Below are 45,653 nucleotides of genomic sequence, written 5' to 3'. Positions count from 1 at the left end.
CGTGCCATGATTCAATACAAACTGCGTAAGGGCATAAAAGAATACAAAGTGGAGGAGTTGCCACGCGTGGGACGCGGCGGGCGAAAACTCCAGCAAAACATTACGACAAGATTCTTGATTGAGGAATTTCGACATCAAGGTTTCATTGAGAACGAAGCAGGAATGTACCATTTGATTTTTATCAGTACGTTTTGTCACTTGCAAATGACAACATTTCTTGAATTTATGGGTATGACCGTGGATGAGCTTATAGAGTTTTGATACCGGGCCTGGTCGCGCGATTTGTCAATATGCGGAATTTATCCGATATTACCCTCGGCTTGCTTTCTATTCGATTCCTGAAAGTGTGTTTGTACAGAGTAACGACTATATTGATCATCCAGAAGATAAATCCAGCTTTACCTTCTGGATGATCAAAGTTAGCCGGATCAACTACCATTTTACCTGTCGGTGCTCAAAATATTTGAAGGTACCCCCAGGGGTGCCGAATATGGGATCTAATAATCTTAATTGTACGTTTGAATTGTATGGAGGTCAATGGTATCATTGTATGCAGAACAATGTTTTTTTGAGGTGATAATAATGTCTAATGAATGGAATCCAACATTAGAGATAGGTAACAAATCTTTATACATTGCATTAGCAGACGCTTTGGAGTCAGACATTAATTTAGGTATATTAAAACCTGGTGAGAAATTACCTCCTCAAAGGGAACTGGCGGAACGCATTGGAGTAAATTTAAGTACAGTAACAAGAGCTCTTCGCGTTTGTGAGCTGAAGGGACTGATTTCTGGAGTAGTAGGGCGTGGAACGTTCGTAGCTGCTGATGTTAAAGTATCGTTATCTCTGATAAGTCAGGATAAAACATTGAATATAATTGAAATGGGGCAAGTACTACCCCTCTACGTAATTGATAGAGTTACTTCTAGGATGGTTAAAGATTCACTTCGAGACATGGATATGGAAAGGTTAATCAGATACTCTGACCCAGCGGGGCATTTAAATCATAGGGCTATTGGCGCGGAATGGCTTAAACGTTTTAAGATCAATGCCTCAGCTGAGGAGATTCTCATTACACCTGGTTCTCAAAATGCATTAGCCATTTGTTTGCTAACATTGTTTGATCCTGGAGATCGAATTGCAGTTGATTCCTTAACTTACCCAGGGATAAAAACCCTAGCAGCCTTACTTGGTCTTCGACTAGTCCCTATCGAAATGACTAATGACGGCATGAGTCCACAAGGACTATTAAACGCTTGCAAAAATGAGGGAATTAAGGGTATCTATCTAATGCCCGAAGTCCAAAATCCAACAACCCGTGCTATGACACAAGAATGTAGAGAGCAGATTGCAGATATTGTAACGAAGTATAATCTACTTTTGATCGAGGATGATACATATGGTTATACAGGTAATCTTGAAAGTGTTCCCATATCTGCTTATGTTCCTAGACAGGGAATTTATATAGGGGGCACTTCAAAACTCCTTGGACCCGGATTTCGGATTTCTTTTGTGCGAGTACCAGAAGCTTATATTGAGTTAATTGAAAAAGGGTTGTTAAATACAACATGGATGGCTTCACCGATTACTGCAGAATTAGTGACTCGTTTGATAACAACAGGGAAGGCTGAGACCATCATGGAGGGTAAACGGGAGGAAGCACGTATAAGAAATGAGTTGGCACTAAAAATGCTACACAAATACGATGTAGTAAGTAGACCCTGTGGTTTCTTTCAGTGGCTATTTCTCCCAGCTGGATGGCAGGGGAGAGAATTTGAACTGTTTGCCCGCGAAGCAGGTGTTCAAGTATTTTGTGCAGAAAAATTTGCGGTTGGGAGTAGTTTGGCACCTTCGGCTATTCGAATCTCTCTTTCTGGACCAGATACGATAGTAGAGTTGGAAAAAGGGCTTAGTATTCTTAAATGCGTTTTGCATAAGGGCTATGAGAATCAGACAATAATTATATAATTTTGTGTTGTCAAGTGTTTGCTCTGCCGTCATTTCGAGCACACAATGTGTTTGCTATCCAGGCCTATCAAGCACCCCACGCACCTTGGTAACGGTAATGTGACTATATGAAATATAGCTCTTTTGGCGTGACAGGGCACGTGGAGTGCTTGATAGTGCTATATCGGTGTTGAGTGAAAGCCTTGGTGTAAGCGGGTTTGAGAGAACGATTGTCTTTTTATCGTGATAAAACAATTAACATATGGTTGGCAACCACGCATTAGCAATCAGCGTAGCTACCCAAATATCTACTCCACAGTGCACTTACACTTTGGGGGTTAGGACTTGGTGCCTTCACAGAAGTTTATTCGATTATAGAATAGTTAATTATGAAAAGCCCATTATAGATATTGCCGTCAAATTGTCGCTACCGTTTGTTCTTGGCTTAATATTCTGAAGGATACGGAATGAATGTTGTATATTTGTTAAATATTCGTATAATAGCAGATTACTATGTCAAGTAAAAAAACCCGCTGCATTGAGCGGGTTTCCTCTTAACCAGTTTAAATTTTCTCCGGCGTAGTATTAAAGCAATACGAACATTTCGGACAAGTCACCTGGGGTGTCCCTTTATTAATAGGAACTCGCATCTTAGTCTTGCATTTTTCGCATTCAATGACCCGATGATCGACTTGCTGTAGAATTCGTGCCTGATCGAATCCGACTACTAACTCATCCCCAATCAGAAAAGAAGGAACCCCGCTGACATTTCTGCGGATTAACTCCGCGCGGGCCTGCTCATCACGGTTGATATCTTTTTCCACAAAATGAATCTTATGCTGCGAAAGAAACTTCTTCGCTGTATAACAATGCGGTCAGGTTTGTGTGGTGAATATGATGACGTTCTTCATAGAAACATACTCCTTTCTCTTTTGCGTATGCTCAACAGAATTCTTATTGCCTACAAGGTTTTTTCAACATCCCAAAACCCGAAGGCTGTGTAGACCCCACTGCTGACGGTGCCGCCACTTTTACTAGTACCGATATTGACTGCACTAAACCGCTGGCAGATCTAGGACTTTGATAGCGCAACACGTCTGCTTTCCTTTTGGCGGATACACTGCAGTATACAGAGAATTTCTCTCCGCATTCCTGGCAGAGCAGGTCATACCTTAGTATCGGTATGATGTTTCGCTTCCTTACTAAAGGACAGTTATACCCCTTAGGGGTATAACTAATTATAAATCGGGTTCTCTTGTATGTCAATCCGCCGTTTGATGCTACCGACATCATAAACCTAAGGGATAATCCTTTAAGCAATAAAGGCATACTTCTTTCTCATTATTAAGCTTCACATATTCTCCATACAAAGGTCATAAACTGGTTACAATTATATATTATGATAAAAAACAGAGATAACAATCCGCTAGTTTAGCGGTTGAAATATTGACCTTCTTTTCATTTTACACCTCCTTTTTTCCTATACCCCTCCTAGTGAGGGGATTTTTATTGTGAAAAGTTAGATTCATTTCTTTTGCTGTTGACGGATAAATTTTGAACTTGAAACATAATGACATAATTGTTTCAAACTTTTGACATACTTATGACTTACACTTTTACTATAATCCGATAAAAGAAACAAACATAAAGGAGTGTATTAACAAATGAAAAACTTTAAATCTTACATCGCAGTCGCCACTATCGTAGGAATCTTAGGGGTGACAGGAACCGCCTTCGCAGCATTAACAGGTCAGACTCCAGCAGAAATCACAGCAAGTTTAACAGGTCAAACAGTCGAACAAGTTACCGCACAAAGAACAACAGGGATAACTTATGGATCAATAGCCAAAGAGGCTGGCAAGTTAGATGAGTTCAAAGCTGAGACTCTTGAGCAAAAGAAAGCAATCCTTGACCAAAGGGTCGCCGATGGTAACCTCACTCAAGAACAAGCAGATGCAATTTACAACGCACTAGTGACGAATCAAGCGATTTGTGACGGATCAGGAAGCGCAGCCATAGGAAAGAGCATGGAAGCAGGATTTGGTCAAGGTCAAGGAATGGGTCTGGGAAATGGCCAAGGTATGGGGCAACGTAATGGAGGAGGCTCAAGGGGTGGAATGGGCAGAGGCGCTGCTTAGAATAACTAAGTAATATGTTAAAGGCTCAGCGTAATTTTCACGCTGAGCCTAATTTAATGTCCTAATATTTAGATAGCTACTCGGTAAAATTAAGGCACCCGACGGCTTGAAGGGTTGTTGGGATTAGGTTTCTTAAGTGAGGTGAGAATGATAACATTAGCCAAGCAGACGTATTTTTGGCACTTTGTACGTAAAACAATCTATGAGGCTGGCGCCAAATTATAAATAGTGGTCAAGGACTGGTAGAAAAGGTAAAAATTACGCGTGTACAAAACGGGCTCAGGGAGATAGGCCAATACACCACAAATGGTTATATGTGTGGCTCCAGCAATTTAAAGCTGTGAGCCACCTTTTTGTTGAATTTACTCCATGTGAATGGCCCTGTGATTTACTGTGAGAATTCTGTGAGAATTACTGTCCATTTCACTCAAAAGATCACCTAATCGGTGGTTGGCTACCTTACTGTGAAAGATATAGAAAGATTGTTTCAAAACCCGATCTTCAGACGGTTAAGTTTTTGCCGTTCACTGATACCTTCGTAGATTTTACCTAAGTGAAGAAATGATTTTCGTTGATTAATCCATATACAACGAAAGAAGGGATCAGTAAACTATAATTAGTCAGAAAATTAAGATAAATAGATAAATAAGAGAGGAGATTGGTTATGTCGCGTCAACAGCTGTTGATTTCTCTCCCTGAAGCGGCTGCCATGGTAAAGGATGGAGACAAGGTTGGAATTGGTGGATTTGTAACCACCAATAAGCCTATGGCTTTGCTCCGAGAGATTATGCGCTTGCGCAGACGAGATTTGACGATCATTGCTCCACCTTCCAGCATGGAGGTGGATATGCTCTTGGGACTAGGGTTGGTTGAGAAATTAATCACTCCATATCTTGGAGCTGAAGCTATCGCACCTCTGGGTCCCTTTCACAGCGGTTGGGCAGGAAAACGGTTTGCCGTCCAAGAGACGGATCTAGGGACTCTGGTAGCTGGGTTGCGCGCTCATGCTATGGCTTTACCGTTTATCCCTACACGAGGGGTAGTTGGTACCTCGATACCAAGCCTGAATCCAACCTTACGCTATGTTGAGGACCCCTTCGGTGGTCCACCTTTATTCGCGGTTCCGCCTTTAGAAATGGATGTAGTCTTACTTCACGCCAGCCAAGCCGATTGTTACGGCAATGTACAACATCTGGGAGCGACCTTTGTCGATCAGCTTCTGGCCCAGGCCGGTAAGAAGGTTATTGTCCAAGTGGAAAGGATTGTTTCTTCAGAAGAGATCCGACGCCACTCGGAAAATACTTCCTTAACCTGTGAATTTGTGGATGCTGTGGTTCTGGCACCCTATGGCGCTCATCCTATGGCTTCTCAAAACCATTATCGGGTCGACGCCGAATTTCTTAAGGAATATGTGCGGGTGGCTAAGGCCTGTGTTAAAGGGCAGCCAGGATTATTTGAGGACTTTGTGACTAAATATCTTGACAACCCTGGGGGACACACTGACTACCTAAGTATAGTGGGGTTAGATAGATTATTTAGCTTGGGAGAGGGGGTCTAATGCTTGTGAAAATGCAGGCTACAGCCAAGGAAACTGCTGCCGTGTTTATAGCTCGGCAAATCAACAATGAGGATTATATATCCCTCGGTACCAATTTGCCTGTGACCGCTGCAGGGGTTTTATTAGCCCAGATGACCCATGCCCCCGATGCCAAGATCAATGTGTTAAGCTATTTCGTAAATTTAGCAGATATTGATAGCTTCCCGGATTTAGGCCAAGTAGCCAACCCCAGTGTGGCGCGTTGGGCCGATGGGGTGATGTCTGTGGAACAACTAATTTACGGGATTAGACGTATGGATTTATGTTTCGCCGGTGGCCTTCAAATTGATCGCTATGGCAATACCAATTTAATTGGTATCGGCGATGATTATAACAATTTAAAATTTCGTGGTCCGGGTAGTGTGGGGACATCAACCGTGATGGCTAATTGTAAAAAGTTCTTTATCTATAGCAACGATCACTCACCGAGAACCTTAGTCCCCAGTTGCGATTTTATTTCCGCGTATGGTTGGGGGAGCGGAGGAGCTGATAGCAGGAGTAAGCTAGGGCTCCCAGGTTCAGGACCGAAATACGTGATAACTCCCAAAGCGATTATGGATTTTGACGAAGACAGTAAGCACATGCGCTTAAAACATCTTTTACCTGGCACAACAATGACAGACCTAATCCAAAGTACTGGCTTCCAACTTATCGTTCCAGAACAGTTAGAAGAATGTGAACCCCCTAGTGATAATGAACTCGAGATTTTACGTCTTAGAGTAGACCTAAAAGGTTACCTCAGGAACAGTCCGGAAAATTAAATCGTCCAATATGAAGTACAAGACAGTACACTCGGAGGAAGGAGTAGTTGTTGATGGGGGATGCACCTAAGAATTTAAGAGATTCTGTACATCAATGGTATCTGAAAAATGGAGTGGATCATCATCCAAAAATAGCGACGGATAGTGGAATAGCCATTAAACCATTGTATACACCGCTGGAACAATCAGATGCGGAATATCTGGATAAAATCGGGTTGCCCGGGGAGTACCCTTTTACCAGAGGGGTTTATCCCTTAATGTACCGCAGCAAGATATGGACCATGCGCCAGTATTCAGGTTATGCAACAGCCAAAGAAAGCAATGAACGCAATAAATATCTTTATCAGCAAGGAGTCACAGGTTTGAGTGTAGCTTTCGATTTGCCGACGCAAATGGGTTACGATTCGGATGATTCGGAGATCGAGGACGAGGTGGGCAGAGTTGGTGTGGCCATCGACTCCCTAGCGGATATGGAATTGTTATTCAAGGATATTCCCTTAGATCAAATCAGTACCTCTTTTACAATTAATGCCATAACCCCGATCATTTTAGCAATGTATCTCGCAGTGGGTGAGAAACAAGGCGTGCCACGCGCTAAACTGACAGGTACGGTGCAGAATGACATCTTAAAAGAGTATTTTTCCCGCGGAGCCTTTATTTTTCCACCCCGTCCAGCCTTACGGATGATTGCTGACACGTTTGAATTTTGCTCTCAAGAGATGCCCAAGTTTGTACCTGTCAGTGTTTGTGGATACCACATCCGGGAAACTGGGGCAGACGCAGTTCAGGAAATAGCCTATGCCTTCCTGAATGCTATGGCTTATATTGATGAAGCTTTAGCGAGAGGGCTAAAAATTGATGATTTTGCTTCCCGGATTAGTTTTAACTTCTCCGCCCATATGAATTTATTTGAAGAAGTCGCTAAATTCAGAGCTGCTCGGCGGATTTGGGCTAAATTGCTGCGCGAACACTATGCGGCTATGGACCCAAAATCCTGGAAGATGTTGTTCTTTGCTGGTACTAGCGGCAGTACTTATACCGCTCAACAACCTGAGAACAATATTGTGCGTGGCACTATTGAAACTCTGGCTATCGTTCTAGGAGGAGGGCAGGCTTTAACTGTCAATACCAAAGATGAAGGGCATGCCATCCCCTCAGAGAAGGCAACCTTAACCGCCTTACGGACCCAACAAATTGTGGCGGATGAGTCAGGAGTGGCAGATACTGCGGACCCCCTAGGTGGTTCATATTATATCGAAGGTTTGAGTGATGCTATGGAAGAAAACATTCTGGCGGCTATGGCTGAAATCCAAGCGTCTGGAGGAATCGTTAAAGCCATTGAAGAGGGAATGATTCAAAGGAAAATCCTGCAAAAAGCCGTGGAGACAGCGCGTGCCATTGAAAAGGGACAAAAAATCGTGGTTGGAGTTAACAAATATGTCATCCAGGAAGAAAAGCCAGAAGGACTACATGCATGGAAACATGACCAGGTTGAGGAACAAAAGGAATCTTTACGCCAGGTTAAGGCCCAACGAAATACTGAAAATGTCACGAAAACTCTTTCACAATTGCGTTTGACAGCACAAAGCGGCGAGAACATATTTCCTGCAACTTTGGAGGCAGTTCAAAGTTATTGTACTTTAGGAGAGATGTGCAGTGTTCTACGGGAAGTTTTTGGTGAATTCCAAGAACCCACGCAAGTTTTTTAGGGAGGGCTAACGATGCTTGAAAGAAAAAAAACTCTCCGGGTGCTGATTGCTAAGCCCGGCCTGGACGGACACGACCGTGGAGCAAAGGTGATGGCTAAGGCTCTCATGGATGCCGGCATGGAGGTAATTTATACTGGTCTGCATCAGAGAGTGGAAACCATCGTGACTGCTGCTAGTGATGAAGACGTGGATATTTTGGGACTGAGCATATTATCTGGTGCTCATCTCGGCTACACCCGTAAGATTATCGCCGGCCTACGCCAAGCGGGTGCCCAAGATATTAAGGTTCTCATTGGTGGCAATATTCCGGGGCAAGATATACCCCTTTTATTGGAAATGGGTGTAGAAAGAGTGTTTTCAGGTAGTTCACCCCAAGAAGTAATCGACTATATTGATCAATTCATGAACTCTAAGGCTTTAATTGCGGATGGTGCGGGATGAAGTTATTAGAATATCAAGGCAAAGAGTTGTTACAACAATATGGCATTGCAGTGCCGCGGGGACATTTCTGTACATCAGCTGCAGAGGTTGCTGAAGCGTGTGATAAATTGGGCGGTCAGGCTATTTTGAAAGTCCAAATCCCCAGTGGGCGTCGGGGCCTAGGAGGCGGAATTCAGAAAGTCCAAAACGCCCGCGAAGGCTTGGCTGTGGCAGAAAGTATGTTCCAACGAAGCTATTATGATTTTAAGCCGGCGGGTCTTTTAGTCGAAAAGATCCTCACAGTTGAAAAAGAATTGTATTTTAGTATCTTGACGGATACGTCTACCCCGTGGTTTGAACCCCTGATTCTTTTCAGCGAAGCAGGGGGGATGGAAGTGGAAGAGCTGCTCCACAACCGACCGGAGGTCCTACACCAAGAACACGTGGATCCCAGGTACGGTCTGGGAACCTTCCAGCTGCGTCGGATGTTAGCCGATTTAGCTTTGAACGCTGAGGGGAAAGCAGCTTTAAGCCAGATCCTGTCTAAGGCTTGGGAAATTTATTGGCAGTGTGATTTGGAACTCTTAGAAATTAATCCTTTGGCCATTACCACTTCAGGGAAGCTTGTAGCCCTAGATGCCAAGCTGAGTGTGGATAGCAATGCCCATTTTCGTCAGCAGAACTTGCAAGAAGTAGTGTTTGATAGCCGCGAACGACAGGCTAAGGAAGTTGGCTTGTCCTATGTGGAATTGGAGGGCAATATCGGGTTGATTAGCAATGGCGCTGGTTTGACCAAGTTCAGTATGGATGAGATTGTTCGCTTAGGCGGAAAGCCTGCCAATTTCCTGGATACTGGCGAAAGAATTTTGCGCAATGGAATTGCTGATTCTCTAGAAATCTTAGCTCAAAATCCTCAAGTAGAGCGCATTCTGATCAATGTATTTGCTGGCGGACCTCGGTGTGATGTCGTAGCCACAAAAATTGTCGAGGCTGTCCGAGAAGGGCGACATGGTGGAAAGCCCATTTTTGTCTCATTGCGTGGACGGTTGGAAGAGGAAGGAAGTCTGATTCTGCGACAGAACCCACTGGCCGATGTGACTGTCCTGTCTGACTTTGCGTTAGCTGTTAAAGCAGTGGTCACGGGTATGGGAAGGGAAGGGGTTTAAAGTGGCGATCATCCTACAACAAGGTACTAGAGTAATAATTCAAGGAATGACAGGGAATTTTGGTTCCTTTCACTCAGGCGTTATGCTGGCTTACGGTACAAATATTGTAGCAGGGGTTACTCCTGGAAAGGGAGGGAACATTGTCAACAATCTACGGATCTATGATGATGTACTAACCGCCGTTACTGAACATGGAGCAACAATCAGTGGCATATTGGTGCCTGCTCCTTTTGTCAAAGATGCTGTTCTGGAAGCATTAGAGGCCGGGCTAAAGACCCTTATATGTTTGGTAGAAGGTGTACCGGTTAAAGACACCATCTTAATCAAGAAACAGTTAATCGAAAAAAAAGCCCTCATGATTGGTCCCAATAGTCCGGGAATAATCAGTCCGGGCTGTGGGGTAGTAGGTTTTATGCCGGGACATATTTATAAACCCGGTCCGGTAGGAATCGTCGCCCGGAGCGGAACCTTCTCCTACTTAGTGGCGGATGCTTTAACCAAAGCTGGTTTGGGACAGTCCACAGCTTTGGGAATTGGCGGAGATCCTATTTCTGGAGTCAATTATGAGACCGTGTTGACTTTGTTCGAGAATGACCCCCAGACCCAGGTTATTGTCTTAATTGGCGAAATTGGACGAACCAGTGAAGAAGAGGCGGCTCAGTTCATTCGTACTCAAATTAGCAAGCCGGTAGTTGCGATAATTTTGGGTAAAACCGCCCCATTAGGCAAACAAATGGGACACGCCGGGGCCATCATCACTGGAGGAAAGGGCGATTATGCGGCAAAAGTTCTGGCTTTGGCTCAGGCTGGGGTCGAGGTTGCTACGACAATTCAAGGGTTGGTACAAAAGGTCAGTCATTGTCTACGATAAACTATTAAATAAATGGGGTGAAGATGTAGATGAGAATCGGAATCGATGTTGGGGGTACCTTTACAGATTTTGTCTTAGTCGATGATTCGACCGGAAGGACTCTATACGTTAAGGCATCTACTACGCCAGGCGTCTTATGGGAAGGTGTTATGGAGGGTTTGGAGAAGATCTTAAACCTTGCCCAGGTTAGTATGAAGCAGGTGGACTACATAGTTCATGGGACTACGATTGGAACTAATGCGATTATTGAACACAAAGGGGCCAAAACAGGACTAATTACCACGAAAGGTTTCGCCGATGTCTTAGAAATCGGACGTATCCAGCGACCTAGCAATGGCTTATATGATTTTTGGGTCGATAATCCCTTGCCCTTAGTACCTCGTCATCTACGGTTAGAAGTTGAGGAACGAGTCGATGCCCAAGGTCAGATCTTAAGACCTTTAACTGAAGCGGATGCGATTAAGGCTATCTTAGCTCTGAAAAGTGAAGGTGTTGAAGCCATCGCGGTTTCGACCTTGTTTTCATTTTTGAATCCTTTGCATGAACAGCGGATCGGCGTTTTGTGTCATGAATTATTTCCAGAGGCTTATGTATCCCTGTCTTCCGAGATTGCCCCAGAATTTCGCGAATTTGAACGTACCTCAACAACCGTGATGAATGCTTACCTGCAACCGATTATGAATAGATATATTTCTATTCTTCGCAACAAACTGAAGGAAAAATACGGCGAGGTTAATCTGCGCATTATGCAGGCCAGCGGCGGCACAGTCACAGCAGATGCCGCTGAAAAACTAGCCATCGCCACGGTTAATTCTGGTCCTGCCGGTGGAGCCATAGCCGGAGCTTTTATTGGTAATTTAACGGGAGTACAACAAATCATTAATGTAGATATGGGTGGCACAAGTTTTGATATCAGTCTAATTGATGATGGAGTACCTAAAATAAGTTCAGATACTAAATTTGAAGGCTACCCAGTCAAGATCCCCATAATAGCCATTGATGCCCATCGGGGCGGGTGGCGGAAGTATTGCTTAGAGGGACCGTGGTGGGCGATTAACGTTGGACCTCAAAGTGCAGGGGCTAATCCTGGACCAGCCTGTTATGGTAGAGGCGGGGTTAAACCCACAGTGACGGATGCCAACCTTGTTTTAGGCCGCCTCAACCCAGATTATTTCTTAGGTGGAGAAATAACCTTGGATACAGCCAAGGCCCTGCAAGCAATCGAGGAACATTTAGCGGTCCCCCTAGGATTAAGTGTTGAGCAGACTGCCGCCGGGTTGATCAAAATTGTCAACGCAAATATGGCCAAAGGGATCGGTGTAAATTCAGTGGAGAAGGGCTATGATGTGCGGGAGTTTGCACTCGTCGCCTTTGGTGGAGCTGGCGGCTTACATGTCTCGGAGCTGGCCCAAGACTTAGGAATTAAGAAAGTCATTATTCCGGCACTGGCAGGGAATCTTTCGGCCTTAGGTTTACTGGTGGCCGATGCCCGCCATGATTATGTTCGGACGGTAGCCAAAGAAATGACTGAGATCGATTATTCCAGCATTAGAGCATTTTATCGAGATATGGAAAGCAAGGGTGAGATTCAGTTATCTGACGAAGGCTTTAGCAAGGAAAACCAAGAATTGTCATGGTCGATGGATCTCAGGTATATGGGCCAATCCTATGAGTTAAACGTGCCCTTTGAGCGCCGGGAGATTATAGGGTTTGCTGACATCCAAGTTGCCGCAGATAGTTTTCACGAACTTCATAAGCGCTTGTATGCTTTTAGTGACGCGGCAGAAAAGGTACAGCTTATGAATGTCAGGGTTACAGAACTAGGTAAAACACCACCCATTCAGATCTCAGAAGTTAACGATCAGGCTACTACTCTAGAGGGTGCCCTCAAGGGTGAGAGATTGGTGTACTTTGCCGAAAGCGGTTTTGTAAGCACGCAAGTCTATGAAAGAGTCCGTCTGCCCCAGGGGAGCATCATCTATGGTCCAGCTGTGATTGAGGAAAAGATCTCAGCAACAGTCTTGCCGCCTAGAAACAAGTTAATGGTAGACCAGTGGCAGAATCTCATCATTACGGTTGGGGAGGGATTTTAAATGGGCGTAGTTATTGATCAGGTGACCATGCAAGTGGTTCGTTATGCCTTGGAGCAAATTGCTGACGAAATGGGTTATACCCTGGTCCGCACTTCCCGTTCCACGATCATCAAAGAGGTTATGGATATCACCTGTGCCATCTTTGATGCCCAGGGACATACTATAGCACAGGCTCATCATGCTCCAATGCTATTGACAGGCTTTGAAATCACCATGGTAGAGTTAATTAAGCGTTTTCCACCGGGTACCTTACAAGAAGGAGACGTGGTGATTTCCAATGACCCTTATCTGGGCGGTCAACATATCATGGATATTCAAACCATGGCTCCGGTCTTTTTTGGTGGTAATCTAGTCGGCTATGTTGGGGCCATTGCCCATCAGTCAGACATGGGGGGAGCAGCTCCGGGTGGGGTAGCAGGCGGGTTGACGGAAATTTATCAGCAAGGTTTTACCAATTTGAATATCCCTGAAGAGTACGGCGGCTCGGGAATCGATCCTCTGACGGCTTTGATTATAACTGAAGAAATTGCCCGAGGATGTTCAGCGGTAGCCACAAGTTCATCCTGCAACTCACTGGCAACCTATCCCATCTTAATCGGGGGCAATGAAGAACAGAAACAACGGTTTTTGCGTCCTATAGCTGAAGAAGGCTTATATGCTTCCTTTTGTTTAACAGAGCCGGGAGCTGGCTCAGATGTAGCAAGTCTGTCCACAATAGCCCGCAAAGATGGTAATAAGTACATTATTAATGGTCGCAAGCAATTCATAACCAGTGCTAATGTAGCATCGTTTCTGACGGTCTTTTGTCAATCTGGCACCGCTAAGGGGCACAGTACGATCAGTACCTTAGTTTTTGAGAGTAATACTCCGGGGGTGACCATAGGACGCAAGGAAAGAAAAATGGGCTTGCGTGCTTCGACGACTTGTGAAGTAATCTTCGAAGATGTAGAAGTACTGGTTGAAAACCTAATCAGCGGTGAAGGGGCGGGCTTTAAGCTGGCCATGGAAACCTTGAATAAAGCTCGTCCAACCACAGGGGCCATGGCCTTAGGTATAGCTCAAGCTGCCTTAGAAGCCTCGGTAAATTATGCTAAAGAACGTATTCAATTTGGGAAACCCATTGTACAGCAGCAGGCTGTTCAGATGATCTTGGCTGATATGGCGATGAAGGTTGAAACAGCGCGCCTTCTCGTTTACAAGGCAGGTTATCTGATGGCCAAAGGGTTACCTTATACTAAAGAATCAGCCATGAGTAAATGTTATGCTGCCGATATTGCCATGGAAGTAAGCACAGACGCAGTTCAGATATTTAAGCGGGTATGGCTATACAAGAGATTACCCGGTAGAAAAGTATATGCGTGATGCTAAGATCATGCAAATTTATGAAGGAACTAACCAAATTCAGCGCATTGTTATTGCTAAAGAATTGTTACATTGACACGCAATTTGAAGATAAAGGAGAGTTGAAATGAAGACAAGCGAAAAGGTGATCGTTATTGATCCCGATAAATGCGTCGGCTGTCATAGTTGTGAGATGGCTTGTTCAATGCAACATTATGGTAAATGCAGTCCGTTATTATCAAGAATTCGCATTCAGGAATTCCGTGAAGTGAATACCTTTATCCCCATAACCTGTCAGTCTTGTGAAGATGCAACCTGTATGAAGGTATGTCCGATGGGCGCACGGATGCGATTAGCGTCTGGGGCAGTCGTCACGAATGAAGAAGCCTGTATTGGCTGCAGAGCCTGTACTTATTCCTGTTTTATGGGGGCACCGGTTGTAAACCCGGAAAACGGCAAGACAATGACTTGCGATCATTGTGGAGGGATTGAAGAACCCTGGTGTGTACGGGCCTGTACGATGAACGAGGCTTTAAAATTCATGCCTAAATATCAAACATCGAATAACATGGCGAGAAAATTTGCCGCAATTTTAAAAGAAGAGTATAAGTTGCAAGGTAGCAAAGACGAAAAAACTTCAGGATTCAGTTTCGCTTAATTGTGATTATCTACATTTGATGACGACTGCATGGGATGGCCGATTAATAAAGGAGGCTGCTGTGTTATGAATGGATGGATGGGTAGAAGATTACGGGTTGATCTGACTGAAAACAAAACTGTCATTGAAAAGCTATCACCTGAATATCTGAAAAAATGGATCGGCGGTAGAGGGTTGAATTCCGAAGTGCTTTACAGTGAGACCTGGGCTGGTATGGATCCATTTGATCCTGCCAATCCGCTGTGTTTTGGAGTAGGGGCTTTGGTAGGGTCATTTGCCCCTTTATCCGGCAGAACTACAGTCAGTGCTCGTTCACCAATGACCTGCACTAGTAGAGGTTCCGATACTCATGCTCATGGAGATACCAATATGGGCGGGCATTTTGGCCCAGCCGTGAAATATGCAGGCTATGACCAAATTATTATCAAAGGTAAGGCCGACAAGCCGGTATACCTTTGGATTGATGATGATAAAATCGAGATTAGGGATGCCAGCCATCTTTGGGGAATGAAAATTAAAGAAGCTACTACCCGCATTGTGAATGACTTAGGCGATCCAGATATAAAAGTTGCCTTAATCGGTCCTGCCGGAGAAAACTTGGTGCGGTTTGCCTGTATCATTAATACGTATAGTGCCGCAGCCGGTCGAACTGGTATGGGGGCAGTCATGGGATCAAAAAATTTAAAAGCGATTGCCGTTCGGGGGACTAAAGCAATTACCGTGGCTGAGCCGGAAAAGTTTGCTAAAGCATCTTGGGAACTTCGAGAGAAGATCCATAATTCACCTTCAGCTATCAGACGCACAACGCAATAGGGATCAATGCCCATAAGAATGCCTCAACAGGTTATATGCCGGATATTGAAAAAACCTACGGCGGGTATGCCTGGGCTGATAAGTACCTATTTCGGAGAAAAGCGTGTTGGTCTTGCCCGGTAGGGTGCGGTCGCTATACGTATATCAAAGAAGGCAAATATGCCGGATTTAATTGTGGTGGGCCTGAAATGGAAAGCGTTTGTAATTTGGGGCCAAGAATTGACACTAAGGATGTTGACGCAGTCAATGTCATGTGCGGCATGGTTAATGAGTTTGGTATGGATAGTGTTTCCGCAGGGGCTGCCCTTTCCTGGACGATGGAGTGTTTCGAAAAAGGGTATCTCTCAGAAAAAGACACTGGGGGCATTCCCTTCGCCTGGGGTGATTGTGAAACTTCAATGAAGGTATTAGAGATGATTTCCTCTAGGCAGGGATTTGGGGATATTCTGGCCGAGGGCAATATTCGAGCGGCGGAAAAAATGGGCGTTGGCCTGGATGTAGTTCCCCACTGTCGGGGCTTAGAACACATTAGTGTGGATCCCCGAATTACCTTAGGATTTAGCTTAGGATTTAGCTTAGGTTATGCTATGTCCACCAGGGGCTCAGACCATTTAAAGAACTACTCATGTTTAGAGTTTCAGGGTTGCGCCATGTCACGTCCGGATCAGGTTGCCGAAGTACTAGGACCAGAATTAACGACTGAATTCTGGAGTGAGTTCCCAAAAGAGTTGTACACCATGACTACCAAACCGAAATTGTGCACCTGGTCGGAAAAAAATAAATGTGTAGCCGACTTGGTAGGCTGTTGCTGTCAGGCTATCGGTTCCTGGGGTGGTGCCGGAACATGGAAAGAGGCCTATGCACCCTTGTTACGCTTAATTACCGGAACCGATCTTTCAGATGATGAAATATTCTTGACTGCAGAGCGCGTCGTAACTATTGAAAGAGCACATTGGAACAGGGAAGGCAGCGCCCGCCAGGATGATACTCATATTGAACGGTTTTTTGAAGAGGGAGTTGTTGATGGTCCGTATAAAGGGTTTAAACTTGATAGGGCTGAATGGGCTTGGGCCCAATCAGAATACTACAAATATCATAATTGGGATGAAGATGGTTTTATTTCTGCGGATAAGTTACGTGAACTCGGGTTAGAACAAATAATTCCGGATCTGGAAGCAGGACGAACTTTATACAAGTCAGATGTCAATAAGGAGTAAAGATGGTCGAAAAGTAAGGAGTGCAGACATGCATATTGTGATTATAGGCAATGGAATTGCAGGAAATGCTGTCGCTTCTAGCATTCGAAAACATGATCTGCAATGCAAGGTTACGATAATTTCAGAGGAGACTTGTCATTCTTATGATCCTGGTTCGCTTCCTTATTATGTTAGCAATGACGTACCTAGGCAGGCAGTTTTCCTTAGAGGCGGGGAAAATTCTGCCGATCATAAGATCAACCTTCTCTTAGGACATAAAGTAACGGATATTGATACAATTAATAAGAAGTTATATCTGGAGAACCATGCTGAACTAGGGTATGACAAGCTGGTGATTGCTACAGGTGGAAAATCAATCATGCCAAGAATTGAAGGAATTAATAAAGTCGGGGTATTAGGTTGTAAGTCCTTACTAGAGGCTGATCAATTAGCTGCACATCAAGGGAGAAGCGCAGTAATTATCGGTTCAGGGCTGATCGGCATTGAGGTGAGCGAGGCCTTAAGGAAAAAAGGTTATGAGGTTTATCTGGTGGAATTGCTGGCGTGGATCATGCCGAAGGTATTTGACGAAGGCCCTGCCCAATTAATGGCTGAGGGTCTACAGGCCAATGGCATTAGTGTTTTAACCAATGAAAAGGTGTTGCAGATTATTGGTGATACTCACGTCAGTGGAGTAATCACCGATAAACGGAAACTTTCCTGTGACACCGTTGTTCTGGCTACCGGAGTATTACCCTCTAATGAGTTAGCTGTACGTGCCGGGATCTCAATTGGCAAGACCCGGGGGATTAAGGTTAATGATCAGATGATGACGAACGTTCCGGATGTCTATGCCTGCGGAGATTGTGTCGAGGCTAAGGATGCCTTCAGCGGGGAAAGTTCACTCTTCTTATTGCGGCATAACGCTATTGAACAGGCAGCAGTAATCGCCCAAAGCTGTATAGGTATACCGGGGAATTATCGCGGTAGCTGGAATTTTACCAGAGCTCACTATTTTAGTACTCACGGGATATCCCTGGGCAAGACGTTAAGCACTTTCTCTGACCCGGAGAATGCCGAAGTAATTGAAGGATTTTATGGGTCAGATTATTACAGATTGATAATCTATCAGGGCAAGCTGGTCGGAGCGCAGTTAATTGGGCAGAAGCTGACCCAGCAGGCGGGGATATTATTAGGTGCTATGTGGCGTCAAGATGATTTAGCGGACCTGCGGGAAAATTGGAAAACTGTACAGCAATTTAATTCCCCCTATCCCTGGCAGTATCGAATCCTTGGCCGATATATGAATCTAAGTCAAGTGGGAGCCTAAAGGCCAATTTTTGCATTGTAAGAGAAAATTATTGAATAGTCCAGTTGTCGCATAATCGCACCGGTTGTTGTATTAATGCAACAGCCGGTGCGCTTGCGGAGAATGAGTGCCTTCGGCTCTAAAATACAAGTTAGCGTCGCATTTTTGCACCAGATGTTATAGAGAACTCATTGTTTCAGCGACTCTGGAGTTGGCATGATATTTGCATTAAATACGGTTCAAAGAAGTCTGAAAAGTGAATAAACAACAATTATAATGGGGGTGCGATTTTATGAAAAAGCCAGGCGAAGAAAAGTTAAGTTATTTATTTCAACCTGGGAAGATTGGCAAATACACCACGAAAAATAGAGTTAAGTACGGAGCTTGTTGAGTCTCCAATTACAACACCCGTGATGGTGTTATAACTCCCAGGGAACTCGCCCGAGATAAAGTTATTGCGGGAACGGGTTGTGGGATTATTACGAACCAAGGTGCCTATCCAGATCCTTTAGGGGAAGGGAAATCGTATTTTCGTCAAATTGCTTTGTTCGATGATAAGTTTTTGCCCCAATTTGAACAAATCGCGGGTTATATCCATGATAACGGAGCAGTGGCCATTCAGCAGATTTTGCATGCTGGCAGGTATGGGGGAATTGACCTAGGTTATTGTGTCCAACCCTCGGTAGTACCTCAAACCCTACCCCATTTCCGTCAGCCCCGGGAAGTAACTAAAGAACAAATTAAAGCCATGGTAACCCAACATGCAGAAGCAGCTAAACGGGCGATTAAGGCTGGTTTTGACGGCACGGAAATCACTAGTTTTATGGGTTATCTATTAGCGAACTTTAATTCCAAGTTTACTAACCGCAGGACGGATGAATACGGTGGTTCAGTAGAAAACAGGGGTCGCTTCATGCGGGAACTGATCTACGCTATCAAAGAAGCCCAAGGGGATGATCATCCTTTAATCGTCCGCCTCAATGGGGCCGAACTTATGGACGCCCATGGTGGTAACACAGAGGATGAATGTTTTGAACTCATGAAGATAGCCGGTGATGCCGGAGTAGATATGATCAGTGTAACCGTCGGGTGGCAAGAAGCACCGGAATCTTCCATCGGGCGAGATGTTCCTCCCGGTCACTGGAACCGTCTAGCCATCAGGGCCAAAAAACTTTTACCGAATATACCGATAACCTTCGGGGTACGGTTGCCTAATCCAGTGATGGCCAATCAGAACATTGCCGATGGCGAATTCGACTATTGGGAAGTTTGTCGCCCAATGCTTGCCGAGCCGGAACTTTTGCATAAAGCTGCTGAGGATCGCCTGGATGAGGCAAAACATTGCTTAGGCTGTATGAATTGTCTGGCCCGACTATTTAGAGATCTACCTTATCTCTGTACCAATAATCCTGCCTTAGGCCATGAAGTTGAACCGGAATACCATATTACTCCGGCTGTGGTTAAAAAGAAGATTATGATTGTCGGAGCAGGACCGGCAGGGATTGAGTGTGCAATAACCGCAACTAAGCGAGGGCATGATGTTACAATTTATGATAAGGGTGACAGCATTGGTGGTGGTCTTGTAGGCTATGCAGCCTATGACATTGCCAATAAAGAGGACCTCCAAAGCCAAATATCCTATTATAAAACGATGCTCGATAAGTTAGGAATCAAGGTCAATCTCAATACCGATGTAAACCCCAAGCTTATGAGAAGTGTTCTTCATCAATATGATGTCGCAGTGCTTGCCGTGGGAGCTGGAGTTGATATGAGTGCCATCCCGGTACCGGAACAAGAAGGAGTATTGGTATTGGCTGCCGATGTTGCTAGAGGAAAGGTTAAAGTGGGGCAAAAGGTGGTCGTATTAGGGGGAGGCAAGATTGGTTTGACCTTGGCGGAAGGCCTTACCCAGGAGGGTAAAGAAGTCACCATTGTGGAAAAGGAAAAACGTATTGCAGGAGATGTCATCCCCACTTGGAAATGGCGGCATTCCTCTTGGATAGACCAACTGAAAATAAGGACCTTAACTCTTTGTAGACCGCTAAAAATCGGAGCAGGTGGAGTAACTGTCGTCAATGACAAAGGGGAAGAGATTTTTGTCGAGGCAGATACGGTGATTGTTGCCTCACCCAGAAAGCCAAATCAAGAGTTGTTCCAAGAGTTTGAATTTATGGTGGATGAGTTACATGGGATTGGTGATGCCTTAGTTCCCAGGGGACTTTTACAGGCAATTCATGAGGGATATCGCTTAGGCGTACGGATTTAGATGAGAGATACGGGGGTGAGCTATCGTGGTATCAACAGTCTATGAAAAGTTTTTAGATGCTGAAATCTGGCAAGCCATACTTGACCGCAGGCAGGAGATCTTTACTGACATGCTTCCGGGAGCCAGCTTAGGGATATTGCCCAAAAAAGAGTTTGAATCCCCCGTTGGAACCATGTTGATCTGGCGAAGGCAAGCCGATAAAATGGTAGTTGATTACCAATCCTTTACAGGTTTTCAGAATGCCAGTGTAGACCTATTGATGATAGCCGATGATGCAGCCCTAGAGTCCCTGCAGAGTAAAGCAGAGGATAATCCCTTTCATGAAATGAGAGAACAGATTCGCCAGGGCAGTATCCTCTATTATGTAATGAAAAACAAGAATGAACTACTAAACTTAGGCTATGAAGAGTTAGTAGAGGTTTTAGGGATTCCAATTCTGGGGGCTTGTCGTTAACCTTGAAACTGTTGGGGAGAGTTTTGAGTAGGCTTGAAGGAGCAGTGGTAGAAATGATTTTTTTAAATCCAAGTGGGGCCCCGGAACTCGGCTGTAGTGAGTGTAGTTGCCGTTGGTATGACCGTTTAACGAATAGTTGCTATGAGTGTGGTCAGGTAGTTTCTGAGCAAGAAATTGCGGAATATCAGGCAGCTTTGGAATTGTTTTATGCCGAAAGAGGCATTAAACCTTAAATCGCCTAAGGAGGAGTAAGCTTGTCAGAAATAAATGCTGATGTTATCAAGAAGCTGGAAAGAGATTGGCGTTCCATGATTTTCATTTCCCATGATTTTTTCCATCGCTGGAGAATGGTTCTGGAGGAAAAATTTGGAGCAGAGGAAACCGTCGCCTTAGTAGATCGCTTTTGGGAATCAGTTGGAGAGGGAACTGCGGAAAGTTATCTCAAGCGAGGACGAGATACTGCGGACCTAGAACAAATAGTCAATGCCTTTGTGCGAGCTAGTCTTGTCATGGGCGAAAGTGCAAAATCGGTCAAAGAAGGAAATGACGTTCTCCTCATCCATGATAGCTGTCCGTGGGTAGGTTCTTACAAGGATTACGGAGCACCGGGACAATGTCAAGCAGGGTGTGACAAGTGGTTTGAGACGGCGCTAAAGGCAATATCACAGGATTTCACTGTTCAAACAGATAGCTGTATGGCAGCAGGTGAAAGTACCTGTACTAGACGCTATTCTAGAAAGAATAATGGATAATTAGTCAGAGAGATGAAAGCTGGTGTGATTATTAGATCACCCAGCTTTTTTCATCTATAGCTTAAGTGGTTTTACGTAGATACAGTGAATTGACTAATTAAGTATATTCGAAATATTAACCAAAGTATCTCTCTAAGCATCTGCCATTACCAAGCCTAAGAAGCGCGTTATTAAAACTTTGACAATTACGGGATCCCGTAATGAATAAGTAGTCGAGCAAAAACCGAAAGAAAAGCTTGAATCTAGTCTTGTAATATTACGCATCTTGCATTAAAATAAATATAACTAAATACTCGTTTGTTACTGGTGCCCTTCAAAGGGAGAATAGGGAACTGGGTGAGAATCCCGGACGGACCCACCACTGTAAAGAGGAGACTTATGCTTTAACCACTGGGAAACCGGGAAGGTGCATAGAGTCTATGATTCTAAGTCAGGAGACCTGCCAGTAACGTAGTAAGTCATGAATTAAGGTAAAGTTCATGGTCAATTTTCTTATCATGTGGTGAAAAGAAAATTAGACTATGAACTTTTTTATTTACCTTTTTAGAAAAAGGGGGTGAAACATTGGGATACCTTGGTCGAGATGTTGAGGTTGTTTCGATAAATAATGCACAATATTTGGTGGCTTCCTGTGATTCCTGTGGTGCGATTGGTATGAAGGAATTAGATGAATATAAGGTTCCATGGACTATTACAGGAAGGTTAACGACACGGGTGGCTTTGCTGGAAGTCTTATCCACAGGGGCAGTGCCAGAATTAATGACTGTGGCGATTTCTAATGAGCCGTATCCCACAGGAGATGAAATATTAAGGGGGGTGAACGATGAACTAGAATCAGCCGGATTAAAAACTCTACCCATGGCGATCAGCACGGAAAAAAACATGACGACCCAGCAAACTGGGCTCGGAATCAGTGTGATCGGGGTGGCTGAGAAAAACAAGTTGCGTATTGGAACTGCTCAACGAGGGGATGACGTCTATTGTTTAGGGTTTCCTAAAGTCGGATCTGAGCTCAACAATCCAGAGGATCCAGAAATTGTACAAGTGAAAGCTATTCAGGCTCTCTTAGAGATCTCAAGTATTCATGACATAATTCCTGTAGGGTCTAGAGGGATACGATTAGAAGCAGAACTTATTGCCTCCACCATAAACACCCGATTGGACGTTGATTCTGCTTGTCCTCTCGACTTGGATAAATCGGCTGGACCTTCTAGCTGTGTTATATTTTCTTCTTCGTCTTTATTATCACAATCATCACTAATACCACTATCATTTCCAACATCTCTATCATCTACATCATCAAGTACGTTTGATCATCTCCTTTCATCAGAGTTTCCTTTATTGCCTTTAACAAGAATCGGTCATTTATACTAAATTTAAGGAGGAATTGTTTATGAATAATCTAGGTACAGAACAACAGGACATAAAACTCTCCGCTTGGAATGTCAAAAGACTATCGATTATGGCCATTTTTATTGCCTTAAGTGCTGTGGGAGCACTGATTAAGATCCCAAGTCCGGTTGGAACTATTGGTATGGATTCGGCACCCGGATTTTTCGCTGCGCTGGCCTTTGGAGGACTTACAGGGGCGATTGTTATTGCTTTTGGGCATTTGCTGACGGCAGCCGTTGTCGGATTCCCGATGACGATTCCAATCCATTTATATATTGCTTTACAAATGGCTTTATGGGCTGTAGCCTATCGCTGGGTAAATGAGAAGCTCGGTCTGATTCCGGCTGTTATCGTTGGAATTATCCTGAATGGAGTTGTATCATCCTTTGCCATGCTGCCGTTGATGGGTATGGGAGGGGTAATGGGCTTGATGCCTTTTCTCGTCGTCGGGGCAGCTCTCAACGTTATTATTTCGGCAGTAGCCTACAAAGCAATTAAGGGAAGTCGACTCATTTAGGTGATGAGGTGAAACCGTGGAAACCGTAGAAGCTGTAGGAACCCTAGAAACCGTGGAAACCGTAAAACCCGGTAAAAATGCTATTGAACTCAATAATGTTTCTTATTGTTATCCGAACGCCCAAGAACTCAGTTTGAAAAACATCAGCTTGACCGTGAAAAAAGGGAAATTTATCGTCTTAATGGGATCCACAGGAGCGGGAAAAACAACCTTGAGTTTGTGTCTAAACGGTCTAATTCCCCAGCTCCTGGAAGGAAAATTAACAGGACAGGTGAGCGTAGCTGGCAAGAATGTAGGGAAAACTGCAGTTCAGTCGATGTCCAAAGTTCTTGGGCTGGTCTTACAAGATCCAGAGACCCAAATTATCGGTCGAACGGTTGAGGAAGACACAGCATTTGGCCCCCGCAATTTTTTAGTTCCCTTCGATGAGATTAATCTGAGGGTCGATCAAAGCTTAGAAAAAGTCCGCCTCAAAGGGTATAACCAGCGCATATCTGAGGAACTTTCAGGTGGAGAAAAACAACGCTTGGCAATTGCGGGTGTGCTCGTGATGGAACCTGAAATTTTGGTGCTGGATGAACCAACTTCAGAACTCGACCCGATAGGACGATCAGAAATCTATCAAACGTTGGATGATCTACGACGGAAAAGGGATTTGACCATTTTGTTAGTTGAACACTCCAGCGAAGAACTGATTCACAAGGCCGATGAGGTCTTGGTACTTAAGCAAGGGGAAGTCGTCTGGAAGGGACTACCGACTGAACTCTTTCGCAATCTTCCCCTCTTGAGTCAGTTGGGGATAAAGCCGTTACCCGTCAGTCAGCTCGGCTGGGATTTCTACGAGAAGGGCTGGATTACCTTTGCAGAAATCCCTTTGGATATCCCATCAGCGGCAAACATAATTAGAGCGTTGTTACCTAAATACGGACATTGGCACAAACATGGGCATGTGCCAGTTCAAGAAGAGATAAAGAATCACCTGTTTAAGCAGGAACCATATTTGTTAGAAGCAGAAATCGCAGTTCAAGTCAGCGATCTATTTTACCAGTACAATTCAAGCCAGCCCGCTTTGCGAGGAATTAATCTGACGATTAAAACTGGCGAGTTCGTGGCCTTGATCGGGCAAAACGGTGCTGGAAAAACAACTTTAGCCAAACATTTTAATGGACTTTTAAAACCAACTCGTGGAGAGATTATCGTTGAGGGAATGAATACTTTACAATATGATTCGTCTGATTTATCAAAAACCATCGGCTACGTCTTTCAAAATCCCGATCATCAAATTTTTTCCGCTACTGTCGAGAAAGAATTAGAATTCGGGCTTAAAAATGCAGGCTACAAAGGTCAGGAAATCAAACAACGAGTGGATGAGGTCCTTCAGTATACTGGGTTAGAAAGATACCGTAGTGTTCATCCGTTTAGTCTGGGTAAAGGAGAACGGCAAATGATTGCCGTAGCTTCAATTCTTGCCTTAAAGCCTAAACTGCTGATCATCGACGAACCGACCACTGGCTCGGACTGGGCAGGTGTTCAGTCAATGATGGCTTTGATATGTAAACTCCACGCTGCAGGGACCACAATTATCATGATTAGCCATGATATGGACTTAGTTGCCCAACATGCCAAGCGGGTTATAGTCATGAAAGAGGGCGGGGTTATGTTAGATGGTACTCCTGAAGATGTTTTTTCTGAGGAACAACTACTCCTCGACTCTGCCATTATTCCACCCCAACTCTGTAGGCTCTCCGCGCATTTGAAGGATATTTTAGGTCATAGAACCTTCATCGAATCACGTGAGTTTATGGCGCTGTTCGAAAGACAGGAGCAGAAGGAATGTTAATTGAGCACTTACCGGGAGACACGTTGATCCATCGTCTGGATGTACGGACTAAAATGTTCGGCTTCTTAGGGTTTATGATTCTTTCGTTTCTATTCCAAGATCCGAAATTTCAAGTCTTGATCGTTTTCTCGACAGGGCTTTTAGCCATTTGGATTAAAATCCCCTTGCGAAAGATCGGAAGAATGCTGGTTCCCTTGATTCCTATCATTATTTCGATTATTCTAATCACAGGATTTACCTTTACGCCTGAGCGCTTTGAACAGGTTTCTAGCCAAACGATCCTCTTTTATGCTCTGCCAGGAGACAGATTAGGGGCTACTTTGGGGGGATTTTTGATGGGCTCTACGTTTATCTTGCGTCTCTTTAGTATGATGATCACTTCTTCTGTCTTGACTTTGACTACGTCCATGGATGACTTCACCCAATTCTTTCATAAGATGAAGGTTCCAGTTGAGGTCGCCATGATGCTGACAACGGCGATACGATTTATTCCGACCCTGGATAAAAAACGCAAGCAAATTTTAGAGGCTCAAAAGGCACGTGGGACAAAATTCAAAGAGAAGGGGATCGTCGGTTCCCTCCAATCCTACCTTCCGATTATGATTCCTTTGTTTATCAATTCGATTATGATGGCCAATTCCCTTTCGATGGCAATGCTCAATCGAGGATATGGTTTGAATCGGAATTGGACATCGATGCGCGAGCTAGCATTTACCCCAAGGGACTATTGGGCCATGGCTTTTGTTGTTATGTTATTGATGTTGGCACTCTTTGTTCGATTTCAACTTCAACTAGGAGTTTTGTAGTTTTTCATAAACTGGCTAGTGTGAAGGTATTCATGTTTAAAGATTAGTTGCAACGAGGCATCACATGGCTTATACTTTCCATCAATAATCAAAGTAAGGAACTTCTAATTAATCAAATTAAGTAATCTCATTGGTGCATAATTTTTATAATAGAAAAATCATTTAAATTCAGTAATATTCAATCAATACGATCCATAAAGAGATAACCTAATACCGTTTTATGTCGTCTTATAACGATTGATACTTAGATTAATTGAAATGTGGGAGAGAAATTATGGCGCGAGAAAAAGATCGACATACTTGGCGCGAAGGATATACTACGGGAAGTTGCGCAGCGGGTGCAGCAAAAGTAGCCTGTCTGCTCCTTAGAGGGGAAAGTTTAGCTGAGCGGGTAGAGATTCCACTACCGAATTCGGCGCGCTTAACAATGCCCATCCATGGCGGCGAATCTGGATATCCAGAAGCGAGGGCAAGCATTCTGAAAAACGGTGGAGACGATGCGGATATTACCCATGGGCTTGAGATTCAGGCGATCGCGCGCTATATTTCCCCTTTAGGAGAGGTTCACATCTGCGGGGGCCAGGGGGTTGGGACCGTCACTAAAAAAGGATTGGCCATCTCGGTTGGGGAAAGCGCCATTAACCCGGTACCAAGGAAGATGATTCTTGAGGCGGTTCGGGAGGTATTCCCAGAAGAGGAACTCGAAATTATGATCGAAGTCCCAGCCGGAGAAACTGTTGCCCTGCGCACTCTTAATCCGAGACTAGGGGTCGTCGGAGGAATTTCAATACTTGGGACAAGTGGAATTGTCCGACCAATGTCCGAGGAGGCGTTTAAAACCTCGATTCTACCGGAGTTGGACCAGGCAGTAGCCTATGGGCATAAAACCATAGTTCTCACTCCAGGGCACTATGGGTATCGAGTGGCGACTGAACGTTTTAAAGTCCCGACTGAAGCAGTGATCCAGATGAGTAACTTTGTTGGCTATCTTTTAGAAGAAGCGGCTTATCGGGGGATTGAACAGGTTATTCTCTTAGGGCACATCGGAAAGCTCATAAAAGTAGCGGGCGGAATTTTCCATACCCATAATCGTGTGGCAGATGCCCGAATGGAAATCTTACTTGCGCATGCAGCGCTAGCAGGGGTTAATCAAGACACCTTAAAACATTTGGCAGACTTTCCAACCACCGAAGGGGCCACCTCAGAACTCTTGCTCCTTGGAGAGCAGAAGTTGCTCCATCATCTGGCACACTTGGCGAGTGATAGAGCTCAGGCGTTCACCTTTGGACGTTTAAGGGTTGGAACGATCATGACCTTGTTAAACGGCCAACCGGTTGGCTGGGATTCGGAAGCTCAAAGGATCGTTGAGGAACAACGTTGGGCGTGGTCAATCGAGCCCTAACTTTTGCTAGATAGACAAACACTTATTGGTCACCATTAATGTAACTCCATGAGTGTGTTAACTCTAAAAAACACCTTTTCTCAGTAAAAGGTGTTTTTTCGCATCTTCACAGAGAAAAACATATACATTCCGCTGCTTTGTGTAGTAGGTAATCTCACAGAATCAGAAAGAAATGTTACGATGTCGTGCACTTAGGAAAAAGGAATAAATTACACATCTAAGAATAAAAGGATTTATTTGGGTATAAACGAATACAAAGGGCCTGGTCCCTAAACTTCTTGAAGATAACAGTATCGCATTCTATGATACCAATAACCCTGAAGAAGTCATCTTTAGCATGGATGCTCCTTATATGTACGATGCCAAAAACGAACTAAGCAATGACATTAAATTAACTCTGGAATCAGCGGAGAAGGGTTATCGTCTAACCGTTCTACCGAATAATGAATGGCTAAGCAGTACAGACAGGGTATTTCCAATCATCATAGATCCTACCTTGCAGACAAAACAGGAAACCTCAAATATAACAGATAATCATGTGTCCGAAGGACTTCCGAACTCTAACTTCGAGAACAGCCATATGCTCAAGACCGGTAATTCGACTGGGGGAGTTCATCGCTCCTATCTTAAATTTAATCTGCCAACGTTAACGGCTTCTGATATGGTTGTTAACGCTAATCTGTATATGAACTTGTTAACCCCTAACTCGGCCGTTAGACAGGTTAATGTCCACAAAGTCCTAGGTGACTGGAGCGGGAACTCAATAATCTGGAACAATAAACCTAATTATGATACAAAAGTCGTCGATTATCAATTTGTGAAGGATCTTGCACCATATTATACTTGGGATGTCACAAGTATTGTCAAAGACTGGTACACAACCGGTAACAATTATGGGCTAATGCTCAAAAACCAAGATGAAGTAAATCCTGGTTACACAGAATACGTTTCGGCGAATACTAGCAGTGCTTACACCTCATTAAGAGCGAGTGTCGTCTTATCCTATATCAACAACTCTGGCTTGGAAAGTTATTGGACGTATCACTCCCAGGATGTCGGAAGAGCCGGAACAGGCTACGTCAATGATTACAACGGAAACGTCATCTTCGCCCATAATGATTTAGAGATGAATGGCAACAAGATGCCCATTTCCTTAAACCACGTGTATAACAGCAATGATAAAGATACTGACCTTAAATACGGACCCGGCTGGAGACTTAACTTAAATCAAAGGATCGCCGAACAGACCATAAGCGGCGTCCCATACTATATCTATACCGACGGAGATGGCACCAAACATTATTTCAAATATGACTCATGAAGAAATAAAGTAATATCTAAATCAAACTTAAACTTATTACTACGAACAACTAACGTTCAGAGCGTTAGTTGTTTTTTTCTAAAAAACAAGAGAAAGGACTGAAAGAATCAAAAGATCGTAGAAAGATGGAAAAACATCCAAACGTCCAATGATGCCGGTAAACTTGATGACTATTAACAGTACAACCTGGAAATATCCAAACCAAGAAAGACTATGATTATTCCGGTACAGGGTTAACATTAACAAATAGCAAAACCTACAATTATGCAGATGCCAACTGGAAAGATAAACTCACCAGCTATGACGGTAAAGCGATAACCTATGATGCTATAGGTAATCCCCTGACCTATGACGGCTGGACCTATACCTGGGAAGCGGGAAGACAGCTTGCTACCATGAGTAAGGGAACAACCAATCTTTCGTTTAAGTATAATGATTCGGGGATAAGGACTCAAAAGACCGTTAACGGAGTTACGACAAACTATTACTTGAATGGTGATAAAGTAACCCTAGAGGATAACGGTACGGATAAGATATATTATAGTTATGATGCTGCCGGAAACCTAGTGAGCATGAACTTAAACGGCACAGAGTACTATTATATTCGAAATGCACAAGGGGATATTATTGGGCTGTTTGACAGTGCAGGAACACAGGTTGTTGGATATACCTATGATTCCTGGGGTAAGCTGATTTCGACAGATGGAAGTCTAAAGGACACGGTAGGAGCTAAGAATCCGTATCTGTACAGAGGGTATAGGTCTGATAGTGAGACTGGATTGTATTATCTGCAGAGTAGATATTATAGTCCCGAGTGGGGAAGGTTTATTAATGCGGATGCTGAGGGCGGAAAAGTAGGACAGCTATTAACTCATAATGTGTTTGCGTATTGCATGAATAATCCTGTAAACATGTCTGATCCAAATGGCAATGTTGCTTAGTGGATTATTGGTGGAGTAATAGGAGCAATTGCAGGCGCAGCATACTCATATACTACAACTGGTTCTCTAGATAGGAGATATGTTGGAGGGGAATGTTGCAGCTGGTGAAGTTGGCAAACTTTTAAGTCATAACGTATTTGCATACTGCATGAATAATCCTTTTATATGGCTGATGAGAGTGATAATTGGCCGAGCTGGAATTCTATCAACGCGGCACTGAAGGTTGTTGCAGCAGTTGGATCGTAGTCGTAGCAGTGGTAGTAACATGTGCTTCGTTTGGAACCACGGCACCGCTAACGGCTATAGCTGCAGCGGCTGCAATCGGTATACTTGTTTTACACCAAGCTATAGCGGCATGGGAGAAATCAAGTGATGATCCACGTGTGAGAGAAGAGTACTATTCGAGACGCAAGGCAGTATTAGATGAAAAGGCGGCTGTAAGGGAAGCGGAACTCAGATTGAAGGAAGGGATTGAGCGGGGATTAGCAGAAGGTAAAGCAATAGGTAAAGAAGAGGGTAAAGCAGAAGTTGCTAGGAACCTGATAGACCTTGGAGTCGAGATCTCAAAGATTGCTAAAGCAACAGGTTTATCCGAAGAAGATATTAGATTACTGAAGAATTAGAGTAAAATAACGCGGGGAAAAAACGAGGGGACAGGTGCGTTGTTTCCGAAACAACGCACCTGTCCCTCTGTTTTCCCTCGATTATCTTTAGTCTGATTAATCTTCGATAATTCGTCCGTCTGTTGATATTGTGACGACATTCCATGGTATCATTTTTCCGCTGCTCGACAAGGCCTTCTTTACAGCTTGAACTAAACCGCCACAGCAGGGTACTTCCATTCTTAAGACCGAGACGCTTTTTATTTCATGTTGTTTTAAAATCGCTGTCAGTTTCTCAGAATAATCGGTATCATCCAGTTTGGGGCAGGCAATCAGGGTGATCTTATTGCGCATAAACTTTTCGTGAATATTGGGGTAGGCGAAGGCAGTGCAGTCAGCGGCAATCAGCAAATGTGCGTTATTGAGGTAAGGTGCAGTTACTGGTATTAATTTCAACTGGCAGGGCCACTGTCCAAGTCGGGAGTGTGAGTTTTCAGCAGAATGAACTGGTATGTCTTCAAGTTGTCTTTTGTCCAGCACTTTTGCTTGGGTACCGGGGCAACCACAGGGAAGGGAGGCTACAAGCTGTGGCTTGTTTTTCTCCATATGCTTTTTGACAGCTTCTTCGTCATAGACGACAGTTTCTCTCTCTTCAAGCACGATAGCTCCAGTCGGGCACTCAGGTAGACAGTCACCAAGACCGTCACAATAGCTTTCAGAAACAAGCCGGGCTTTACCGTCAATCAGTTGTAAAGCACCTTCATGACAAGCAGTGACACAAAGGCCGCAACCGTTACACTTTTCTTCATCTATTTTTATAATATTTCTTAACATTGTCATAACCCCTTTCGAATGATTGTTTTTACAGGTTCATTATATTACAATGAAAGAATTAAATCGGTATCTGAGGATACAAAAATGAGTAGGGGTGTGTGATGTTTGAAAAATACTTGGATAAAGTTTCGCAAGTAAGCCTTTTTCAAGGAATTGAAAGAGATGCCATTTTAGCTATGTTAAATTGTTTGAAGCCTAAAGTTTGCAGCTATAAAAGAAGTGATTATATTGTGACGGGCGGAGATCCCTATGAAAGCGTTGGAATAGTTCTCAAGGGTACAGCGACGGTCAGTAAAGAAAATGCCGCAGGAAACAGGATTGTTATGACACTTTTAAAGCAAGGGGATATTTTTGGTGAGTTAGTCGCCTTTTCCAGCCAAATGATCTGGCCAGCAACTGTTCAGGCCCATGAAGCTTGTGAGGTTCTTTTCCTACCGAGAGGAAAAATTGTTGGCGAGTGTGACAAGATGTGTTCATGGCACAGAATTCTGATCCAGAACTTTTTAAAGATAATTTCCGAAAGAGCCATGATGTTGAACAAGAAGGTTGAATATCTGACGATCAAAAGTATGCGCGGGAAAATCTGCACATATTTATTGGAGCAATATAAAAAGACAGGCGACAAAAACATAATTCTGCCCTTAAATCGAAATGAACTCTCGGATTTTCTAAATGTGTCTCGTCCATCCATGTCCAGAGAAATGCGTAAAATGAAGGATGAAGGAGTTATTGATTTTCATTTGACTGAATTCGAAATTTTAGATTTAGAAGCCTTAAAGTATATGAGTGATTTATAGTGGATAATAAATCTCATTTGTATCAAAATATATTGTAATGCATTAAACAATATGAAGGAGATACAATTGTGAATGTTGATGTGATAGGTGTTCCAATTGATTTGGGAGCAAATAGAAGAGGCGTTGATATGGGCCCAAGTGCCATAAGATACGGCGGCTTGAAAAAAGCCATAACTAACCTTAACATAGGTTATAAGGATATCGGCAACATTGATGTGCCTATTCCTGAAAGCTATGATGATTTTGTAGATGAGAGTTTCAAGAACGAAGAAGAAATAGGCTATGTTAACAAAAGCTTAGCTTCCTTAGTCAGGAAGAGTCTTTTAGAAGGGAATTTGCCGATAATTCTCGGTGGCGATCATAGTATTGCAGTTGGGAGTATTCTGGGCACTCAGAGTGTATTAGAGAATATTGGTGTGCTTTGGATAGATGCCCATGGGGATTTCAATACCAGAGAAACTACGTTGTCAGGTAACTTGCATGGAATGTCCTTAGCTGCATCAGCAGGTTTTGGGGCATTGGAAATGACGGGATTTAAACCTAAGGATGTTAACTACGTAAACCCGAAAAAAGTTGTCTTAATAGGCGCAAGGGATATTGATAATGAGGAAGCTATATTAATCAAAGAATCGGGTATTACAGTATTTACAATGTCTGATATTGACGAGTATGGGATGAAAGAGGTTATGGTTAGAGCTTTAGAAATCGTAGCCGCAGATACTGAAGGCTTTCATGTTAGTTTTGACTTGGATGTCATGAATCCTAATGAAGCTCCTGGGGTAGGAACTCCTGTAAACGGAGGTCTTACATTTAGAGAAGCTCATCTAGCAGCGGAAATGATCTCTAATAGTAAGAAATTGCGTTCTTTAGAAGTCGTTGAATTAAATCCTATTCTTGATCATATGAATCAAACAGGCAAATTAGCTGTCTCGCTTATTTGTTCAATGATCGGAAAAAGAATACTTGGGTGAACACTATTTTTTAAGAAGGTATTTTGAAAAAGAGGAATTTAGTATATACTTATAGAATATCTCATTATCAGTCGATTGGACTATTCATAAATTTAATAGCGTTATGCTTAAGGTTCCTTTGTAATAAAGGATCTAAAAGGGGAAGTCGGTGAAAGTCCGACGCGGTCCCGCCACTGTAAACAAGGAGTTCTCTTCGAAATCCTACGCTCAAATGCTGGGACAGAGATGAGAATGATGATCTGAAGCCAGGAAACCTGCCTTAAGTAGCATCACAAACCTACGAGCGATAGGAGATGTGTGTGTTTATTTAGGGTAAACCATACGAGCCGCTCAGGCTCGTTTTTTTATTACCCACAACACAAGGGAAGAAGGTTTTTCATGTTACAAGTAATCGGTATCGGCCCTGGAAGGCCGGAATGGTTGCCCCCTGCAATTACTGAACTTGTAAAGAACTGCGAAATTCTAATCGGAGGGTCTAGGGCTCTAAAACTCTTTCCTGATTTCACAGGGCGCCAGTACTCCCTATCCGGTGACCTAGCTAGCAGTATAGAAGTGATCAGAAGCGCACTTCTAGAAGAGAACGTTGTTGGAGTTCTCGTCTCAGGCGACCCAGGGTTTTTCAGTTTTTTACCTAGACTTAAGAAGGAGTTTCCGGAGGAAATAATCGACGTCTATCCTGGGATCAGTTCTCTTCAATTCGCTTTTGCAAGAGCCGGGCTTCCTTGGCAAGAGGCCATCTTTGCAAGTGTTCATGGTCGAGAATTGTCTGTACTTCCTCAGGTAATTACTCGTCCCACAGCGGTTCTAACCGGTGGAGAAAATACGCCTCAGAAAATCGCGCAACTCTATATGGAGCGTGGCAATAACCCTCTTATTTCAGTCGGTAATGCCCTTGCTTATCCAGAGGAATTTTGGTCAACAATGGACGCAGAGCATTTGGCTCAGGAAAAAACCATGTTAAAGAATGCTATCGTTATCCTCTATCCAAATACTATTCAAGATTCTCAGCACTCCCCTAAACAGGGTGTAGGTTGCAGGCTTGGAATTCCAGACGAAGAGTTTCTGCGCGGAAAGGTTCCCATGACCAAGGCGGAAATTCGGGTTCAAGTACTCGCCAAAGCCCAAATTTCGAAATATGATCAGGTCGTGGATATTGGAGCGGGTACGGGGAGTATTAGTATCGAAGCAGCCGGCCTCGCTTCTGAAGGTGTAGTATACGCAATTGAGCATAATTCAGAGGCTCAAGCACTTATTCTTGCTAATCAACTCAAGTTTGGAGTTTCAAATCTTCGTCTGATTCCTGGTGCTGCGCCAGATGTTTTCGGGGAACTTCCCCCAGTCGATGTCTGTATTATTGGTGGCAGTAATGGACGTTTATCAGAAATCTTAAATACGGTTCCCCTTGTTGAAGGGGGAAGAATCGTGATCACAGCAGTGACCATCGAAACAGTGGCTCAAGGATTGAAACTGCTTACAGACTTTAACTATCAGGATATCGATACCGTCTCTATTCAAGCAGTCCGATGGAAAGCAGTACAAACTCTGCATATGGCCCAAGCTTTGAATCCAATCTTTATAATTTCAGCACGAAAAGGGGAAGCATCATGAATACAACCTGGGGAAAATTCTATGGAGTCGGGGTCGGTCCCGGTGATCCTCGGCTCTTGACTTTGCAAGCCGTTGATGTCCTACAATCAGTGGATTTGGTAGCTATCCCCAAATCCAAGCTCGATCGAGAAAGTGTGGCCTGGGATATTGCCAAAATTCATTGTCCAACTAATGTCCGACTTGTCGAACTCGAAATGCCTATGACTTCGGATCAGCAGGTTTTAACAAAGGCTTGGCAAGATGGAGCACAAACCCTCCTAGTTGAACTGAAACAGGGTAAATCCGTTGCCTTTATCACGCTGGGAGATCCTTCCCTTTATAGTACTTACAGCTACCTACTTAACATCCTTCAGGAGGAATTACCACAGGAATGTGTTATCACAGTGCCAGGCATTACGGCTATGTCCGCGGCGGCAGCCAAGATTAACTTGCCTCTTGCTACTGGGGATGAGCCTCTTCTAATCTTGCCAAGTACCGAAGATGTTGGAGAATTTCTTAATTTCCCCAATTTAGTCTTAATGAAAGTCTCCCGCAGGCTTCCTGAGATTTTAACGCTTCTGAAAGAGCGCGAGAGAAAAGCGGTCTTGTTAACTCGCCTTGGACAATCCGGAGAGAAAATCCGCTGGGAACCTAAACCAGAGGATTTCACTGCCGACAAAATCGATTATCTTAGTTTGTTACTCGTGAAAAAAGACTTATTGGGGAGGGGAAACAGTGAGCCAGAAAAGAACTAAGGGTAAAGTTATCTTCGTCGGTGCTGGTCCAGGGGATCCTGAGCTGATCACGATCAAAGGCTCTCGGGCGCTGGAAAGAGCGGATCGCGTGATTTATGCCGGGTCTTTAGTTAACCCGGAATTACTTGGCATTTGTCGTCCCGGTACCCCGTTTCATGATAGCGCCCACCTTACACTGGAAGAAGTGGTCGCTCTAATGTTCAAGGGAACCCAAAGCGGAGAAACCATCGTCCGACTCCATACAGGAGATCCCAGTATGTATGGAGCTATAAAGGAACAATTTGAACATTTAGATAAACAGGAAATACCGTATTCTGTTATTCCGGGGGTCAGTTCGGTGTTTGCAGCAGCCGCAGCAGTTAAACGGGAATTTACACTGCCGGAAATTAGCCAGACCTTGATACTCACCCGCTTAGCCGGACGCACTCCCGTTCCAGAACGTGAAGCACTTGCCAAATTAGCGCAACATCAAGCCAGTATGGCGATTTTCTTAAGTGTTCAGGATATGGGATCCGTCGTCCAAGCCTTATTGGAGGGTGGTTATCCGGCCTCCACCCCTATTGCTGTGGTCGCAAAAGCAAGTTGGCCGGATGAAGAGGTTCTGCTGGGAACCTTAGAAACCATCGTGGAAAAAGTTAAAGATGCAGGAATTCGTAAACAGGCTCAAATTCTTGTCGGGGACTTCTTAGATCCGGCCAAGGGGTACGCCCGTTCCAAACTCTATGACCCGACCTTTACGCACGAATATAGGCAAGGGACAGAAAAGTGAACATAAATGTAGGCCAAGACGTGGATGTAAAAACGAAAATTGCGCTTGTGTCTTTAACGGACCGAGGGTTGGACACGATCCAACGTATTGGAGAAGGGCTTCCGAATACCGTCCTTCAAAAAGTCTATATTCATGAGAAAGTGCTCGGTCAAACTAAGAATCAGGGTGAAGCACAAAAACATGAGCTGCAACTGCAGATCTTTACTCGTTTGAGGGATATTGTCCCGAGACTGTGGCAAGAGTATTCGGTGTTGATCTTTGTCATGGCGACAGGAATTGTTGTACGTCAAATTGCCTCTTTAATAGAAGGAAAAGATCGAGATCCTGCTGTGCTTGTCTTAGACGAAGCAGGGAAATTCGTGATTCCTCTGCTTTCTGGCCATTTAGGTGGCGCAAACGCTTGGGCCCATCAGATCTCTGCACAACTTGGAGCATTGCCCGTTATTACGACAGCTACGGATGTAAGGGGAATGGTGGCGCCTGACGAATACGCTCGCAGGTATGGCTGGAAAGTAGAACCTATCGATCATTTGCCAGCGGTCAACCGCTTGCTCTTAGAACAAAATCGTCTCAATGTCTGGGCAAGTTATCCTTTGAAATCTGAGCACCATACCTGGGTAAGTGATCCCCATTATCATTTCTTGTCCGAAAAGGAAAAAGATCAAGCAAATGTTATAATCGATGCTTTTCCACATTCAAGCCTTAAGGTGGATTGCCTGTATTTAGTCCCACCCATTTTAAGTGTTGGGGTGGGGTGCCGTCGCGGGGTTTCTAGCGAAGTTATTTTAGAGAGAATCAGGACGTCAGTAGAACAGCTCGGAGCCTCCCTGAAGGCCATCTCAGGAATTTATAGCGTTGATCTGAAATCTGACGAAGTGGGTCTGATTGAAGCGGCTAAATACCTCAGAGTTCCGTTTCAAACCTACCGAGCAGATGAACTACAAGCGGTTAATCTTCAAGAACAGTTAAGTCGATCAAACTTTGTAAGGGAAAAGATAGGAGTGGACGGTGTATGCGAAGCAGCGAGTTTACTGGGAGCCAAAAGGGGACGGCTGGTTCTGCCCAAGACCAAGGGGCAGGGGGTCACAGTGGCGATCAGCATAGAAAACTTTTTGTCGTAGGCCTCGGGCCGGGGGACCAAGACCATATGACAACACGGGTTCAGTCGGTATTAAATGAGGTTGAATTTATCGTGGGCTATAAAACCTATATCGACCTGATTCGGCCGTTTATAACCCATCAACAAATTGTTGCAACTGGGATGCGTCAAGAAATTGATCGCTGTCGAGAAGCCATTCGTTTGGCGGCAGAAGGACACCGAGTCGCCGTCGTAAGCAGTGGGGATGCCGGAGTTTACGGCATGGCTGGGATTATTATCGAGTGTCTGGAACAAGAAGACCTCCTCGATCTACCCCTGGAAATCATTCCTGGAGTGACGGCAGCCTCTGCAGCAGCTTCCATGTTAGGTGCTCCCTTAATGCATGATTTTGCAGTGGTTAGTTTAAGTGATCTTTTAACGCCTTGGGAAGTCATCGAGAAACGAGTGCGCTTAGCCGCCGAAGGTGATTTTATCTTTGCCCTTTATAACCCGAAAAGTAACGGTCGTCCACAACACATAGAGACCGTACGGGAGATTATCCTCCGCTATCGTCATCCTGAGACTCCTGTAGGACTGGTTCGTGAGGCTTTACGTGGGGATGAATCGAGCGTGCTGATTACCACCTTGGGGGAATTCACCAAGCACCCCATCGACATGCTCACGACGGTGATTATAGGTAACTCTCAAACCCGAATCGTTGGCCCCTATATGGTGACTCCTCGAGGATACAAACTGTGAGGCTTTTGGTCCTAGCAGGAACAGAGGATGGGCGAGAGCTAGCGGATGCCCTGATGCAGAGGGGACATGATGTTTTGGTCTCCACTCTGACCGCCTATGGCGCAGATTTGGCACAAGAACAAGGGCTGCCAGCTCGCTCGGGAGCGATGGATGCAGAAATCCTCACTGATCTTCTCCAAGCTAATTCCTTTTCAGCTCTGGTGGATGCTACTCATCCCTACGCGGTACGGGTGAAAGAAATGGCCAAAACCGTCTGCGCAGAGCTAGCCCTACCTTACCTCCGCTGGGAGCGCTCAGCACTGGAGCTAGCCGCTCATCCCCTTATTCATTGGGCAGAGGGCCTACCGGCCGCAGTACAAATGGCAACGAAGTTAGGACAACGTATTCTGCTCACCACCGGAAGTAATGGGTTGCCTGAATGGGTAGCTCATCCTTCAATGAATGACAAAATGCTCTATATTCGCGTGCTCCCTACGTCTGAGGTGTTAGCGCGTTGTGAATCCTTAGGCTTTAAACCCAATCAAATTATTGCTGCTCAGGGTCCATTTTCCCAAGCTTGGGATGAAGCCATGTTTAAGCAATTAAAGATCGAGGTGGTGGTAGCCAAAGAAAGTGGAAAAGTTGGCGGAACCCTCGAAAAAGTACAGGCGTGTCTCAGCTTAAACCTTCCCTTGGTGATTCTAAAACGACCCGTTGTCGAAATGGATTCAAAACGTTGTACAGTGACCCAATTTATTAAACAATTGGAGGAAACGATACCATGAAATCAGAACTAATTCTTTTAGGACACGGTAGCCGCCGTGCCGAGGCTAATCAAGGACTTTTAGTGGTCGCCGAAAAAGTAAGTCGCTTAATGGAACAACCGGTAACTCCTGCCTATATGGCTCATGATCACCCGAGCCTTCCCGAAGCGGTAGAAGCCAAAATTAAAGCTGGCGCATCTAGTATTGTTGTCATGCCGCTCTTTCTCTTCCGCGGAGTCCATGTGACGGTGGATATCCATGAAGAATTACGAGAAATTCGGGAACAGAATCCGAAGGTGGAGATTGTCTTTACCAAAGAACTGGGAGCTGATGACGGGATTGCGAATTTGGCCAGTCTGCGCATCAAGGAGGCTTTAGCTGAATGACAACCGCCTTCATTTTAGACCCGAGTCAAATCGAAGTAGAAAGCATGCGGATTATTCGCGCTGGACTAACCCGTCCCTGGCTAGAAGCTGACTTTCCAGTGGTAGAACGGATAATTCATACAACTGGAGATCCTTCCTTAGAATCGGCCATTGCGATTCATCCGGAAGCGATCGCCTGCGGGCTAAAGGCTCTACAAGAAGGTGCCAACGTGATTACGGACGTTGAGATGGTTCGAGCAGGGATTTCCAAAGAAAAACTCAAATCCTTGGGTGGGACAGTGGAATGCTTCTTAAATTCTTCCGGTGTTCCCGAACAAGCCAAAGCATGGGGCATCACACGCTCAATGACGGCTTTTCGTATGAATGCCGAGGGTCTGCGCGGCTCAATCGTGGCGATTGGCAACGCTCCAACGGCTCTCATCGAAGTCTTGCGTTTAGCTGAGAATCCGGAGACCCGCCCTGCTTTGATCGTCGGAATTCCCGTGGGTTTTATCGGAGCAAAAGAGTCTAAGGATTTACTTTGGGAGCACCAAGAGTTCCCTTCGATTACAGTCCTCGGGACGCGAGGAGGAAGTCCCATCGCTGCAACAGTAATTAACGCCTTAATTTATACAGTTTTAAAACAGCTTAAATAAGCTCAAAAAGCACCGCTTAAGAAAAAGAGGGTGAAAATAATGTCTTCAAATCATCAATCAACAGCCAAACTTATGATCCAGGGGACCTCTTCAAGCGTTGGAAAGAGCGTTTTGGCTGCTGCATTTTGCCGAATTTTTTATCAAGAAGGCTACCATGTAAGTCCGTTTAAAGCACAGAATATGGCGCTTAATTCCTTTGTGACCACAGCAGGCGGAGAGATGGGGAGAGCTCAAGTGGTTCAGGCCCAAGCTGCTGGAGTCGAACCAGAGGTACGAATGAACCCAATTTTACTTAAACCCAGTGGGCCAACCGGCTCTCAAGTCGTTATTATGGGCAAGTCTCAGGGGAATGTGACAGCTCTGCGTTACCATGGGGAATATCAACGTATGACTTGGCCTTATGTGACTGAGGCACTCCACGGCTTGCTCAAGGACTATGAAATCGTAGTGATTGAAGGAGCAGGAAGTCCGGCTGAAGTCAATCTTAAATCCAACGATATTGTTAATATGCGGGTTGCCATGGAGGCCAATTCACCGATCTTACTCGTAGCAGATATTGACCGTGGTGGAGCCTTAGCAGCCGTTGTAGGAACCTTGGAATTAGTGGAACCTGAAGAACGAGCCATGATCAAAGGGATTATCTTTAATAAGTTTCGAGGGGAAATTAAGCTTCTTCAGCCTGCCTTAGACTTCATCGAAGAAAAAACAGGAATCCCAGTAGTCGGAGTTGTTCCTTATTTCAAGATCCGTATTCCAGATGAAGATTCCGTAGCTTTGAACGAAGCAGACGAAAAACCCTCGGTTTCTCTAGCAGACCAATTGGACGTGGCAGTCATTCGTTTACCCTACATTTCTAATTTTACAGACTTTGATGCGCTTCAGGATGAACCCGATGTTGCGGTGCGCTATGTTACTGACCCTGCGAATTTGGGAAAACCAGATCTCCTCATCATTCCCGGCAGCAAAAACACTCTCGCTGACTTGCATTTTCTTCATGAGAGCGGCTTAGGGACTCTCATTCATAAGCTTGATGAAAAAGAGGTTCCTGTCATCGGGATTTGTGGTGGCTATCAAATGATGGGACGCTTAGTGAAGGATCCGCTGCATACAGAGTCCGAGCTGGAAGAGGTCTCAGGGCTTGGCATTTTACCGATGGTGACAGAATTCTATCCTCAGAAACATACCGTTCAGAGTAAGGGGACCATCCTGGCGGAGCAAGGCTTCTTGAAAGCCTGTACTGGTGATACAGTGGTTGGTTACGAGATCCATATGGGTCGAACCACCATGGATGAGGGGCATACTCCACTGTTCAATTTGACTTCGAATGGAGAGTCCAATCTCGATGGTTTGCAGGTAGGAAATGCTTATGGTACCTATTTACATGGAATTTTCGATAATGACAGCTTGCGGACATCCCTTTTAAACTGGCTATGGCAGCGCAGAGGGTCTGCGCGGACCGTAGAAGCGTCACTTTCTCAAGCAGCGCTTCGTGAATTAGCGTTTAATGAGTTGGCCGATTTAGTTCGGCAAAATGTGGATATGGAACGGATTCGAGACATTATGGGCTTAACTTAAAATTATGGAAACATTGAGTATCGTTTCAGCGCTTCTTCCCATCGCTGTTCTGTTTGGATTTATACTTGATCAGGTTATTGGAGATCCACGCAGTTGGCCCCATCCAGTCGTAGGAATAGGGAACCTGATTGCCTATCTGGAGCGCCAGCTCAATCTAGGAACTCCCCAGCTGCGACGCCGCAACGGGGTCCTGCTAACGATCCTTGTAGTAGGGGGAAGTTATCTGCTTACCTGGGCTGCAGTATTGGCAGCGAAGACACTGCATCCCTTGCTGGGTTTTGGGTTAACCACTTATTTTATTTTCACAACCTTAGCTAGTAAATCCCTCTTAGATGCTGGACAAAGTGTCCTAGTTCCTTTGCTAAAAGGGGACTTGACTGAGGCTCGCACACGGCTTTCTTGGTTGGTTAGCCGTGACACTAGCAATCTTTCCGAAGGTGAGCTTGCTAGAGGAACCGTTGAGACCCTGGCCGAAAACTTCGTTGATGGGATTTTGTCCCCGCTTTTTTACGCCGCTCTCGGAGGAGCGCCCTTAGCGATGGCCTTTAAAGCGGTCAGCACTTTGGATTCTATGGTCGGCTATAGGAACGAGCGCTATGAAGAGTTTGGCTGGTTCTCGGCTCGCACAGATGATTGGGCGAATTACCTACCCGCGCGCTTATCTGTTCCGATCTTACTGCTCGCAGGTTGGTTCAGAGGAATGTCAGTGGGTCACGCCTACCGAATGTGGAAGCGAGATGCCTCAGGTCATCCTAGTCCCAACGGAGGGAATCCGGAAAGTGTGGTTGCTGGATTACTTGGCATTCGGCTTGGTGGCATCAATATCTATCATGGTCGGACCCACCACCGGGCAGAGATGGGGGATGCCCTTCATCCAGTAGGAGCCACAGACATTGCCCGCTGTCGTCAACTGGTTCAAACGGCGACCTGGTTATCCCTTCTGCCTGCCCTTGTAATAGCTTACTTAATGATTTAACCAAGTGACCCCCACTTAATCATCGAGCGACGGGTTCGCCTTTTAGCTAGGCTCAAAGTTTATTTTGAGGCGCGAATAGATTATTCGCTTCACAAACTCGAATTTCGAACGACGAACCTCGAACCACGAATTATCGATAAGGAGATACAGCATGAAGATTCCACGGATTGTCCTTGCAGGAACGCACAGCGGTGTAGGCAAAACAACCCTTGCTACGGGTTTGATGGCGGCTTTGAAAAAGCGCCATCGTCCAATCCAGGGGTACAAGGTCGGGCCGGATTACATCGACCCCAGTTATCATGCGGCAGCAACGGGAAGGGCTTCCCGCAATCTTGACCGCTGGCTGTTAGGAGAGCATCTTCCTTCCATCTTTGCTCAAAGTGCTCAGGAGAGTTGGGCGGTGATTGAGGGAGTCATGGGTATGTTTGATGGTATGAGTGGTACCGCAGGTTTTGGAAGTACGGCAGATGTTGCAAAACTTCTGCAAGCTCCGATCATCCTAATTGTTGATGCCTCTTCAATGTCACGGAGCGTGGCCGCCCTAGTCTACGGCTTTAACTCCTTTGACCCCCAGACAAAAGTACAGGGTGTCATCCTTAACCGCGTCAAATCGACGGCCCAAGAAACTATTCTGCGAGAAGCCCTCAGTGATCTCCAGATCCCAGTCCTTGGGGTGCTCCCGAAAGAACTATCCCTGCACCTACCTGAACGGCATTTGGGATTGATTCCCGTAGGGGAAGGTGGACTCTTAGAAGGGTTTATCGAGACGCTTTCCGATTTAATAACTAAACACGTTGATTTGGATCAAGTCGAAAGTATAATGCTGGCTGCCCCTGAGTTTAGTAGTGAATCATTTTCATCGCATGAAACTAAGAAAACTGCCACATGTTCTGTCAATAATTCTAGCATTCTTGAGCCAAATTCTAATCCTGCTCCTCAAGCCCAGCAGAATAAATTCAGGCTAGGCTTAGCACGGGATGAGGCGTTCCTTTTTTACTATCAAGATGCTTTAGACCTTGCAGAACGGTTGGATTCGATAATTGTACCGTTTAGCCCCTTACACGATCATGCTCTCCCTAAGGACCTGGATGGGATTATCTTAGGTGGGGGATTTCCGGAGCTTCATCTCAATCGTTTGAGCGAAAACAGCTCATTCATAGACTCCCTGCGCGCTTATGCGGCCAGTGGTAAACCTATCTATGCTGAATGCGGAGGGTACATGTATCTCGGTAACTCTATTAAGGATTTTGAAGGCAACGAGCTTCCAATGGTGGGCCTTATCCCGATGAAAGCCGAAATGACCAAGCGCTTGCAGGGTATAGGCTATCGTAAAGGAGTCTTTCGGGAGGATAATTTCCTGGGTCCGCGCGGAACCACAGTTCAGGGGCATGAATTTCACTATTCTCGAGTGATCTATGACAAAGACTATCCTCCCGCCTACGAATTGTTCAAAGCAGGCCAAGGGGATCGCCTGGAAGGTTATGCTCGGGATAATCTTGTCGCTTCGTATCTTCACCTGCATTTTTCGGGACATCAAGAGTTACTTGAGCACTGGTTTGCTTCCCGTTCAGGGAGACTAGGGGTATGATAACCGTTTATACCGGACAAGGAAAAGGGAAAACGACCTCAGCCCTCGGAGAAGCTGCCCTCGCCTACTGCCAAGGGAAACGTGTTTTGATGGTGCAATTCCTCAAAGGGAGTACTTATAGCGGTGAACTTGTAGGGCTTAATCGTTTAGCCATTCCGATCATTCAATTTGGAGTGGGTTGTCGCTGGGCAGGGATGATCCGTACTGGAATGAAACACTGTACAGGGTGTGGAGAATGTTTCCGACAAAACCGCAACCCAGAGATCGCCTTAGATTTAGTTCAACAAGCCTTTGATTTCGTAGCGGGTGAAGTTAAGACAGCCACCTACCAAATGATTATCTTAGATGAAGTAAGCCATGCCTTAAACCGAGGTTTTCTAGATATCAATCCATTGAAAGAGCTTCTCTTGACCAGTTCTTCCTTGGACTGGATTCTTACAGGTCGTGGCATGCCCGAAACCATAGAGTCTTTAGTAGACAATTGGTATGACCTGAACATGCTAAAACATCCTTTCTCAAAAGGAATTAGCAGTCGTAGGGGGATTGAATATTAATGGATTTCACTGTCGGGTTGGCCCGGTGTCCGGGGACGTGTGGAGAATGGGTACAAGGGGCTCGAAGAGGAGTTCCATTTCTCGTAGATTGTCCCATTGATCGTTTTTCGGAAGCTAGAGTGGCGTTGAACTTGCATACCAATAGCTGGGATATTCCTCTGCACAAGACTAAAGCCCTCCAAGTACTGGGGTTACTCAAAGCTAACTTAGGCCTGCCTACGTTAGGTGGTAAAGTAGATTTTTTACAACAGCTTCCGGAAGGGAAAGGAATGGCTAGCTCGACGGCTGACATTACTGCCGTGGCGGCAGCCACCCTGATTGCCCTCGGAGAGGATCCGGCACCTGAGCGTTTAGCACATTTTGCTTTACAGATTGAACCTAGCGACAGCGTGATGTTCCCCGGGATCACTGAGATTGAGCATGTCCAAGGACATAACCAGCGCGTGCTAGGTTCTGCAGTCCCTGCCTTGTTTCTGGCCTTGGATTGGGGTGGAACCATCGATACCAGAGTGTTTAACGCTCGACCAGGGTTAGCTGAGCACTATCGGCGCAATGAACTTGAGATTGAGAAGGCGTATCGATTGGCCTGCGAAGGCATAGAGCAGGGAGATTTAGAGAAACTGGCCACAGCAGGCACGATTAGTGCACAGTGTAATTTAGAAGTCAATCATAAATCATTCTTTAAGCCTTTTTTGACCTGGGTAAAGCAAACTGGAGGACTTGGAGTTGTGACGGCACATAGCGGTACACTGTTAGCCGGAGTATTTCCGCAAAATGGCTTTTCCGCTTCTGAAGTACGCAAAAACTTACAGTTTGAAGCACAGCAACGGTTTACACCCGCCTACCTCGATCTTTTTAATAGTCATCCGGGTGGAATCGTCGCTTCTAACCCGAGTTTGGCGACATTTTTTTCCAGACCCAGGCGTAGCAAGGCTTTAGACCATGCGTAAGAAAGCGTTTTGTCACTACAACATGTTTTACAGTAAGAAATTATTGAACTGGTTAATCACTTTCGGCTTCATCATTTTTTCACAACTAAATAATTTGACCAATTTTTCCTGCTGGTCAGTCATCTCTGTAATAGTTAATGAACGTTGAGAAGAATTTTTTAACCCAACCTGATTTAATCGACAGCTACTCACTTGTCGCAGCAGTTCTTCAGACGACTGTGTGATTTCCGCTTTCCTGAGCATCATCTCGATTGAGTTTATCAGCAAGTAAGCTAAGATGCAGATGGTCACATGGGCTTTCACTCGCTCTGGCCGTGTCAAATAGATGGGACGTAATGCAAGTTGTGATTTCATCTCTCGAAAAGCTTCTTCAATCTTGTTTTT

General features: G+C 44.8%; 44 protein-coding genes, 2 pseudogenes and 2 riboswitches. Of the genes and pseudogenes, 43 read left to right on the top strand and 3 right to left on the bottom strand.

The genetic code is table 11. The annotated features are described in order from the left end of the window. Positions 1–261 (top strand): hypothetical protein (locus tag JL57_RS32185; protein WP_291300849.1); only part of this gene is annotated, 261 nt, incomplete at its 5' end. A gap of 321 nt (positions 262–582) precedes the next feature. Then, a complete protein-coding gene (locus tag JL57_RS32175; RefSeq protein ID WP_034145951.1) occupies positions 583–1,968 on the top strand; it encodes a PLP-dependent aminotransferase family protein in 1,386 nt (461 codons plus the stop codon). 542 nt (positions 1,969–2,510) lie between these two features. On the opposite strand, the gene JL57_RS32170 is transcribed toward JL57_RS32175, so the two are convergent. Then, entirely contained in the window at positions 2,511–2,858 is a 348-nt protein-coding gene (locus tag JL57_RS32170) for a glutaredoxin family protein (protein ID WP_291300848.1), read from the bottom strand. 753 nt (positions 2,859–3,611) lie between these two features. Here JL57_RS32170 and JL57_RS32165 point away from each other — a divergent pair. The 26 genes and pseudogenes from JL57_RS32165 to JL57_RS32045 all read left to right on the top strand — a co-directional run. Then, positions 3,612–4,085: a hypothetical protein gene (locus JL57_RS32165; RefSeq protein WP_034145938.1), complete on the top strand. Its 474-nt coding sequence runs from the start codon at positions 3,612–3,614 to the stop codon at positions 4,083–4,085. A 664-nt stretch (positions 4,086–4,749) separates the two neighbouring features. After that, positions 4,750–5,643 (top strand): CoA transferase subunit A, encoded by an 894-nt coding sequence (locus JL57_RS32160; RefSeq protein ID WP_034145937.1) that lies wholly within the window; start codon positions 4,750–4,752, stop codon positions 5,641–5,643. A gap of 11 nt (positions 5,644–5,654) precedes the next feature. Further along, the gene (locus JL57_RS32155; RefSeq protein ID WP_291300851.1) at positions 5,655–6,443 is read left to right on the top strand and encodes a CoA-transferase; all 789 of its coding nucleotides are present in this window, start codon (positions 5,655–5,657) and stop codon (positions 6,441–6,443) included. Positions 6,444–6,496: 53 nt separating this feature from the next. Continuing rightward, the gene (locus JL57_RS32150; RefSeq protein WP_034145935.1) at positions 6,497–8,152 is read left to right on the top strand and encodes a methylmalonyl-CoA mutase; all 1,656 of its coding nucleotides are present in this window, start codon (positions 6,497–6,499) and stop codon (positions 8,150–8,152) included. Positions 8,153–8,164: 12 nt separating this feature from the next. Next, complete coding sequence (locus JL57_RS32145; protein ID WP_034145934.1) at positions 8,165–8,593, top strand: cobalamin B12-binding domain-containing protein; 429 nt, start codon at positions 8,165–8,167, stop codon at positions 8,591–8,593. Then, positions 8,590–9,738 carry an ATP-grasp domain-containing protein gene (locus JL57_RS32140; RefSeq protein WP_291300847.1) on the top strand — a complete coding sequence of 383 codons (1,149 nt, stop codon included), beginning with the start codon at positions 8,590–8,592 and terminating at the stop codon, positions 9,736–9,738. Before JL57_RS32145 ends, JL57_RS32140 begins: the two co-directional genes overlap by 4 nt. A 1-nt stretch (position 9,739) precedes the next feature. Beyond that, a complete protein-coding gene (gene sucD / locus JL57_RS32135) occupies positions 9,740–10,609 on the top strand; it encodes a succinate--CoA ligase subunit alpha (RefSeq protein ID WP_034145933.1) in 870 nt (289 codons plus the stop codon). Between the two features lie 29 nt (positions 10,610–10,638). Next, positions 10,639–12,702, top strand: a complete 2,064-nt coding sequence (locus JL57_RS32130; RefSeq protein WP_291300846.1) for a hydantoinase/oxoprolinase family protein — start codon at positions 10,639–10,641, stop codon at positions 12,700–12,702. Continuing rightward, a complete protein-coding gene (locus tag JL57_RS32125; RefSeq protein ID WP_291300845.1) occupies positions 12,703–14,064 on the top strand; it encodes a hydantoinase B/oxoprolinase family protein in 1,362 nt (453 codons plus the stop codon). Further along, complete coding sequence (locus tag JL57_RS36760; RefSeq protein ID WP_366557146.1) at positions 14,057–14,140, top strand: acyl-CoA dehydrogenase family protein; 84 nt, start codon at positions 14,057–14,059, stop codon at positions 14,138–14,140. Before JL57_RS32125 ends, JL57_RS36760 begins: the two co-directional genes overlap by 8 nt. Positions 14,141–14,170: 30 nt before the next feature. Next, the gene (locus tag JL57_RS32120) at positions 14,171–14,701 is read left to right on the top strand and encodes a 4Fe-4S dicluster domain-containing protein (RefSeq protein WP_291300844.1); all 531 of its coding nucleotides are present in this window, start codon (positions 14,171–14,173) and stop codon (positions 14,699–14,701) included. A 66-nt stretch (positions 14,702–14,767) separates the two neighbouring features. Further along, complete coding sequence (locus JL57_RS32115; protein ID WP_291300843.1) at positions 14,768–15,514, top strand: aldehyde ferredoxin oxidoreductase N-terminal domain-containing protein; 747 nt, start codon at positions 14,768–14,770, stop codon at positions 15,512–15,514. 35 nt (positions 15,515–15,549) lie between these two features. After that, positions 15,550–16,731, top strand: a complete 1,182-nt coding sequence (locus JL57_RS32110; protein WP_034145932.1) for an aldehyde ferredoxin oxidoreductase C-terminal domain-containing protein — start codon at positions 15,550–15,552, stop codon at positions 16,729–16,731. A 28-nt stretch (positions 16,732–16,759) separates the two neighbouring features. Next, positions 16,760–18,040 carry an NAD(P)/FAD-dependent oxidoreductase gene (locus tag JL57_RS32105; RefSeq protein WP_034145931.1) on the top strand — a complete coding sequence of 427 codons (1,281 nt, stop codon included), beginning with the start codon at positions 16,760–16,762 and terminating at the stop codon, positions 18,038–18,040. Positions 18,041–18,440: 400 nt separating this feature from the next. Beyond that, positions 18,441–20,285: an FAD-dependent oxidoreductase gene (locus JL57_RS32100; RefSeq protein ID WP_366557145.1), complete on the top strand. Its 1,845-nt coding sequence runs from the start codon at positions 18,441–18,443 to the stop codon at positions 20,283–20,285. Between the two features lie 25 nt (positions 20,286–20,310). Continuing rightward, the gene (locus tag JL57_RS32095) at positions 20,311–20,739 is read left to right on the top strand and encodes a hypothetical protein (protein WP_034145930.1); all 429 of its coding nucleotides are present in this window, start codon (positions 20,311–20,313) and stop codon (positions 20,737–20,739) included. Positions 20,740–20,762: 23 nt separating this feature from the next. Further along, positions 20,763–20,972: a hypothetical protein gene (locus JL57_RS32090; protein ID WP_291300842.1), complete on the top strand. Its 210-nt coding sequence runs from the start codon at positions 20,763–20,765 to the stop codon at positions 20,970–20,972. A gap of 21 nt (positions 20,973–20,993) precedes the next feature. Continuing rightward, on the top strand, positions 20,994–21,491 hold the full coding sequence (locus JL57_RS32085) for an L-2-amino-thiazoline-4-carboxylic acid hydrolase (protein ID WP_034145929.1): 498 nt from the start codon (positions 20,994–20,996) through the stop codon (positions 21,489–21,491). Between the two features lie 287 nt (positions 21,492–21,778). Further along, a riboswitch (cobalamin riboswitch) is annotated at positions 21,779–21,953 on the top strand. Positions 21,954–22,055: 102 nt separating this feature from the next. Beyond that, entirely contained in the window at positions 22,056–22,865 is an 810-nt protein-coding gene (locus tag JL57_RS32080; RefSeq protein ID WP_045691358.1) for a hypothetical protein, read from the top strand. A gap of 19 nt (positions 22,866–22,884) precedes the next feature. Next, positions 22,885–23,400, top strand: coding sequence for an ECF transporter S component (locus tag JL57_RS32075; protein WP_034145928.1), 516 nt, complete (start codon positions 22,885–22,887; stop codon positions 23,398–23,400). 16 nt (positions 23,401–23,416) lie between these two features. After that, positions 23,417–25,240, top strand: a complete 1,824-nt coding sequence (locus JL57_RS32070) for an ABC transporter ATP-binding protein (RefSeq protein WP_291300841.1) — start codon at positions 23,417–23,419, stop codon at positions 25,238–25,240. Further along, positions 25,234–26,046, top strand: coding sequence for an energy-coupling factor transporter transmembrane protein EcfT (locus JL57_RS32065; protein WP_034145927.1), 813 nt, complete (start codon positions 25,234–25,236; stop codon positions 26,044–26,046). Before JL57_RS32070 ends, JL57_RS32065 begins: the two co-directional genes overlap by 7 nt. A 274-nt stretch (positions 26,047–26,320) precedes the next feature. Beyond that, the gene (gene cbiD / locus JL57_RS32060) at positions 26,321–27,448 is read left to right on the top strand and encodes a cobalt-precorrin-5B (C(1))-methyltransferase CbiD (RefSeq protein WP_034145926.1); all 1,128 of its coding nucleotides are present in this window, start codon (positions 26,321–26,323) and stop codon (positions 27,446–27,448) included. Positions 27,449–27,800: 352 nt separating this feature from the next. Next, positions 27,801–28,769, top strand: a complete 969-nt coding sequence (locus JL57_RS32055; protein WP_291300840.1) for a DNRLRE domain-containing protein — start codon at positions 27,801–27,803, stop codon at positions 28,767–28,769. A gap of 395 nt (positions 28,770–29,164) precedes the next feature. Continuing rightward, positions 29,165–29,710, top strand: a complete 546-nt coding sequence (locus tag JL57_RS32050; RefSeq protein ID WP_291300839.1) for an RHS repeat-associated core domain-containing protein — start codon at positions 29,165–29,167, stop codon at positions 29,708–29,710. Positions 29,711–30,042: 332 nt separating this feature from the next. Continuing rightward, positions 30,043–30,333, top strand: a pseudogene (locus JL57_RS32045) (Rpn family recombination-promoting nuclease/putative transposase); the annotation flags it as partial. A gap of 96 nt (positions 30,334–30,429) precedes the next feature. Here the strand turns inward: JL57_RS32045 and JL57_RS32040 are convergent. Next, complete coding sequence (locus JL57_RS32040; protein ID WP_034145924.1) at positions 30,430–31,146, bottom strand: ATP-binding protein; 717 nt, start codon at positions 31,144–31,146, stop codon at positions 30,430–30,432. A 101-nt stretch (positions 31,147–31,247) separates the two neighbouring features. Here JL57_RS32040 and JL57_RS32035 point away from each other — a divergent pair, with 101 nt between their 5' ends. From JL57_RS32035 to JL57_RS31965, 15 genes are all read left to right on the top strand, one after another. Next, positions 31,248–31,943: a Crp/Fnr family transcriptional regulator gene (locus tag JL57_RS32035; protein WP_034145923.1), complete on the top strand. Its 696-nt coding sequence runs from the start codon at positions 31,248–31,250 to the stop codon at positions 31,941–31,943. Between the two features lie 68 nt (positions 31,944–32,011). Further along, positions 32,012–32,914 carry an arginase gene (gene rocF / locus JL57_RS32030; protein WP_034145922.1) on the top strand — a complete coding sequence of 301 codons (903 nt, stop codon included), beginning with the start codon at positions 32,012–32,014 and terminating at the stop codon, positions 32,912–32,914. A gap of 93 nt (positions 32,915–33,007) precedes the next feature. Next, a riboswitch (cobalamin riboswitch) is annotated at positions 33,008–33,191 on the top strand. A 101-nt stretch (positions 33,192–33,292) separates the two neighbouring features. Beyond that, on the top strand, positions 33,293–34,522 hold the full coding sequence (locus JL57_RS32025; RefSeq protein ID WP_034145921.1) for a bifunctional cobalt-precorrin-7 (C(5))-methyltransferase/cobalt-precorrin-6B (C(15))-methyltransferase: 1,230 nt from the start codon (positions 33,293–33,295) through the stop codon (positions 34,520–34,522). Next, positions 34,519–35,256, top strand: a complete 738-nt coding sequence (cobI, locus tag JL57_RS32020) for a precorrin-2 C(20)-methyltransferase (protein ID WP_034145920.1) — start codon at positions 34,519–34,521, stop codon at positions 35,254–35,256. Before JL57_RS32025 ends, cobI begins: the two co-directional genes overlap by 4 nt. After that, positions 35,237–36,025 (top strand): precorrin-4 C(11)-methyltransferase, encoded by a 789-nt coding sequence (gene cobM / locus JL57_RS32015; protein WP_034145919.1) that lies wholly within the window; start codon positions 35,237–35,239, stop codon positions 36,023–36,025. The genes cobI and cobM overlap by 20 nt, the downstream gene beginning before the upstream one ends. Continuing rightward, complete coding sequence (locus tag JL57_RS32010; protein WP_291300838.1) at positions 36,022–37,146, top strand: cobalt-precorrin 5A hydrolase; 1,125 nt, start codon at positions 36,022–36,024, stop codon at positions 37,144–37,146. Before cobM ends, JL57_RS32010 begins: the two co-directional genes overlap by 4 nt. Before the next feature lie 26 nt (positions 37,147–37,172). Beyond that, positions 37,173–37,862 carry a precorrin-3B C(17)-methyltransferase gene (gene cobJ, locus JL57_RS32005; RefSeq protein WP_034145918.1) on the top strand — a complete coding sequence of 230 codons (690 nt, stop codon included), beginning with the start codon at positions 37,173–37,175 and terminating at the stop codon, positions 37,860–37,862. Next, positions 37,859–38,626 carry a precorrin-6A reductase gene (gene cobK, locus JL57_RS32000; RefSeq protein WP_034145917.1) on the top strand — a complete coding sequence of 256 codons (768 nt, stop codon included), beginning with the start codon at positions 37,859–37,861 and terminating at the stop codon, positions 38,624–38,626. Before cobJ ends, cobK begins: the two co-directional genes overlap by 4 nt. After that, a complete protein-coding gene (locus JL57_RS31995; RefSeq protein WP_034145916.1) occupies positions 38,623–38,991 on the top strand; it encodes a sirohydrochlorin chelatase in 369 nt (122 codons plus the stop codon). Before cobK ends, JL57_RS31995 begins: the two co-directional genes overlap by 4 nt. Further along, entirely contained in the window at positions 38,988–39,626 is a 639-nt protein-coding gene (locus JL57_RS31990) for a precorrin-8X methylmutase (RefSeq protein WP_034145915.1), read from the top strand. The genes JL57_RS31995 and JL57_RS31990 overlap by 4 nt, the downstream gene beginning before the upstream one ends. Before the next feature lie 39 nt (positions 39,627–39,665). Continuing rightward, the gene (locus tag JL57_RS31985; protein WP_034145914.1) at positions 39,666–41,201 is read left to right on the top strand and encodes a cobyric acid synthase; all 1,536 of its coding nucleotides are present in this window, start codon (positions 39,666–39,668) and stop codon (positions 41,199–41,201) included. A 4-nt stretch (positions 41,202–41,205) separates the two neighbouring features. Continuing rightward, positions 41,206–42,177 carry an adenosylcobinamide-phosphate synthase CbiB gene (cbiB, locus tag JL57_RS31980; RefSeq protein ID WP_291300837.1) on the top strand — a complete coding sequence of 324 codons (972 nt, stop codon included), beginning with the start codon at positions 41,206–41,208 and terminating at the stop codon, positions 42,175–42,177. A 151-nt stretch (positions 42,178–42,328) separates the two neighbouring features. Continuing rightward, positions 42,329–43,765 (top strand): cobyrinate a,c-diamide synthase, encoded by a 1,437-nt coding sequence (locus JL57_RS31975; RefSeq protein WP_034145913.1) that lies wholly within the window; start codon positions 42,329–42,331, stop codon positions 43,763–43,765. Continuing rightward, positions 43,762–44,319, top strand: a complete 558-nt coding sequence (locus tag JL57_RS31970; RefSeq protein ID WP_034145912.1) for a cob(I)yrinic acid a,c-diamide adenosyltransferase — start codon at positions 43,762–43,764, stop codon at positions 44,317–44,319. The genes JL57_RS31975 and JL57_RS31970 overlap by 4 nt, the downstream gene beginning before the upstream one ends. After that, positions 44,319–45,269: a GHMP kinase gene (locus JL57_RS31965; RefSeq protein ID WP_045691359.1), complete on the top strand. Its 951-nt coding sequence runs from the start codon at positions 44,319–44,321 to the stop codon at positions 45,267–45,269. Before JL57_RS31970 ends, JL57_RS31965 begins: the two co-directional genes overlap by 1 nt. A 27-nt stretch (positions 45,270–45,296) precedes the next feature. Here the strand turns inward: JL57_RS31965 and JL57_RS31960 are convergent. Then, a pseudogene (locus JL57_RS31960) lies at positions 45,297–45,653 on the bottom strand (transposase); the annotation flags it as partial.

Source organism: Desulfosporosinus sp. BICA1-9 (genome assembly GCF_000802135.1).
The sequence above is the reverse complement of the archived record's forward strand: the minus strand, read 5'-3'. Positions and strand labels throughout refer to the sequence as shown.

Bases quoted from the DNA above. Each gene is read 5' to 3' on its own strand.
- cbiD (WP_034145926.1), top strand. From the start codon at position 26,321: ATGGCGCGAGAAAAAGATCGACATACTTGGCGCGAAGGATATACTACG.
- JL57_RS32145 (WP_034145934.1), top strand. From the start codon at position 8,165: ATGCTTGAAAGAAAAAAAACTCTCCGGGTGCTGATTGCTAAGCCCGGC.
- JL57_RS32110 (WP_034145932.1), top strand. From the start codon at position 15,550: ATGCCGGATATTGAAAAAACCTACGGCGGGTATGCCTGGGCTGATAAG.
- JL57_RS32175 (WP_034145951.1), top strand. From the start codon at position 583: ATGTCTAATGAATGGAATCCAACATTAGAGATAGGTAACAAATCTTTA.
- JL57_RS32140 (WP_291300847.1), top strand. From the start codon at position 8,590: ATGAAGTTATTAGAATATCAAGGCAAAGAGTTGTTACAACAATATGGC.
- JL57_RS32035 (WP_034145923.1), top strand. From the start codon at position 31,248: ATGTTTGAAAAATACTTGGATAAAGTTTCGCAAGTAAGCCTTTTTCAA.
- JL57_RS36760 (WP_366557146.1), top strand. From the start codon at position 14,057: ATGCGTGATGCTAAGATCATGCAAATTTATGAAGGAACTAACCAAATT.
- JL57_RS32155 (WP_291300851.1), top strand. From the start codon at position 5,655: ATGCAGGCTACAGCCAAGGAAACTGCTGCCGTGTTTATAGCTCGGCAA.
- JL57_RS31970 (WP_034145912.1), top strand. From the start codon at position 43,762: ATGATAACCGTTTATACCGGACAAGGAAAAGGGAAAACGACCTCAGCC.
- JL57_RS31990 (WP_034145915.1), top strand. From the start codon at position 38,988: ATGACAACCGCCTTCATTTTAGACCCGAGTCAAATCGAAGTAGAAAGC.
- JL57_RS31965 (WP_045691359.1), top strand. From the start codon at position 44,319: ATGGATTTCACTGTCGGGTTGGCCCGGTGTCCGGGGACGTGTGGAGAA.
- JL57_RS32160 (WP_034145937.1), top strand. From the start codon at position 4,750: ATGTCGCGTCAACAGCTGTTGATTTCTCTCCCTGAAGCGGCTGCCATG.
- JL57_RS32120 (WP_291300844.1), top strand. From the start codon at position 14,171: ATGAAGACAAGCGAAAAGGTGATCGTTATTGATCCCGATAAATGCGTC.
- JL57_RS32150 (WP_034145935.1), top strand. From the start codon at position 6,497: ATGGGGGATGCACCTAAGAATTTAAGAGATTCTGTACATCAATGGTAT.
- JL57_RS32125 (WP_291300845.1), top strand. From the start codon at position 12,703: ATGGGCGTAGTTATTGATCAGGTGACCATGCAAGTGGTTCGTTATGCC.
- JL57_RS32055 (WP_291300840.1), top strand. From the start codon at position 27,801: ATGTACGATGCCAAAAACGAACTAAGCAATGACATTAAATTAACTCTG.
- cobI (WP_034145920.1), top strand. From the start codon at position 34,519: ATGAATACAACCTGGGGAAAATTCTATGGAGTCGGGGTCGGTCCCGGT.
- JL57_RS32075 (WP_034145928.1), top strand. From the start codon at position 22,885: ATGAATAATCTAGGTACAGAACAACAGGACATAAAACTCTCCGCTTGG.
- JL57_RS32025 (WP_034145921.1), top strand. From the start codon at position 33,293: ATGTTACAAGTAATCGGTATCGGCCCTGGAAGGCCGGAATGGTTGCCC.
- JL57_RS32065 (WP_034145927.1), top strand. From the start codon at position 25,234: ATGTTAATTGAGCACTTACCGGGAGACACGTTGATCCATCGTCTGGAT.
- JL57_RS31995 (WP_034145916.1), top strand. From the start codon at position 38,623: ATGAAATCAGAACTAATTCTTTTAGGACACGGTAGCCGCCGTGCCGAG.
- JL57_RS32105 (WP_034145931.1), top strand. From the start codon at position 16,760: ATGCATATTGTGATTATAGGCAATGGAATTGCAGGAAATGCTGTCGCT.
- JL57_RS32115 (WP_291300843.1), top strand. From the start codon at position 14,768: ATGAATGGATGGATGGGTAGAAGATTACGGGTTGATCTGACTGAAAAC.
- JL57_RS32050 (WP_291300839.1), top strand. From the start codon at position 29,165: ATGAGTAAGGGAACAACCAATCTTTCGTTTAAGTATAATGATTCGGGG.
- cobJ (WP_034145918.1), top strand. From the start codon at position 37,173: ATGACAACACGGGTTCAGTCGGTATTAAATGAGGTTGAATTTATCGTG.
- JL57_RS31975 (WP_034145913.1), top strand. From the start codon at position 42,329: ATGAAGATTCCACGGATTGTCCTTGCAGGAACGCACAGCGGTGTAGGC.
- JL57_RS32040 (WP_034145924.1), bottom strand. From the start codon at position 31,146: ATGTTAAGAAATATTATAAAAATAGATGAAGAAAAGTGTAACGGTTGC.
- JL57_RS31985 (WP_034145914.1), top strand. From the start codon at position 39,666: ATGTCTTCAAATCATCAATCAACAGCCAAACTTATGATCCAGGGGACC.
- JL57_RS32165 (WP_034145938.1), top strand. From the start codon at position 3,612: ATGAAAAACTTTAAATCTTACATCGCAGTCGCCACTATCGTAGGAATC.
- JL57_RS32130 (WP_291300846.1), top strand. From the start codon at position 10,639: ATGAGAATCGGAATCGATGTTGGGGGTACCTTTACAGATTTTGTCTTA.
- cbiB (WP_291300837.1), top strand. From the start codon at position 41,206: ATGGAAACATTGAGTATCGTTTCAGCGCTTCTTCCCATCGCTGTTCTG.